Here is a 57,671-nt window from a genome sequence, read left to right on the forward strand (position 1 = left end):
AAGTACAAGGTGGGCATTCATTTTGCGTATAAATAATTATTTGATCCATTAAAACTCATCCTTCCTATTTTAAATTCGATATACTTTAATATAAGAAACTTTTTAAATTATTACAAATCTTTGACTTACATGCAAGTGGTCATTAATTTGTCACTATATTTTGAACGCAACTTATTTCAATACAACGTAAAGCAGTTTATAATGAATAAACGTTGTGATTTTTGTCACAAATAAATAAAAAAGGTGATATTATGGATTCAGTTGAATTAGCCCGTTTTTTAACTGCGATGACACTCGCGGTTCATATCATATTCGCAACGATTGGTGTGGGCGTGCCATTAATGTTTGCTGTTGCTGAATTTTTAGGTATAAAAAGAAATGATCCAAAATATATAACATTAGCCAAAAGATGGTCTAAAGGATATACCATTACGGTAGCTGTTGGTGTTGTGACAGGTACAATTATTGGACTGCAATTATCACTATTATGGCCAACATTTATGCAAATGGGTGGTCACGTTATTGCATTACCATTATTTATGGAAACATTTGCTTTCTTCTTTGAAGCAATTTTCTTAAGTATCTATTTATATACATGGGATAGATTTAAGAGTAAATGGACCCATTTCCTTATTAGTATTCCCGTCATTATAGGTGGTACATTCTCAGCATTTTTCATTACAGCGGTCAATTCATTTATGAATACACCAGCTGGCTTCGATATGAAAGATGGAAAAATGGTTAACGTCCAACCTTGGGCAGCAATGTTTAACGAATCGTTCTTAATTAGATCGTTCCACGTTGTTGCTACAGCACTTATGACGATGGCATTTGTACTTGCCGCAATTGCCGCATTTAAATTATTGAAAAACAAATTCAAGAAAGATACAGAATATCATAAAAAAGCATTGAAACTAACAATGATTCTTGGCGTAGTATTTACTTTAGGTTCTATGTTAGCCGGAGATTTATCAGCTAAGTTTCTACATCAAGAGCAACCAGAAAAACTTGTCGCTTATGAATGGCACTTTGAAACAGAGTCCAATGCAGATTTAATATTCTTTGGTAGCTTAGATGAAGAAACACAAGAAGTATCAGGTGCCATAAAAATACCTGGTATACTCAGTTTCTTGGCTGACAATAATACAAACACTGAAGTGAAAGGATTAAATGAGTTTCCAGAAGAACTGCATCCACCGATGATTGTACACTATTACTTTGATATTATGGTTTCAATGGGTGTATTCTGCTTGATTATATCAGGTGCGTTTATATTAACGCTTATATTTAAGAAGTTACGCAAATTCACTTATTCAAAACCAATATTGTATGGTGCATTATTAACTGGACCAAGCAGCAATGATTGCAATAGAAGCTGGTTGGTTCTTAACTGAACAAGGTCGTCAACCATGGTTGGTTCGTGGTTACCTTAAAGTAGCTGATGCTCGCAACTCAAGCAGGTGGTTTAACACTCGTGACAATATTATTCGGTATCTTATATATGATTTTAATCGTGACTACCGCATATGTATTAATTCGTATGTTCAGAAATAAACCAAGCATATAAAGATGTAGAAGAAAATACACCAGAAAGAGGTGATGAGTAATGATATTTGCTTATATAGGTATTACAGTACTTGGAATATTTTTATTCTCTTATATTATTATCGCCTCTATTGATTTTGGTGCTCGGGTTCTTTACACTTCACGCAAAAGTAACTAAACAAGATAAACAAATAAACCATTTAATAGGTCGTTATTTAAATCCTGTGTGGGAAGTAACAAACGTATTCTTTGTATTCTTTTTCGTTGGCATCGTAGGATTTTTCCCTGATGCGGCGAAATACTTTGGTACGGTACTACTCGTACCGGCTTCAATAGCATTAATATTACTAACAATTAGAGGTAGTTTTTACGCATTTGAAAATTATGGACCTGATTCAAAACTCATTTGGTTAGCAATGTACGGCTTGTCAGGATTATTTATACCTGCAGCGCTTGCTACAACGCTAACAATATCAGAAGGGGGCTTTATCACAGGTTCAGGTGATAATATAGATTTGGACTGGCTTGAATTAGCCTTGAGTCCTTATTCATGGTCTGTCGTATTCTTAGCTGTTATATCAGTGCTATACATTTCTTCAGGTTTCCTTACGTACTATGCTTCAAAAGCTAAAGACAAACCAACATATGATTTATTAAGATATTGGTTCTTGTTCTGGGGGCCACCGATGATTGCAATTTCATTATTCGTATTTGTATCGTTAAGACTACAAAACGAAGCGCATTTCTTAAGCGCAGTAACTGATTATTGGTGGATGTTCCTACTAAGCTTTATAAGCTTTATAGGTGTTATGGTACTTACGTTAATGAAAAAATGGCACGGATTTGCATTTATCCTTGTTATACTACAAATGGGATTTGCATTTTTCGGATATGGTGCCGACAAAATGCCATACATTCTATACCCATATGTTCGTATAGATGAAGGCGTTGTTAATAGTAGCATGGCCATTGCTTTAATTATTGCATTTGTTTTAGGTTTACTTTTACTCATTCCATCGTTAATATTATTATTAAGATTATTTGTTTTCGACAAAGATTATGTCGAAGGAAAAAAATAAATTATTTTTTAAAATGAGGTATTGATAGTTATTCACTAGTTCGTCTAGACTGATGAATAGCTATCTTATCCGTGATTTTTTAAATTGGAGGACGCATATGGACAAAGAGTATGTGGTTATCGGCTTAGGTCGATTCGGTGGCAGTATAGTAAGAGAACTTAACGCATTAGATATGGATGTTATGGCAATTGATATGAATGAAGCACGTGTAAACGAATATAGTGATATTGCGACACATGCTGTCATTGCCGACACAACAGATGAAGCTGTTATGAAAAGTTTAGGTATCAGAAATTTTGATCATGTCATCGTAGCTATAGGTGAGAATATACAATCAAGCACGTTAACAACCTTAATTTTAAAAGAGTTAGGTGTAAAAAAAGTAACAGCTAAAGCGCAAAATGATTATCACGCAAAAATTTTAAATAAAATTGGTGCGGATACGGTTGTTCACCCTGAAAGAGATATGGGAAGAAGAATTGCTCACAATGTCGCAAGTGCAAGTGTGTTAGATTATTTAGAACTTGCAGATGAACATTCAATTGTAGAGATTAAAGCGAGCGAAAAAATGGCTGGCCAAACCATTATAGAATTAGATATTCGAGCACAATTCGGGATAAGTATTATTGCTATAAAAAGAGGTAAAGAAATATTAGTTTCTCCTGACCCTAATATTAGTATTGAAATCGGTGATATATTAATTATGATAGGGCATGATAATGACTTAAATCGTTTTGAGAAAAAAGTGGTTCGATAAATAAGTAATATTGAAGAAGTCTCCAAAACAGGAGGCTTCTTTTTTATTGTTTCGATTATTATACTGCTTAGTTGATGCATAATAAGTAATTTATTTGAGTAAACTAAGAAATGGAAAAAATTCTTTTTTAATAAATTCTTTTTAATGAAAGGGTGTTATATGGTAATATATTATCGAAAATATAGGAGGTGTGCATATGATTATTGTCATGGATGTAGATGGAACAATTTGTTTTAATGGTAGTGATATAGATACAGACATACGTAGTGAATTAAAAAGGTTAGAAGAAAGGCATCAAATAATATTCGCATCTCGCTCGTCCAATTAGAGATTTACTACCTGTAGTTAGAGGTTTTGAAAATAAAACTTTAATAGGTGGTAATGGGTCAATTATTTCTCAGAATAAAATCATCTCAGTAATCAAACATATCCCCTCTAATGAGTACGAACATTTAAAAAATATGATTAATGAAAATAGTTTGAATTATATAATTGATGGATCGTTTGATTACGTCGCAAATGTAAATGAAAATAGCAAAATATTTAAACAGTTAGATCCCGATAGAATGGCAAAAAGATTAAAGATGAGTGAAATAGATAATCCAATTAAGATTATCTTAATTGGATTATCAGATAAACTATTTGAATGTTTAAAAATACAATTGAAAAAATATGAGGATAGTTTATCTATAAATTATCATAATGTTGAAAATAACATCGATATAACAGCTAAAGAAATAAACAAGTATACAACTTTAATAAAGATTATTAGTTCAAAACCATATATAGCATACGGAAATGATATAAATGATTTTGAATTACTCAAGCATGCTCAAAAATCCTATTGCGTAGGAGATAATATAGAAATGCTATCGTTTTCTAATGTAAAACAAATACAAAACAATACTTTTTCGGTTGCGTGAATCATTAAAATACTATTAATTAAACGAGGTATGTTAATCAATGGTACAAGACTTAAAAAGTACCATCTTAAGCAGTCGAAATTATAGAACTCTTTTACACAGCAAAATAATCAATTTGTATAAAATAGATTAGTCATAGCAAAACAGTCCACACAATGTCAAAACATTGTGTGGACTGTTTTATAATACCTATGATTCGGATGATTGATTTGTTTCATCTTTTTTAGGTTTAGGTTTTGGATTGTTATTGTTTTTTTTCTTGTCTTGATTGTTAGGCTTTGGATTTTTTGTTGGTGCTTTCGTGTTGTTGTTTTTAGGTTTGTCATTTTTAGGGCTAGGTTTCTTAGCAAATGATTGGTTGTTATCTTCATTTACTTTCATAATGACTGGTAAGATCATTGGTTTACGTGCAGTCTTTTCAAATAGATAAGGCTGTAACGTTTCAATGATTGATGATTTAATTTGATGCCATTGAATCTCTGGATTTTGATTTAATTTTGAAATAACATCCGTTTTGATTCTACGTTGTGCATCATAAATCAATTGTCCAGATTCGCGCATGTATACGAAACCACGTGAGATAATATCAGGTCCAGAAAGTAGTTTATTTGTTTTGAAGTCTATGCTTACAACGACAATCACTAAACCTTCTTCTGATAATAATTTACGATCACGAATGACTACATTACCGATATCGCCAATACCACTACCATCAACCAATACATTACCTGATGGAATTCTACCAGCTTTTCTAGCAGAGTCATGTGTCAATGCTAAGACATCACCTATATCAAAGATAAACACATTATCTGGTTCAACGCCACACTCAATACCTGATTGACCGTGTGCTTTTAGCATACGATATTCACCATGGATTGGTAAAAAGAACTTAGGGCGTAACAGACGTAACATTAATTGTTGATCGCCTTTAGAACCATGGCCAGAAGTGTGAATATTAGATACTTTATTATGAATAACTTCAGCACCTGCACGATAAAGTGAATTTATTGTGCGGTTAATACTTTTCGTATTACCTGGAATAGGTGAAGAACTAAATACAACTGTATCTTCAGGGATGATTTTAATTTGTTTATGTGTCCCGTTGGCAATTCTAGATAATGCTCGCCATTGGTTCACCTTGAGAACCTGTACATAGAATCAATAATTCATGCTTAGGTACGGTGTTGATTTTATTCGGCTCAACAAACGTTTCTGGTGGTGCTTTGATATAGCCTAATTCCATACCAATCTTAATGTTGTTTTCCATTGAACGACCAAATGTAACAATTTTACGATTGTGTTTAATTGCGGCTTCAACTGCTTGTTGCACACGGTAAATGTTTGATGCAAATGTAGCAAATATGATTCGACCTTTACAATCATGGAATATCTTTTCAACATTTTGACCCACTTCACGTTCACTTAGCGTAAAGTCTGGTACAAGTGAATTAGTAGAGTCAGAAAGCAAACAAAGTACGCCTTCTTCACCTAATTTTGCCATTTTAGCTATATTTGCGGGTTCACCAACTGGTGTGAAATCAAATTTGAAGTCACCCGTATGCACAATATTTCCTTCTGGCGTGTTAACGATAACACCATATGCTTCTGGAATACTATGTGTAGTTAGATAGAATGAAACTTCAAAATGCTTAGATTTTATGACACTGCTTTCATCAATTTCAATAAGTTCTGCAGTTCTTAATAAATGATGTTCTTCTAATTTATTTCTGATTAAACCTAAAGCTAATGGTCCACCATATATAGGCACATTAATTTGCTTTAATAGGTAGGGCACACCACCTATATGGTCCTCATGTCCGTGAGTGATAAACAGACCAACAATTTTATCTTGGTTCTGTTCTAAATAAGTAATATCAGGAATGACATAGTCGATACCTAATAAATTATCATCAGGGAATTTGATACCTGCATCGATAATAACGATTTCGTCCTGATACTCAACGGCATAAGTATTTTTACCAATTTCGCCTAAGCCACCAAGCGCATAAACCGCAACTTCATTTTTGTGAATTTGTTTCATTATTCAGCTTGCTCCACATTGAAGTGATCTGATTGTTTTTCGTATTCTAAATGTGCGCCCTCTAATTTAGTAATAAATTCAATGTTAAAGTTACGATCCTTTAAATATCTTCTTACTTGTTCTTCTGTTTGTCCTTCAACGTAAATTGTTTGTGTGTGTTCACGTACTATTACTTCTTCTTTTGTTTTTTGAAAAAAACTTTAAATACTGCCATTTTATATATTTCCTCCTAAAATCATGTGTGATTTTTAATTTTGTATAGTAAAACCCTAGTAATATAAAAGTGTTAAGTATCCATTGGTTATTTGAAATTAACTGCACTTCTAATTATGCATGGACGCCGATACTGTATATAAATAGAACATACTAGTTTTTTTGCCCAGTATGTTTCTAGGGAGATCTTCAGTTCGTTCGTTTAGAAAACTACAAACACTTATGTTTCATATGTTTTCAGTTATTTCTCATTTTACATGATGTAGTAGAATAAATAAAGCAGTTTTATCTTTAGTGCCTCTTTTAATAAGTACAAATAATTTCATTTTTATTATAATTAATATTTAATCAGCAAATTCAAATCTTTAGTTATGTAAAATACTGTAATAAATCATCATAAAACTTGAGTGTGCGTTGAAAGTTAATTATGATGAAAGAGAGTTATTATTTAATATTTCATAGAGTAATATATTAAATTATAGAAACGATAGATGGGTAAGGGTGGTAGAAATGGATCGAGTGAATAGAATTATAGAAGATGTTAAAAAAGAAAAAAATCGAAACGATAAAATATTTCAAGATATCACTTTTGAAATCCGTACAGAACAAGTAATCATGTTTTTTAATTATAATGAAATAATTGATACTGTAAATGGTGATCAAAATTACGTTAAACATAATCATGACCCAGAATTTATAGACATTAAAGAATTAAACGATTTAAAGACAGAACTCAAAAAATTAGATATACCATTTACTGAACGAAGAGATGACTTTATGTAAAAAATGCCGTTAGCTTTGAGAAATCCTCAATGTGCTAACGGCATATTATTTTTAATAGCTTAAACTTCTACTGCATCTTCATGTGGCGTAAGTGGGTTGTTTGGATCAATATGATCATAAAACATTACGCCATTAATATGGTCTATCTCATGTTGAACGACAACAGCTGGGTAACCTTTTAAACGTAATTTCACGTCATTACCATCTATATCTGTAGCTTTTACCGTGATTCGATATTTACGGTGGACGAGTCCTGGAATATTTTCATCTACGCTTAAACAACCTTCGCCAGTTGGTAAATAAGCTTCTTGAACGCTGTGGCTCATGATTTTAGGGTTAACTAATGCTAAATCATAACTTTTGCCATCACCATCATCTGGTAAATAAACTGCTATCATTTTTTTGGCAATATTAATTTGTGGAGCGACAAGTCCAACTCCTGAGCGAAGTCCATACTTATTAGCTGTTTCCTCATCCTGGCTATTAATTAAAAATTCGCGCATAGCTTTTAAAGTTTCACGATCTTCGTCAGAAAGCGGTATTGTTACATCTTTTGCTTTTTCACGAAGTGTGGGGTGACCATCTCGGATAATATCTTTCATTGTTATCATTTTGTTCATACACCTTCCTTAATATAAAATATACCAAAGTTTAACGCTTAAAATACAGTGATACATTTGATTTCTTATAAAATATTATATAATATAACACACAAATAAAGGAGGATTTCTCAAAAAATGAAATTAAAGTATAGCATCGGTGCAATACTCGCTTCTACAATGTTAGTAGCGGGGTGTACAACAGACAAAGGTGAAATAGAAGATTATAATGAAAAAGTACAAAAAGCATTTGATGAAGAGAAACCTGTATCTTCAGTAGGGAAGAAATTAAATAGTCTTGAACAAGACAAGCAAAAATTAGTTGAGCAAATTAATGGTAAAGACCAAGCAGAAGTGAAAGATACCTCGAAAAAAGTCGTGGACAATGTTGAAGAAAGAGAAAAAACATTTAAAAAAGAAGAAGAAGCTTTAGATAACTCAGAAAAAGCATTTAAAAAAGCTGAAAAGCATGTTGATAATATAAGCGATGAAGATAAGAAAAAAGAAGTGACACAATTGAATCAAGCGCTTAAAGATAAATACAAAGCACATGATGAATACGCCAAAGCATATAAAAACATTTTGAATAAGGAAAAAGATATGTTTGGATACACTTCGGGTGACGAAGTGAGTCAAGAGCAAATAGACAATAAAGCAGAAGCGGTTTCGAAATCATATAAAAATATGAATAAATCATTTGAAAAATACTCGGATGCAATGAATAAAGTGAACAAAGAAAAAGAAGATGTAGACAATCTTTCTTAAATTTAAAAGCGATAAATTTGAATTTTAAATAGCTACGTTATAGCATATGATATGAGGGCGCTTACAATTTTAAGGAAATTACTTTATAGTGACTCGGTTTTGGAGTAGTACAGCGCTATGAAAAACAGTGGTACAGATTAAAAACTGTACTTGTCTTAAGTATTACAGAACTTTTTCAAATTATTTAACAGTGTAACAGTTTTGTGGTACAATATTGAAGGATAAAATAAGTTTCTATTATACGGGAAAGGTATGGTGAATTGAATGGCTCCGAAATTAAAAGCCCAATTCGATGCAGAGAAAGTATTGAAAGATACTGAATCTCAATTTGAAATGATCCAAATCTTGGATGAAGATGGTAACATCGTTAATGAAGATCTAGTACCAGATTTATCAGACGAGCAATTAGTTGAATTAATGGAGAGAATGGTTTGGACACGTATTCTTGACCAACGTTCTATTTCATTAAATAGACAAGGGAGATTAGGTTTCTATGCTCCTACAGCAGGACAAGAAGCTTCGCAATTAGCTTCACAATACGCTTTAGAACAAGAAGATTTTATATTACCAGGTTATCGTGATGTTCCACAATTAATCTGGCAAGGCTTACCTTTAACTGAAGCCTTCTTATTCTCAAGAGGACACTTTAAAGGTAATCAAATGCCTGAAGGCGTTAACGCATTAAGCCCACAAATTATTATCGGTGCACAGTATGTTCAAACTGCTGGTGTAGCGCTTGGTATTAAAAAACGTGGTAAAAGTGCTGTAGCAATTACTTATACTGGTGATGGTGGTTCGTCACAAGGTGATTTCTACGAAGGTATTAACTTTGCTTCTGCATATAAAGCACCTGCAATTTTCGTTATACAAAATAACAATTATGCGATTTCAACGCCACGTAGCAAGCAAACTGTCGCTACTACATTAGCTCAAAAAGCTATTGCAGTTGGTATCCCAGGTATTCAAGTTGATGGTATGGATGCTTTAGCAGTATACCAAGCAACTAAAGAAGCGCGTGATCGTGCTGTTAATGGTGAAGGTCCAACTTTAATTGAAACAATCACTTATCGTTATGGTCCACATACTATGGCTGGAGATGACCCAACGAAATACAGAACATCTGATGAAGATTCTGAATGGGAGAAAAAGGATCCATTAGTTCGTTTCAGAAAATATCTTGAAAATAAAGGTTTATGGACTGGCGATAAAGAAAATGAAGTTATCGAACGTGCAAAATCTGAAATTAAAGTTGCTATTAAAGAGGCAGATAATACTGAAAAACAAAAAGTTACTGACTTGATGGAAAACATGTATGAAGAAATGCCTCAACATTTAGCAGAGCAATATGAAATCTATAAAGAGAAGGAGTCGAAGTAACCGATGGCACAAATGACAATGGTTCAAGCGATTAACAACGCGCTTAAAACCGAATTACAAAACGATGAAAATGTTTTACTTTTCGGTGAAGACGTCGGTGTTAACGGTGGTGTTTTCCGTGTAACTGAAGGTTTACAAAAAGAATTCGGTGAAGACCGTGTATTTGATACACCTTTAGCTGAATCTGGTATTGGTGGTCTAGCTTTAGGCTTATCTACTCAAGGATACCGTCCAGTAATGGAAGTACAATTCTTAGGATTTGTATTTGAAGTATTCGACTCTATAGCAGGACAAATTGCGCGTACGCGTTTCCGTTCTGGTAACTCTAAACAATCACCTGTTACTGTTCGTGCACCATTTGGTGGTGGCGTTCATACACCAGAATTGCATGCTGACAACTTAGAAGGTCTTTTAGCTCAATCACCAGGTTTACACGTTGTAATTCCGTCTAATCCGTATGATGCTAAAGGATTATTAATCTCAGCAATCAGAAGTAATGACCCAGTTGTATATTTAGAACATATGAAATTATACCGCTCTTTCCGTGATGAAGTACCTGAAGAAGAGTACACAATCGAAATTGGTAAAGCAAGTGTGAAACAAGAAGGTAATGACATTACACTTATTGCATATGGTGCAATGGTACAAGAGTCATTAAAAGCAGCAGAAGAGTTAGAAAAAGATGGTTATTCAGTAGAAGTTATTGACTTACGTACAGTTCAACCAATCGATATCGAAACGCTTGTTGCTTCAGTAGAAAAAACAGGACGTGCTGTAGTAATCCAAGAAGCGCAACGTCAAGTCGGTGTTGGAGCACAAGTTGTTTCTGAATTAGCAGAACGCTCTATTCTTTCATTAGAAGCGCCAATCGCTCGTGTTGCGGCGGCAGATACAGTCTATCCGTTTACACAAGCTGAAAATGTTTGGTTACCAAACAAAAACGACATCATTGAAAAAGCGAAAGAAACTTTAGAATTTTAATATATATATTTAATGAAGTAGGATGATATCAGTTTAGTTGATACACCTACTTCATCCAAATTTATATTTATAGCATGAGATAGTGACTTAATTGTTCATCGCTCAATTTCTAATTTTTGACTTAATATGAATTTTTAGGAGGATAATAACGTGGCATTTGAATTTAAATTACCCGACATTGGTGAAGGTATCCACGAAGGTGAAATTGTAAAATGGTTTATTAAATCTGGAGATACAATTGAAGAGGACGATATTTTAGCTGAGGTACAAAACGATAAATCAGTTGTTGAAATCCCATCACCTGTTTCAGGTACTATTGAAGAAGTACTAGTAGATGAAGGTACTGTAGCAGTTGTTGGTGACACAATCGTAAAAATCGATTCACCAGATGCAGAAGAAATGCAATTCAAAGGTAGTGAAAGTGACGATTCAGCAAGTGAAGAAACAGAAGTACCTGCAGAAGAAAGCACTAAAGAAGAAGCACCTGCACAAGCTTCTAAAGACGAAGAAATAGATGAAAGCAAACGTGTTAAAGCAATGCCTTCAGTTCGTAAATATGCTCGTGATAATGGCGTTAACATTAAAGCTGTTTCAGGTTCAGGTAAAAATGGCCGTACAACTAAAGAAGACGTGGACGCATACTTAAATGGTGGCGGAGAAGCAGCTTCAAATGAAAGTGCGGCTACAACAACTGAAGAAACTTCAAGTGCGAGCACAATCAACACCAGTTTCTACAGAAGGCGAATTCCCAGAAACAACTGAGAAAATACCTGCAATGCGTAAAGCAATTGGTAAAGCAATGGTTAACTCAAAACACACTGCGCCTCACGTAACATTAATGGATGAAATTGATGTTCAAGAATTATGGGATCACCGTAAAAAATTCAAAGAAGTTGCGACTGAACAAGGTACTAAATTAACTTTCTTACCTTATGTTGTTAAAGCACTTGTTTCTGCACTTAAAAAATATCCAGCGCTTAACACTTCATTTAACGAAGATGCTGGCGAGATTGTACACAAACATTACTGGAACATCGGTATTGCTTGCAGACACTGACAGAGGATTATTAGTTCCTGTTGTTAAACATGCAGACCGTAAATCAATGTTCAGCATCTCAGACGAAATTAACGAACTTGCTGTTAAAGCACGTGACGGAAAATTAGCTGCAGATGAAATGAAAAATGCTACATGTACGATTAGTAATATCGGTTCTGCTCGGTGGACAATGGTTCACTCCAGTAATCAATCACCCAGAAGTAGCTATATTAGGCATTGGCCGTATTGCACAAAAACCAATTGTTAAAGATGGAGAAATAATAGCCGCACCAGTATTATCATTATCATTAAGCTTTGACCACAGACAAATTGATGGTGCTACTGGCCAAAATGCTATGAATCATATCAAACGTTTATTGAATAATCCAGAATTATTATTAATGGAGGGGTAAAATATGGTAGTTGGAGATTTCCCAATTGAAACAGACACTATTGTAATCGGAGCAGGACCAGGAGGCTATGTTGCAGCAATTCGTGCGAGCACAGTTAGGTCAAAAAGTAACAATCGTTGAAAAAGGCACATTAGGTGGCGTATGTCTTAATGTTGGATGTATTCCTTCTAAAGCATTGTTACACGCTTCACACCGTTATGATGAAACTAAGAACTCAGAAAATTTAGGTGTTATTGCTGAAAGTGTTTCACTTAATTTTAATAAAGTTCAAGAATTCAAACAATCAGTAGTTGAAAAATTAACTGGCGGCGTTGAAGGATTGTTAAAAGGTAATAAAGTAGAAATCGTTAAAGGCGAAGCTTACTTTGTTGATAACAATAGCTTACGTGTTATGGATGAGAAAAGTGCTCAAACATATAACTTTAAAAACGCGATTATTGCAACTGGTTCAAGACCAATTGAAATCCCTAACTTCGAGTTTGGAAATCGTGTAATTGATTCATCTGGCGCTCTAAATTTACAAGAAGTTCCTGGTAAATTAGTAGTTGTTGGTGGCGGTTATATTGGTTCTGAACTTGGAACTGCTTTTGCAAACTTTGGTTCAGAAGTTACTATTTTAGAAGGCGCTAAAGATATCTTAGGCGGTTTTGAAAAACAAATGACGCAACCTGTTAAAAAAGGTATGAAAGAAAAAGGCGTTGACATTGTAACTGAAGCTATGGCTAAATCTGCTGAAGAAACTGAAAACGGCGTTAAAGTAACTTACGAAGTAAATGGCGAAGAACAAACAATCGATGCTGATTATGTATTAGTTACTGTAGGTCGTCGTCCTAACACTGATGAATTAGGCTTAGAAGAATTAGGTCTTAAATTTGCAGAACGTGGATTAATCGAAGTAGACAAACAAAGCCGTACTTCAATCGAAAACATTTTTGCAATTGGTGATATCGTTCCTGGTTTACCACTTGCGCATAAAGCAAGCTATGAAGCTAAAGTAGCAGCTGAAGTAATCTCTGGTGAAGCATCAGAAGTAGATTACATCGGTATGCCTGCTGTATGTTTCACTGAGCCAGAACTTGCTCAAGTAGGTTATACAGAAGCTCAAGCTAAAGAAGAAGGATTAAAAATTACTGCTTCTAAATTCCCTTATGCGGCTAACGGCCGTGCGTTATCATTAGATGACACTACTGGTTTTGTTAAACTTATTACGCTTAAAGAAGATAATACATTAGTAGGTGCCCAAGTAGTTGGTACTGGCGCTTCTGATATTATTTCTGAGTTAGGTTTAGCAATCGAAGTCGGAATGAATGCTGAAGATTTAGCATTAACTGTACACGCTCACCCAACGTTAGGTGAAATGTCTATGGAAGTCGCTGAAAAAGCTATAGGTTTACCAGTACACACAATGTAATTTCATTGTTGTAACAGATATAACGATAGCCTTGTGGGGGCGGGAATACGAAATCAAATTTTGATTTCTGTCCCGCTCCCTTTTTTTATTTTAAAATATAACATCTAAAAGAAACTAAAATATTTGATGAAAAGTAGGAGGGATACTTATATGGAGTATCAATATCCGATAGACCTTGATTGGTCAAATGATGAAATGATGCAAGTTGTATCATTTTTCAATGCTGTAGAATCTTTTTATGAATCAGAAGTAGAAGGTAAATTATTATTAGATCGTTACAGACAATTCAAAACAATCGTTCCTGGAAAAGCAGAAGAAAAACAGATTTTTAAAGAATTCGAAAAAAGTAGTGGATATAATAGTTACCAAGCAGTAAAAACAGTTCAAACTGACAACAGTCAAAAGTTTTTTAGTGCAACTAAAAAATAACTATTGTCATATAAGCTATATTCTGATATTTTTATTAAGCATTAAATAAAATGTTTGATAAAAGTAAACAGTATATAGCTTTTTTATTTTTGCGAAATTTTAGTGTAGTGCACATCATAAAATGCCGTATAATCCTAAAAAGTTAATTTATATAAAGGATGTCATGATGAATATAGGTAAGAAGATTAAAACACTAAGACAAATAAAAAATCTCACTCAAGGAGACTTAGCTGAACGCACAGATTTATCAAAAGGCTATATTTCTCAAATTGAGAATCAATATGCTTCACCAAGTATGGAAACATTTTTGAATATTTTAGATGTTTTAGGTACAAGCGCAAGTGATTTTTTCAAAGAGCCTGAAGAACCGAAAGTATTATATAAAAAGGCATCACAAGTTACTTATGATGAACATGACAAAGGCTATATACTTCATTGGCCAATTTCGCAATCTAATGAGTTTGAAATGGAACCACTTATAATTACTTTAAATGGAAATACTGCATATAAAAATTTTGAACCTTCAAATTCGGATACATTTATATATTGTTTAGCGGGTGAAGTTACATTAATGTTAGGTGGTAATGCGTTTCATGCTGAAATGGGAGATGCGCTTTATTTTAAAGCAAAGCAAGAACATAGATTAATTAATTCTACACCAAATGAAGCTCGAGTTATGATTGTTGCAACCGCATCATATTTATAGGAGGAAGCACAAATGAATCCGTTATTATCGTTTAATGCTGTAAGTAAAGCTTATGATGATACACCCATATTAGATAAAATTAATATAGATATTGAGTCAGGTCATTTTTATACATTACTTGGGCCTTCCGGTTGTGGTAAAACAACAATTTTAAAACTTATCGCAGGATTTGAACAAGCCGATGAAGGCGATATTATATATCAAAATCAGTCAATTAATCATATACCAACAAACAAACGCAAGGTGAATACAGTATTTCAAGACTATGCATTATTTCCGCATTTAAATGTATATGATAATGTTGCTTTTGGATTAAAATTAAAGAAAATGAACAAAAGTGCCATTAATAAAAAAGTGAAAGAAGCATTAAATCTTGTTAAACTCACTGGCTATGAAAATAGAACAATTGAAGGTATGAGTGGGGGGCAAAAACAGCGTATTGCAATTGCACGTGCAATCGTGAATGAGCCAGAAATATTATTATTAGATGAGTCTTTATCAGCACTTGATTTAAAATTAAGAACGCAAATGCAGTATGAATTAAGAGAAATACAATCTAGATTAGGTATAACATTTATTTTTGTTACACATGATCAGGAAGAAGCGTTAGCGCTTAGTGATTATATATTTGTAATGAAAAATGGTAAAATACAACAATTTGGCACGCCAACTGATATATATGACGAACCAGTAAATCGTTTCGTTGCCGATTTCATAGGAGAATCAAATATTATTGTAGGCACAATGATAAAGGACTATATTGTGAATATTTACGGTCAAGATTTAGAATGTGTAGACATGGGTATACCATCACAACAGCATGTAGAAGTAGTGATTAGGCCGGAAGATATATCCTTGATTCAACTGGAGCAAGGTTTATTCGAAGTGACAGTTGTTTCTATGCTTTTCAGAGGTGTACATTATGAAATCAATTGCATTGATAGTAAAGGTTACGAATGGCTGATTCACTCTACTAAAAAAGCAGAACTTAATAGTAAAGTTGGTTTATACTTTGAACCAGAAGCAATTCATATTATGGTACCAGGTGAAAGTGAAGCTGAATTTGATAAGCGTATTGAAAGTTACGAGGAAATCGATTATGCGCAAGATTAATATATTTTTATTTATACCCTATATAATGTGGATGGTTTTATTTATCGTTGTTCCTGTGATGCTTCTTGTTTATTTCTCGTTTATTGATATGCAAGGGCATTTTGGATTGGAAAATTATAAACAGATGATTTCATTGAAATATTTCACGATGATTTGGGACTCGGTATGTTTTGTCTGCAGCAATTACGTGTATAACGCTACTTATAAGCTATCCAGACTGCGTATTTTATAAGTTCATCTAAACATCAAAATATATGGTTACTTATACTCATCGTACCAACTTGGATTAATTTACTACTGAAGACCTATGCATTTATAGGCATTTTCAGTCATGATGGTATTATCAATCAAATAATGAATTTTTTACATTTGCCTAAAATGGAATTGTTATTTACTGTTCCTCGCTTTTTTAATAGTAGCAAGTTATATTTATATTCCATTTATGATTTTACCTATTTTTAATAGTATGAAGGATATTCCTGAAAATATTTTGCAAGCTTCAAGTGATTTAGGTGCGAATAAGCTAACAACATTTAGAAAAATCATCCTACCACTTACGAAGCAAGGTGTACTGACAGGAATTCAAGTCACGTTTATACCAGCATTGTCGCTTTTTATGATTACGAGACTTATTGCAGGTAATAAAGTGATTAATATTGGGACAGCCATAGAAGAACAATTTCTAGTGATACAAAACTATGGAATGGGTTCAACGATTGCGTTGTTTTTAATCGTATTTATGGCGTTCATCTTAATTATTACGAATACTAATGTTACGAATAGGAAAAGGTGAATCATATGAGATGGTATGGCAAATTATATATCGGTATATTAATTACTATTTTATATGCTCCAATATTATTTTTAATGGTTTATTCGTTTAATGTCGCTGGTAATATGGTTCATTTTGATGGCTTTACTTTGGAACATTATCAATCGTTATTCAATAATGACCGATTAATGTCTGTCATTTTTAATACGATTGGTGTAGCATTATTAGCCGTTGGATGTGCTACTGTAATAGGAACATTAGGTGCAATTGGCTTATATCATTTAAAAAACAAGAAATTAAAAGTTTCATTACTTACATTAAATAATGTTTTAATGGTATCTTCTGATGTTGTTATTGGCGCTTCATTTTTAATTATGTTTACTGCTATAGGACATTTTACTGGTATAGGTCTTGGGTTGATAACGGTACTTATTTCACACATTGCTTTTTGTGTTCCTATTGTGGTAATCATTGTGTTACCTAAATTGTATGAAATGAATAATCATACATTAAACGCGGCTCGTGATTTAGGTGCCACGGAGTTTCAAGTATTGAATAAGGTAATGTTGCCTCATTTAATGCCGACAATTACCGGGGGCTTTTTTATGGCGTTGACCTATTCATTAGATGATTTCACTGTCAGTTTCTTTGTTACTGGTAATGGATTTAGTGTGCTTTCCGTAGAAGTTTATGCAATGGCAAGAAAAGGTATTAGCATGGAAATTAATGCAATATCTACCATTTTATTTGTTGGTATTATGTTAAGTATACTAGGGTATTATTTTATTAAAAAAATACTTAAGCATAAAAAACAAGTGAAACGGGGTATATTATAATGAAACGTTTTTTACAGTTAATTATAATTTCTATTGTCGTTGGTTTGATATGTTTATTTATCAGCCAAAGATTCACTTCAAAGCAACGACTCTGAGACTGGTGAAAAAATTTATGTTTATAATTGGGGAGAATATATTGATCCTAGTTTATTAAAACAATTCCAAAAGGAAACAGGAATAGAAGTCGTTTATGAAACATTTGATTCAAATGAAGCGATGGAAGCCAAAATTAAAAATGGTGGCACTCATTATGATGTTGCTTTTCCGAGTGACTATACAGTTCAAAAATTGAAAAGACAACAATTGTTATTACCTCTAAATCATGAGAAACTACCTAATATGAAAAATCTTGATGCAGATTATCTTGATATGCCATTTGATGAAGATAATACGTATTCAATACCTTATTTTTTTGGTACTGTAGGTATTATTTACAATAAAAATGTATATCCAAATGATAATTTTGAGTCATGGAATCAGCTTTATAAAGCAAAATATAAAAATGATATATTATTAGTAGATGGTGCGAGAGAAATGATAGGTGTAGCTTTAAATAAATTAGGTTATAGTATAAATGAGACGCATTCGTCATATTTAGCAGAAGCTGAGAAAGATTTAACGCGTTTAGGACCTAATGTTAAAGGCGTGGTAGGTGATGAAATTTCAATGATGTTAGAACAGCATGAAGCAAATATTGCAGTGGTATGGAGCGGTGTTGCGACTCCAATTGTACAACAAAATGAAGAGTTTGATTATGTAGTTCCAAAAGAAGGTTCAAATCTGTGGTTTGATAATATGGTTATACCTAAGACCACACAAAATAAAGCAGGTGCCTATAAGTTTATGAACTTTTTATTAGATGCTGAACATAGTAAACAAAATACAGAATGGGTGGGCTATGCGACACCTAATAAGGCAGCAAGAACTCAATTGCCTGAAAGCATAAAAAATGATGAACGGTTTTATCCAACAAAGGAAGAACAAGCCAATTTAGAAGTTTATAAAGATTTAGGTGAAGAGGCGTTAAGTGAATATAATGAAAGATTTTTAAATTTTAAAATGTCATTAAAATAAGTCATAGTTAGTAGTTATTTGATCGTTAATTCGATATAATAGTTTGACAAGCAATATAAGGAGTTGTAAAGACATGTCAGGAGAGCAATATACTCAAGTTAGACGTCCGGTGAGTCGACTAGCAGAAAAAGTATTAGGTTGGTTGAGTTGGATATTCTTATTATTACTAACCATTATTACGATGTTTATTGCACTAGTATCTTTTAGTAGTGAAGCATCAATACAAAATTTGGAGACTTCATTGAATGGCAATGATTTTGTTCAACAAATATTAGCGAATAATGGATTAAACACAATCCAATTTGTAATTTGGCTACAAAATGGCGTGTGGGCGATTATAGTATATTTCATTGTCTGCTTGCTTTTATCATTTTTAGCCTTAATTTCAATGAATATAAGAATTTTATCAGGATTCTTATTCTTAATCGCAACGATAGTGACGTTGCCATTAGTGTTGCTATTTGTACCATTAATTATTCCTATCCTATTTTTAATCGTGGCAATCATGATGTTTGCACGAAAAGAAAAAGTAGAAACAGTGCCCGCATATTATGCAGAAGGGTACCAAGGGCGTTATTCAAACTATGAGCAACAATCAGAACCAAACTCACCTCAATATATTGAAAAGCAACAAACTTCTGACGTAGAACAACAAAGTAATGATAATCAATTAAGAAGAGGCGGTTATAGCTCTGAAGTTGCAGAAAAAGTAAACTCTGAAAACAATGCATCTGATGAAGAACCACAAGTACTTTCTAGACAAGCAAAGTATAATTATAAGCAAAGAAAACACAATAATGTTGATGATGACAGTCAAAGTACAGAAGATGATTTCGGTCAAGTTAGCAATGTATATAATGAAGATGGTGAAGCAGTTGCCAACGAAGATCAAAGTAGCAAAGATGCAGTAACGAAGGAGCAACAAGAACAACAAGCTAAAGAAACAGAATTAGAAAATCAACGTATAGTGGAAGAAGAACAACGCCGTAAACAAGAAGCGTATGAAGCGCAACAAAGAAAACAAGCTGAGCAAGAAGAACAACAACGCCGTAAACAAGAAGAGGCTGAAGAAGTCGCTAGATTGAAGCAAGAAAAAGCTGAAGAAAAAGCACGTATTAAACAAGAGAAAAAAGAACGCAGAAAACGTGAAAAAGAAAAACGTAAACAACAACCGAGTGCAAGCAAATCAGCGTAGAAAGAATTTTGAAGAACGTAAGAAAATGACTTCACAAGATGTTGAAGAAACACAAGATACAACATCTGAAGAACAAAATGATTCTGAAACAAAAGACAAATCATAATAAAAGTTGTGTTGTTTTATAATAATTCAATTTGGTATTCAACTACTAGACTCGATTGCTCACATAATGTGAGACAATCGGGTTTTTATTTATATCGCTCTAATACAATATAATTTAGCGATAGGTCGTGGTTATTTTTAATTATTCATAAATTTGCTATGATGTAATTAATGAATTTATAGGAGGAAGCATATGAGTAGGAAAGCAGAACGTACCCTAGCATGGATAGCAATTAGTCTTAGTTTAATATACTTATTATTTATGGTTATTGCATATAATTTCATCAACGTACCAGAATTTAAAGAAGTATTTAATGAAATGAACCAACAACAAGGGACAGAAATTACCCCAGGAGCTTTTAAAGCTTCTATCGTACTACAAGGTATCTTTACACTTATTTCAACGATTTTGGCTATTATTGCGGTCTTTACAATTAAAGGTAATCGCATACTAGCAGGATGTTTATTTATTGTTTCGGCTATTATTGGTATATCTGGTGGAAACTTTATCGCAATGATTTTATGGTTAATTGTAGGTATTATGTTATTTGCGAAAAAAGATAACACGAAACAAGGTAATCAAATTAATCAGATGCCAAATTATAATATTTATAATAACGAAAAAGAAAAACAAAAGCCCCAGCAGCAAGACATGGATCCTGAGGCAGAAATGAAACGAAAAAAAGATGATGACCCGTACATTTATTAAATGTTCCTGGCAATCATTTATAAAGATAAATAAGTAATAATAGAAAAAGCACGCGACTTAAATTCATTTTAATTCGCGTGCTTTTTAGATATTCAGATGAATTATTTATAGAATTTGAGTAATTGTTCGAATGTTTCTTCGAGGAAGTTTAAAAAGACTTTGTCGCTTTCTAATTGTTCGGCATTTGGTGACAATGTACGAGCTACAAAGAACTCACCTTTTTTAACTTCTTTAACGCGATTGAGCGCTTTTGTAATGTCTTCATCTGACATTTCATGAATGTAAATTTTTTCTTGGCTCATATGATCAGGACTAATGCTATAGTCATTTGGTAAATTTTTAAGTGTTTCAAATTGGTCCTCGAAAGCTTTTATTTGTTGTGCTTTGTCTTTTGTTTCATGCATGATACCATACATGACAAATAATTGATTTTCAAACAGACCTATTTGAAAATGTGGTTGCATTTTATAACCGCGTTTATTTGTAGCGAATGCGACCCATGTGTCTTTTGGTGGATTAACTTTTCGACGCGCATGTTTAGCTACGTGTGGATAAAATTTTTCACCGGTTACTGTTTCTAAATATTGTGCAAAATAATCACCTAATTCATTCAACTTGTGGTCGGATACGTTCATTTAACGCTTCCATTCTTGCATCAAGACCATCAACTGTGAATGCTTTGAAATCTCTAGGTTTAAATATGTACTTAGTCATTGGGGCCTCCTGTAAACATTATATACGTCTGTATTGTAGCATAATATAATTGGATTAACATTGTCTTTGCCCATTATGTGCACCTAAAACATAACTTTATAGTGCGCGTGTATAAAAGATAAAATAGGGTATACATGTAAGAAACCATAAAATATTCAAAATATATTTTTATACATATTATTATTAGAAAATAGAAAAGTTGCGCATTAACTTTTTGAGTATTAATTACTGTATAATGAGAAGTGAATAAGGAGCTGATACAATGACTGTTTACGAGTTTGCTAAAGGTCTCATATTAGAGGCAGGGAATAATGTAAAAAAAATAATGAAAGAAGATATAGAAATAGAAACGAAATCAAATCCTAATGATTTAGTGACAAATGTAGATAAAGCTACAGAAAACTATATTTTTGAAAATATTTTACAGACATATCCTCACCACCACGTTATTGGTGAGGAAGGTCATGGCCATGACCTGAATAATGTGTCAGGTGTTGTATGGGTAGTAGATCCAATTGATGGCACATTGAATTTTGTTCATCAAAAAGAAAATTTCGCAATTTCCATTGGTATTTATAATGATGGACAACCTTATGCAGGATTTGTATATGATGTAATGAACGATGCATTATATCATGCTAAGACTGGGGAAGGAGCATTCGAAAATGAAAATCGACTTCCTGAAATAAAATCGACGCCTTTAAGTACAAGTATCATCGGTATCAATCCTAACTGGCTAACCAAACCACGTTTAGGAGAATTATTTAAACCTATAGTAGAAGAATCCAGGAGTGCCAGAGCTTATGGATCAGTCTGCTTTAGAAATTATTCATGTCGCAACTGGAAAATTAGCTGGATATATTACACCTAGATTACAACCTTGGGATTTTGCAGGTGGACTCATTGTCTTAAATGAAGTAGGTGGAAAAGGTACAGATTTAATGGGAGACGCATTATCAATTTATGAACCTAGTTCGATTGTAATGGCGAATAAACAATTGCATGCTGAACTCATTGAACAACATTTTCAAAAAAATAATGAAATCATTGGATTATTGCAACAACGTTTAAAAAACAAATAATAAAAGAGCATTTTAGAAGAAAAAACAACCTATGAAAAGCGCCTCAATCCTATTTGTTAGAATTGAGACGCTTTTATAGATTGTATATAAAATTTGACTCGATTATAGCCAATCGTTTTCGCGATATTTCTTTTTTAAAGTGAAACCGTAACCAAATGTTGCAATGAATAATATAAGTGTTAAAATCATCAATGGAACATTTGTTGCGACTAAACTAAAGCTAAATAAAAGCAAGAATACTACAGCTACTACAGCAAGTACCCAGAATATTGCTTTCGATTTTTTTGTTGCATACTACCACACCTTTATAGTTTTCTTTAACCAATTATATGATATAATAAAAAAGTTGCAAAGAAAAGTGGGAATTTACTCGAGAAAGGAATTTGTATAAATGACTAATAGAAGAGAAGACGTTCGTAATATAGCTATCATCGCTCACGTTGACCATGGTAAAACAACACTAGTAGATGAGTTATTAAAACAATCAGGAATATTCCGTGAAAATGAACAAGTAGATGAAAGAGCAATGGATTCTAACGATATTGAGAGAGAACGCGGTATCACAATCCTTGCTAAAAATACAGCAGTGAATTATAAAGACAATCGAATTAATATTTTAGATACACCAGGACATGCTGACTTCGGTGGAGAAGTAGAGCGTATCATGAAAATGGTTGATGGTGTTGTACTTGTAGTAGATGCTTATGAAGGAACGATGCCACAAACACGTTTCGTATTGAAAAAAGCATTAGAGCAAAACTTAAAACCAGTTGTAGTTGTAAATAAAATTGATAAACCAGAAGCACGTCCAGAAGGCGTAGTAGATGAAGTATTAGACCTATTTATCGAGTTAGAAGCTTCTGACGAACAATTAGATTTCCCAGTCGTTTACGCGTCAGCTGTAAATGGTACTGCAAGTTTAGATGCAGAAAAACAAGATGAAAACATGCAATCTTTATACGAAACAATTATCGATTATGTACCAAGCACCAGTTGATAACAGAGACGAACCATTACAATTCCAAATCGCGCTATTAGACTATAGTGATTATCTAGGACGTATTGGTGTAGGTCGTGTGTTCCGAGGAACAATGCGTGTAGGTGACAGTGTATCTTTAATTAAATTAGACGGAACTGTTAAAAACTTCCGTGTAACAAAAATCTTTGGTTTCTTCGGATTAAAACGTGAAGAAGTTGAGGAAGCATATGCTCGGCGATTTAATTGCTGTTTCAGGAATGGAAGATATTAACGTTGGTGAAACAGTAACGCCAAGTGACCACCAAGATGCACTTCCTGTATTAAGAATTGATGAACCAACACTTGAAATGACATTTAGAGTTAACAATTCACCATTTGCAGGCCGTGAAGGTGATTATGTAACATCTCGTCAAATTCAAGAACGTCTTGATCAACAATTAGAAACAGACGTTTCATTAAAAGTTACGCCTACTGAAACTCCAGATAAATGGATTGTTGCAGGTCGTGGTGAATTACATTTATCAATCTTAATAGAAAACATGAGACGTGAAGGCTTTGAATTACAAGTATCTAAACCTCAAGTTATTTTAAAAGAGATTGATGGTGTGAAATGTGAACCGTTTGAACGTGTACAATGTGAAGTGCCGCAAGAGTATACAGGTCCTGTAATCGAGTCATTAGGCCAACGTAAAGGTGAAATGCTTGATATGGTTACAACAGATAATGGCTTAACACGCATTCTCTTTATGGTTCCGGCTCGTGGTTTAATTGGTTATACTACAGAATTTATGTCTCAAACTCGTGGTTATGGTATTATTAACCATACATTTGAAGAATTCAGACCACGTGTTAAAGGTCGTATCGGTGGCAGAAGAAACGGTGCACTTGTATCTCTTGATCAAGGTAAAGCTAGTGCTTATGCAATTATGGGCTTAGAAGACCGTGGTACAAACTTCATGGAACCTGGTACTGAAGTATATGAAGGTATGGTTGTTGGTGAACATAACCGTGATAATGACTTAACAGTTAACGTTACAAAAGAAAAAAACCAAACAAACGTACGTTCTGCTAATAAAGACCAAACTGTAAGTATGAAACGCCCAAGAATTTTAACTTTAGAAGAAGCATTACAATTTATCAATGACGATGAACTTGTAGAAGTTACACCAGAAAATATCCGTATTAGAAAAACAGTTCTAGAAAAATCAGCACGTGAAAAAGAATCTAAACGTGTCAAACAAATGATGCAAGATAATGAATAATTAAATAAGATTTAATAAAAGAACCAAACTAGATAATAATTTCTAGTTTGGTTCTTTTATTTTAGAATTGGCATCTAAGATACCACGATTAAGTAAATTAAATATATATTGTTACTAACAACATATGTACATGATGTTTTATAACATATAAAAATAGCTAATCATTTAACAATTTGAGTCGCATTTTGTTACGGCTCATAATTATTGAATAATTAGCTATTATAATTATAAAGTTAGTTTATTAAATTGATGTGATAGAAAACTATGTGTTAAAGATGATTATAAGTCGTTACTTGATTGCGCTGTTTAGGTGTATCAAGTCTACTTTTACACTCATCACACATAAATGTGTGCATCGGATCATTTCTAAGTCTTTTCGCTTCTAATGTATTTTGATCGATAAATACTTCCATATCACAAATAATACATTGAACTTTTTTCATATTTAGATCACCTCAATATGAGTAACATATGCAAATTGGTAAGAATAACCTTCATTTGGAATGTAAACAAAGCTATCTACGCTATAGTCATCATATAATCTTTTACCATCTTTAGCGAATTGGAAAAAGAGGTAAGGTAATAAGTCAATCGGAACCTCGATAGCATCATTTTCATTATATAAACGGATTGCTTTTGCCGAATCATGTGGTTCAAGCATTTTTGAAAAAAGGTGCCATATTGATAACAAATGATTGTTCCAATACTGCACGTCTTTTATATTTTATTTCAGAATTTAAAGTTGGTGGATTAGTTTGACCTTCCAAAATTGCACGATTCCATTCACGGTTATCGTCAAAATTGATTGGTTTTGTACCGTCAAATACACCTTTTTCTAAATCTTCAATTTGTACTTTTCTATCATCAAAAATCCAAGTTGTACTATCTAATGATATTGGAAATTTAACTGCGCCCTTAATTTGAATCATAGTCCCACTCCTATTTGTATATCTTATCTATCTTTATAACAAAAATATGTAAAAATGAATTTTTTGTGAATATTTTTCACTTGTAAGTGAACATTTCATATACGCATTGTACTATAAAATTCGTGTTGAAATAAAACGTTTACACAACAGATGCCGGCAGGCTGACGATTCCATAAATAAATATATTTGAGATAAAGATTTCTTTAATATCAATATTATCACAAATAACACGGTTTAGTATATTAAGGAATTCACTTGCTTTTTATGAATCAGTAAGATACACTTCTACATATAAAGTTACAATTGATAGGGGGAGTATGTCATGGTAAAGAACCAAAAAATGAACAGTGCGGCATATGACCAATTGAATAAAGATGCTGATAGGATTCTCCAACTTATAAAAGTACAAATGGATAATCTGACGTTACCTCAATGCCCGTTATATGAAGAAGTACTCGATACTCAAATGTTTGGATTGCAAAAAGAAGTAGATTTTGCTGTTCAACTCGGTTTAGTCGATATAGAAGTGGGCAAAGATTTAATGCTACGATTAGAAAAAGAACTTTCTAAATTGCATGACGCATTTACTAATGTTTAATATGGTTAAATAAATAGAATTTTTAGCTGGAAAGAGTTTAACCAGACTTTAAAATTACACACAACTTGTATAAGTAGTAACTTCAAAACTACATAACATATTTCAGAGTGGCTGGGACATCAATATATTGTTGATTGCATCGCAGCCATTTTCTTTTGTTTAAAATAGACAAATGACGAAATTAATGGTTAAAATAATGGTATTTAGTGTTATATTTGTTCGAAATATTAGAGTAATGTTTGATATAATGTTAAAAGTGTAATTTATTTTTTATGAAACAGACCCAATATCTTAAGACGATTTACAACAATAAATATCGTTTTAAAGTTACGAATTTGAGCTGGTAATGATAAATGATATTAATAATTAGAATTGGATGATATGTCAAATGAATAACATAAAACAATTTTTTCGATATATTGGTAGAAATGCCAAATTTATTGATTATCCGTTAGTAATTACATATATTTTATTATGTCTAATAGGCTTAGTAATGGTATATAGCGCAAGTATGGTTGCGACTACAAAAGGTTCATTGACAGGTGGCGTTCCAGTGACTGGGACTTACTTTTATACAAGACAATTAATGTATGTAATCATGAGTTTAATTCTTGTCTTTTTCATGGCATTCTTTATGAATGTCAAATTCCTTGAATCCATCAGATTTCAGAAATGGATGATGATGATAATGGTTGGTTTACTCTTAGCCACTTTACTTGTAGGAAGTAATATTAATGGTTCGAAAAGTTGGCTCAATTTAGGTTTTATGAACCTACAAGCTTCGGAACTATTGAAAATTGCAATCATTGTATATATACCTTATATGATAGAAAAGAAACGACCGAAAGTTTTTAAAGAACCAAAAATATTAGCATCACCGATTATTTTGGCATCAATTTGTATAGCACTTGTACTTTTACAAAGAGATGTAGGACAAACGCTATTAATTTTAATTATCTTCTTTTCAATCATATTTTATGCAGGTATTGGTGTTCAAAAATCACTCAAATATGGTTTGATGATTTTGTTCGGTGTAGTTATTATAGGCTCACTGTTCTTACTATTAGGATTAGTTCCAGATTACTTGACTGCCCGTTTTAGTACATTAACAAATCCATTTAGTAATGAAGAAGGTACTGGGTATCATATCTCTAACTCCTTGATTGCAATCGGAAATGGTGGACTGTTTGGACGAGGGTTAGGTAATAGTATTATGAAATTAGGATACTTACCAGAGCCACATACTGATTTTATCTTTTCGATTATTGCTGAAGAGTTAGGCTTGGTAGGTCGCGTCGTCGTGATATGCTTACTATTCTTTATAGTTTACAGAGCATTTGAACTAGCAAATAAAACTAACTCTTACTTTTACAAGTTGGTTTGTGTAGGTATTGCAAGTTATATCGGTAGTCAAACATTTGTTAACTTAGGTGGTATTTCAGGTACAATTCCGTTAACAGGTGTGCCATTACCATTCATAAGCTTTGGTGGCTCTTCAATGATTAGTTTAAGTATCGCTATGGGTCTACTGCTAATTACAGCGAAACAAATTAAAATCGAAGAATTAAGAAAGAAAAAAGCAAATAAAATTAACAATAATCCAGGGATCTCCAGAAAATCATAAGTTAGTTTGTTATGGTAGTTATGATATAAAAAATGTAATTTGTAAAAGCAAACGTTACAACAGTAAAATGTTGAAAACGTTTGCTTATTTTTATAATTAGACATCTTAATTTTGAAAAACTTAGTGTTTTTAAAGTTAATGATAATAAAAAGTTATCAATTTTAATAATTTTTTATTATAGTTAAGCTATGATATAATTCCATAGAAATGCGCGTATACTACAGTGTTTAGAGACTATCACAGACGGATAAAATTTTATCTATCAGTGATCACAATTCAACCGTTTAAGTAGTTATTCTAGAATATACGAACAAACTTTTATTTGTATACATTGTTCGCATTTTGCTATAATGGTTTCTATATCAAACTTTTTAGAAAATTCAAATTTTAAGGGGGACCATGTTGTGAAAAAAATAAATAAACTTATGGTAGCCAATCGTGGAGAAATAGCAATAAGGATTTTTAGAGCAACAACTGAGTTAAATGTACAAACAGTTGCGATTTATTCAAATGAAGATAAAGGGTCTTTACATAGATATAAAGCGGATGAATCATACTTAGTAGGCGAAGATTTAGGTCCTGCAGAATCATATTTAGATATTGAACGCATTTTAGAAGTGGCGAAACGTGCCGATGTAGATGCAATTCATCCTGGTTATGGTTTTTTAAGTGAAAATGAAACATTTGCACGCAGATGTCAGGAAGAAGGCATCAAATTTATTGGGCCTCGTGTGGAGCATTTAGATATGTTTGGGGACAAAGTTAAAGCAAGATCAACAGCAATTAAAGCAGATTTAAGAGTTATCCCAGGTACTGATGGACCGATTGATAATCAAAAAGATGCTATAGCTTTTGCAAATGAAGCAGGCTATCCACTTATGATTAAAGCAACAAGTGGTGGCGGTGGTAAAGGCATGCGTATCGTCCATGCAGAAGATGAATTAGAGGACGCATTCCACCGTGCTAAGTCTGAAGCTGAAAAATCATTCGGTAATAGTGAAGTATATATTGAAAAATACATTGATAATCCAAAACATATAGAAGTTCAAATTATCGGAGATGAACATGGCAATATCGTACACTTGTATGAACGTGATTGCTCTGTGCAACGACGTCATCAAAAAGTAGTGGAAGTAGCGCCTTCTGTTGCATTGTCTGATGATTTAAGAGAACAAATTTCTGATGCTCGCGATCCAACTTATGGAAAATATAAAATATGTTAACGCAGGTACTGTAGAATTCTTAGTATCAGGAGATGAGTTCTATTTCATAGAAGTGAACCCACGTGTGCAAGTTGAACATACAATTACTGAAATGGTTACAGGTGTGGATATTGTTAAAACTCAAATACTTGTAGCAGACGGCGAAGTATTATTTGATGATGAAATTAGTATGCCAAAACAAAAAGATATTCAAACGTTAGGATACGCTATACAATGTCGTATTACTACTGAAGATCCTACAAATGATTTCATGCCTGATACGGGTAGAATTATAGCTTATCGTTCAAGTGGCGGCTTTGGGGTTAGATTAGACGCTGGTGATGGTTTCCAAGGTGCAGAAATTTCACCATATTATGATTCATTACTTGTGAAACTATCTACGCATGCGATGTCATTTAAACAAGCAAATGAAAAAATGGATCGTTCGTTACAAGAAATGAGAATACGTGGCGTTAAAACCAATGTGCCATTCTTGATTAATGTGATGAGACATGAACAATTTAAAACAGGCGATTATACAACGAAATTTATCGAGAAAACGCCAGAACTTTTTGATATAGCACCAACACTTGACCGTGGTACAAAAACACTAGAATATATAGGTAATGTTTCAATAAATGGTTTCCCTAATGTCGAAAAACGACCAAAGCCAATTTACGAAGTATCTCCAATTCCGAAGATTGCTAAAAAAGAAGTTGATCAATTAGAAGGTACTAAGCAACTATTAGACGCACAAGGACCTAAAGCAGTTGCAGATTGGTTAAAACAACAAGAAGACGTATTAATTACAGACACAACATTTAGAGATGCACATCAATCATTACTTGCTACTCGTGTACGTACGAAAGATATGATGAACATTGCTTCTAAAACTGCAGATGTAATGAAAGATAGCTTTTCATTAGAGATGTGGGGTGGTGCAACATTCGATGTCGCATTTAACTTCTTAAAAGAAAACCCGTGGGAAAGATTGGAAAGATTGAGAAAAGCTGTTCCAAATGTACTATTCCAAATGTTACTACGTGCTTCTAATGCAGTTGGTTATAAAAACTACCCTGACAACGTAATTAAAAAGTTTGTCAAAGAGAGTGCGGACAGCTGGAATTGATGTATTCCGCATATTTGATTCATTAAACTGGGTAGATCAAATGAAAATAGCAAACGAAGCAGTACAAGAAGCAGGTAAAATTTCGGAAGGTGCAATTTGTTATACAGGCGATATTTTGAATCCGAATCGTTCTGACCTGTACACGTTAGAATATTATGTGAATATGGCGAAAGAACTTGAGAGAGAAGGATTCCATATTTTAGCGATTAAAGATATGGCCGGCTTATTGAAACCTAAAGCTGCGAACGAGTTAATTGGAGAATTAAAAGCCGCAGTAGATTTACCTATCCATCTGCATACACATGATACAAGTGGCAATGGCATACTTGTTTACAAACAAGCGATAGATGCTCGGCGTAGATGTCATTGATACTGCTGTAGCGTCAATGAGTGGCTTAACAAGTCAACCAAGTTCTAATTCGTTATATTATGCATTAAACGGTTTTGGTAGAAATGTGCGTGCAGATATTGATGGCATGGAAGAATTATCTCATTATTGGGGTACAGTGCGTCAGTATTATAGTGATTTTGAAAGTGATATTAAATCACCTAATACTGAAATTTACCAACACGAAATGCCAGGTGGACAATATTCAAACTTAAGTCAACAAGCTAAAAGTTTAGGGCTGGGCAATAGATTTAATGAAGTGAAAGAAATGTACAAACGTGTCAACTTCTTATTTGGCGATATTGTAAAAGTAACACCTTCTTCTAAAGTAGTAGGTGATATGGCTCTATACATGGTACAAAATGATTTAGATGAACAAACTATCATCGATGATGGTTATAAATTAGATTTCCCTGAATCTGTTGTATCGTTCTTTAAAGGGGAAATTGGCCAACCAGTAAGTGGCTTTAATAAACAATTGCAAAAAGTCATCTTAAAAGGTCAAACAGCTTTAACAGATAGACCAGGTGAATACCTAGAGCCTGTTGATTTTGAAGCGGTTAGAAAAGAATTAGAAGAGAAACAAGAAAGAGAAGTTACAGAACAAGATATAATCAGTTATGTGTTATATCCAAAAGTTTATGAACAGTTTATCTCAACGCGAGAACAATTTGGTAATGTATCATTATTAGATACGCCAACGTTCTTCTTTGGTATGAGATCTAACGAGACGGTAGAAATTGAAATTGATACAGGTAAGAGACTCATCATCACACTTAAGACGATTACAGAGCCAGATGAAAAAGGTATTCGTACAATTTTCTATGATATGAATGGTCAAGCACGTCGTATCTTCATTCAAGATGAAAACGTCAAGGCAAGTGAAAGTGTGAAACCAAAAGCAGATAAATTAAATCCAAATCATATCGGAGCTCAGATGCCAGGTTCAGTTACTGAAGTCAAAATTTCAGAAGGCGAATCTGTTACGAGCGGTCAAGCTTTATTAATTACAGAAGCAATGAAAATGGAAACAACAATCCAATCACCATTTGATGGTGTGGTTAAGAAGGTTACAGTTCAAAGTGGAGAAGCAATCCAAACAGGTGACTTATTGATTGAAATTGAAAAAGAACCAGTAGATTAAATTAATTATTGTACAATTAAACAGCCGTCAGGTTCCCCTAAATAGGAATCTGACGGCTGTTTTATGTTGGAATTTTTAAAATGTAAGCACAAATAAAAATAAATATATGTAACGCAATTAATGAAAAAACGCTATTTGTAAGAAGGAATAGATATTGATATCAATGCAGTAAGGTGTACTTAATGAATAATATCTATAAAAAAAACCAAATGCCATTTCAAGCATTTGGTTTGTCTAAGTACTTTTTTGTTTATTAACCAATAAAAATTATTTATCCGCCACTTCGAATTGTTCGAAGCATTAGTACTATAAAGTATGCGATTAAGCCAAACAATATAGTAATAAATAGCGCATGTAACAAAGCAATGAATAGATTAACATTTGTCATCATAGATAAAGCACCTGTAATAACTTGTAAAACGACTAAGACAAAGGCGACTGTATAACCAAAACGTATTGTACGATTATGGCTATAATTTTTTACTGCATGGATAAATGTAAGTAATATCCAAATGAAAGCAATTAAAGCCATACCTCTATGCGTAAAGTTTACCCAGTCTTGTACATTATGCGGTATGATATCGTCAAATGGCAGTGGCCATTTACCATATGCTAAGCTGGCTTCTTTGTGTCTTACTAGTGCTCCCGTGTATATAGTTAAATATACAACAATTGCCATAATCCATGTATAAATTCTTAATGGCTTTCTGATAAATAGCTCATCAGCTTCATATTTTCGATCAATTTCAAAAATAATTAAAGTTAAGACAAACACTGATGAGAATGAAATCAATGAAATACCAAAGTGTAAAGCTAACGTATAAGAATTTTGTTGCCACATTACTGTCGCTGCACCAACAAGCGCTTGGATGACTAAGAATCCAACACTTATAATACTTAACGGTTTTACTTCTTTAATATAACCAATATGTTTCCAAGCAACTATCGCTAACCATAAGACAACAAGCATGGATATGCCTGAAACTGCACGGTGACTTAATTCAATCAACGTTTGAATTGGTAAATTTTGAGGTAAAAATGCACCATGACATAATGGCCAGTCAGAGCCACATCCATCTGCTGAACCAGTCTTGGTAACTAAGGCACCACCCAATTGAACAAAAGCCATAATGAGTGTTGCTAAAACAGATAACCATTTTAGGTTTTTTTTGCTAAACAAGAATTAACCCCCCACTTATATGTAAAACTCTTGAGACACTAAATTACATTCAGTTGTAACATCATTTGTCGTAATTATTGTAATTATTAATCTCGAAAAGACATACTTATAAAATTTAAATAAATCTTAACTAACATTATAACAAGAAATATAGATTAAATTGTGTCACAAAAATGACTATTTGTGAAAGTCGTTAAAGTGTCACAAATAACTTTACATAAATGTAGTCAATAACACAAATTTAATATATCATTGTATTATATGAAAAAAATAGGAGGGAAATTATGAACAAAGAACAAACTTTGTCACATAATTCTAGTCGTGTAACTTTTAAAGAGTTACAGCAAATCATCAAAATGGGGCTTGTACAAGGAAACTTACTACCCGCATTTGTCTGGTTCATGGCTTGCAATTGTGTTGGCGAATCATTCCTTCCTCTCGTCAATACCACAAATCTTAATGATGTTGGTGGGCTCTACGTTAATTATGGGGGGCGCATGTGCTTTAAATAATTACTATGATCAAGATATTGACAGTATCATGCCAAGTAAACAACAGAGACCAACAGTTAATGAGAGAATCTCAGAAAGAAATTTATTGATTCTCAGTTTTGGAATGATGCTTATAGGGGAGGCATTACTATTTGCGTTAAACATACCTTCGGGAGTAATTGGCTTGATAGGCATCGTTGGGTATGTTTCATTTTATTCTATTTGGTCTAAACGTCATACAGTTTGGAATACAGTCATTGGTAGTTTTCCAGGTGCAGTGCCACCATTAATTGGTTGGACTGCAATCGAAGGAAACCTCAGTTTGGTAGCAGTAGCACTATTCTTAGTAGTATTCTGTTGGCAACCAGTTCATTTTTATGCGTTAGCAATTAAACGTAAAGATGAATATTCATTAGCAAATATCCCAATGCTACCATCTGTTAAAGGGTTTAGCCGTACGAGAGTGAGCATGTTTATATGGCTTGTATTCTTACTACCACTACCATTTTTACTTAGCACATTAGGCACAACGTTTATTGTGATAGCAACATTGTTAAATTTAGGTTGGGTATATATGTGGTTAACAAGCTTTAAGAAAGATTTAGATCAAACGAAATGGGCGACAAAAATGTTCGTTTATTCATTGAATTATTTAGTAGTATTCTTTGTGCTCGTTGTCGTCGTGTCATTAATTCAAATGTTCTAATAATTAATAATGAGGATGTAATATATGAATTTACCAATTTTACCTACTTTAAGTACAAGTTTTATAGTTATTAGTGCTATCTTAGTTGCAATAGGTTGGCGCAAAATTTGGAAAAGAGAAATCGAAAGTCATAAAAAAGTAATGCTAAGTGCGGCATTTTTTGCACTCGCGTTCTTTATCATTTATGCTTCGAGAACGATTTTCGTTGGTAACACTGCTTTCGGCGGTCCTGATTCAATGAAGATTTATTACACTATATTCTTAGTATTCCATATCAACTTAGCAACAATTGGCGCAATTTTAGGTGTATCACAAATTATCACGGCCTTTAAAGAGAAATTTAAAGTGCATAGATTTGTCGGTCCAATTGCATCAATTGTATGGTTCTTCACTGCAATCACTGGTTTAGCAGTATACGCATTACTTTATGTAATCTATCCTGGCGGAGAAACAACATCGCTAATCAAAGCAACGTTTGGATTATAACTAATGTTTAAATGACTGTTAGTCATTTTACGGAAAGATTTTCGGCATATAATAAAAATGGTAAGCAATCAAATTTTGATTGCTTACCATTTTTTTAGTTACAGTGATATAGTTAATAAACAATAATACTAGAGATTCAGTCTAATTATTCAAGTATCGTATTAAGTGTTTAGCAGTTACAGAATCTTTAGTATCTAATAATCCTTTTGGTTGTCCTTCATATAGTAATTGTCCGCCTTGGCCACCAAGCATAAGGACCGATATCAATAATCCAGTCTGCATGCGTCATCATGGTTAGGTTATGTTCTATAACTACTACTGTGTTGTTGTCATCAATGAGTTGATTAAAACAGTCTAATAATATAGGTATGTCATCTTCATGTAATCCTGTTGTAGGTTCATCGAAGACAAAAGTGTGGTGATTTACAGTACGTGTTAAATATTTACTTAGTTTCACACGTTGAACTTCGCCACCTGACAAGGTATTTAACGTTTGACCTAATGTCATATAATTAAGACCTGTGGATTTTAAAGCATTCAAAGGTGTTGAGATATTGTGTTTTGAATGGAAAAATTCAATTGCTTCATCTACAGTTAGCGCAAGAATATCTGCGATGGAATAACCTGCTACTTTAGCGTCAAGCACTTCTGGTTTATATCTTAGTCCGTTACAAACATCACACGTTTGAGTGAAATCTGGCATAAATGCAAGTTCGGTTTTTAAAATACCTTTACCATGGCACTCTGGACAAGCGCCTTCTGAATTATAACTAAACATAGATTTTTTTAATCCTGTTTCTTCACTGAAATAGCTTCGAACTTCATCAAATATATTTAAATAAGTGAGTAAGTTAGAACGACTTGAAGCATGCACAGGTTTTTGATCAATAAAAATAGTGTCTTGTAACTGCTCTAATCCTTCATGAATTAAAGAACTTTTGCCGGAACCCGCGACACCAGTCACTACAGTCATAGCCTCTTCTGGTATTTGAGTTGAAATATTTTTCAAATTATTACGAGATATATTAGATAGCTTAATAAAATGTTGGCGCTTTCTAGGTTGTGATTTAAGCTTATGCATTCTTCGTAAGGCAACGCCTGTACTGGTAGTTGATTTTAATAAAGCATTATAAGACCCAGTAAATGTAATCTCGCCACCATTTTTTCCAAGCAAGTGGGCCTAAATCTATGACATGGTCAGCAATACGTATAACATCAGGGTCATGTTCAACGACCAACACAGTATTACCTTTGTCTTTTAAAGATTGTATGATTTCATTTATACGTTGTATGTCATCAGGATGTAAACCAACACTAGGCTCATCTATAATGTACACTAAATCACTTAAAGGGCTATTAAGGTGTCTTATTAATTTAATGCGCTGTGATTCACCACCTGAAAGCGTGGTAGTTTCTCTAGATAAAGTTAAGTAATTAAGCCCAATATAACTTAAAGATTGTAACTGTTGTTGTAGTGGTTTAATGATGACACGCGCTTTATCTGAATGAATGTTTTTAATGAAATCTAATGCATCATCAATGGATAATTGAGTGAAATCTGCGATGTCAAAACCATTAATTTTACATTTTAAAATATCTGGATGTAATCTTTTTCCATGACATTTCGGACATTCTTTTGAAGTCACGACACGATCTATGGCTTCTCTAAATTTATTTTTTTCAAAATTATCATTGAGTAAAAAAGAACGTCTGAAGCGATGAATTAAACCTTCGAATTTGGCTGTCTTAGGCCAATTATCAGGCGGGTTTTTCAGTTTAGTAGGCTTTGTGTACAGCAACGTATCAAGTTCTGCTTGTGTATAATCTTTTAATTTTTTATCATTATCAAATAACCCTGTATATAAATAACGCTTTCCTCTCCAACTATCTGGTCTAAAAGAGGGGAATCGTATCGCATCTTCATTTAAAGATTTATTAAAATCTAACAACTCATTTAAATCTATGTCCTCCACATATCCTAGACCTGAGCATGTATCGCACATTCCTTTAGGATTGTTAAATGAGAATATGTCAGAGTAACCCACAAAAGGTTCTCCGATTCGAGACCATAATAATCTCACTGAAGCGTATATATCAGATATTGTTCCTACTGTTGAACGTGAATTACCACCTAGTCGTTTTTGGTTGATAATCATCGCAACTGGTAGGTGTTCAATCAAATCTACTTTTGGTTTTGAATATTGAGTTAATTGATGTTGTATATATGTAGAATATGTCTCGTTTAAAAGACGTTCTGACTCGGCGACAATTGTATTAAATACTAATGAAGATTTTCCTGAACCTGAGCGACCAGTAAAAACCGTTATTTGATGCTTTGGTATATCGACAGAAATATCTTTTAAATTGTTTTGCTTTGCGCCGTGAATACGAATTGTTGTCATGACTTTCACCTCTCAATTATAACTATACCCGAAAAAAGATGATGTATCACTTGTATCGCTGAATCGTAAAAATGTGTATTTTGAATGACCTGTGCTAATCTTAACAAAGAATTTACAACGACATACCTTGCTTGTGACATAATGAAACATGTACAATAAATGAAAGTAATATATAGGTGGGTGAGCGATGAAAAAACTAATAATTAAAATTATTGGTGTATTATTATTAATTTGTTTTTTAATTTATCTATTTTACTCACCGCGTTTAAAGTTTGACGTACTCGAAAATCCTAATAAAGATTCAACTAAAACGACACAAAATAAGGATGCTCAAAAAACTGAGACAAACGCTGAAAACCCGAAACCTAAAAAGGGTGTGAGTACGTGGGTTGGTCAAAGCTTAGATGAATTAACTGATAAATATGGTCAAGCTGATCGAGTTTATCCATATAAAAATAATTTTAAAAACTATGTGTTTAAGCAAAAAGATAAATATTATTTGATTACTACTAAAAAAGGGATCATTAAATCTGTTTATGCAACAGGTAAAGATGCTAATGTAAATCCAATAAAAATACAGGACGATGCGTCACACGTTTTTGAAAAATATAGTATTAATCCAGAACCAACGATTTCTGTTAATGGTAAGCAATATGAATTAGAGCTATCTGATTCAGATATGAAAACACAAGCATTAATTAAATTTGAAGATATGTATGCGCAAGTTTACATAGATCAACAATCTAATGAGGTTGTAGCAGTTAGATATTTAGATAGTGAAGCTCTGGCAGCATTTAAACCCTATCAAATGTTATCTACCAAAGAAGATAAAGAGGTTAAAAGTAAATATAGTAATATCACTTATGAGCAAAACTCAAATCAGCTGACAACACTTTATGAAATTACAAATGAAATGAGAAAGTTAAAAGATGCCAAGCCATTAAAAGTTAATAATCATTTAACGCATATTGCCTCATTTAACTTGTATGAAGCAATTGGTACTGATAGTGTTGAATTTACTGAAGATGCTTTAAAACAACAGCTCAATGAGCAAGAGGTGCCATTTGTATCTGCTAGTCAAAATGTTGGCTATGACTTCAACGAAGTGCCAACGTTAATACATAGTTGGCTCAACTCAGATATTCATAGATCAAGGATGTTAAACTCTAAATATAATGAAATGGGTGGCGAAGTAACAAATGGTTACTACACAATTATTTTTGTTGAAGATAAATAGAAAGGAGATTTGTAACGATGATTACTGAAGAAACATTAACAGTGCTTGATGAAATTGAAGCGCTTAGTGATAAAATACTTGAATCAAGATTATATAAAGAATATAAAGAGGCTGAACAACAGTTAGCGGATAATGATGAAGCACATTTACTATACCAAGCATTTTTGAAATCAAAAGATAAGTATGATGAAATTATGCGTTTTGGTAAATACCACCCTGATTACCAAACGGTGATGCTAGATACACGTAAACGTAAACGGGCTTATGAAATGTCGCCAGTTGTAATGGATTTTAAACAAAAAGAAGTCTTATTACAGGATTTAATAGATGAGGTGATTGTTAAAATTGCATACGCTGTTTCTGAAAATGTAAAAATTGAAACAGGCAATCCATTTTTCCAAAAAGATGCAAGTGGCTGTGCTACAGGTGGATCATGTAGCTGTTCACTTTAAGCTGAATTTTTAGAGTCATTAATAATAAATATTGAAAAAGCTGGGACGCCTCATTGAGGTTTCCCAGCTTTATTATGACGCATGCGTTGCTACTGATAAGTATGTTTAAATCGTTCTGCTAAATCGGGTCTGTCAGTAACAAGTGTATGCGCACCATTAAAAATCAAATCATTCATTAAGTCGAGATTATTCACCCCATAATAACCTGGGATGATATCACGCGTGTTAAGCCACTGAATGAATTTTGGTGAAGTTAGTTTAATACCTTTGAAAGAAACAGGCATTTGGAAAGTGTGCGCACGTGGCTGAAAGGTATCGCCTAGACCTAAATAGAACTTTAAGAAGCCTTCTGCCACTTCATTTTGGCCTGCGCCAATAGCTACAGTGCCATTACTTATTATATTAAACCGTTCAATTTGTTTACCGTGGAAACTTGTTACTAATACGCGATCTTGAGCATTATTAGCAACAATATCCTCAAATATAATTTCTGGTACAAGATGACCATGTTCACTTTCAGGATCGTCTTTTAAATCAACATTAATCAATTGATTTGGATATAATTTAAGTAATTCATCAAAAGATAAAATATAAGCATCTTTGTGACCTCGATAAGGTTTATGACCGTTTATATCTACAAAATGATATCCTGAATCTAACTGTTTTATCTCTGCTAAAGTATGTTCTGATACTTTACCTGAACCGTTAGTCGTACGATCCACATCTACATCATGGAAAACGATGAGTTTTCGATCTTTTGTAAGTCTCACATCTGTTTCAAATCCATCAATCCCGTGTGCTCATTGCATTATCAAAAGCAAGTTTAGTTTGCTCTGGTCTTACAGCCATACCACCACGATGGGCAAATATATATGGTGCAGGTTTAGAAAAGAAAGATGGTATACTTTGATTATTCGGTTTAGCTTTATATTTAGTAATTAATAACACGCTACCGACTAAACCTAGCGTACTTAAAAATCCGCCCTTAATTAATTTATTAATTTTTGTCACGAGCAATCCTCCTCAGTTTTGAGTATATAAAGTAATATAGCAAATGTTTGTGATACATCAAAATAATTGTTATTTATAAAAAGAAAAAGACATGATATTATATAATGGCTAATAATTGGAGTGAAAAAAATGAACACTATAGCTAGAACAAGTTTGATAATTTATTTAAAACATATGAAACACGAAAGACAAGTAAGGAAATTTGGTCATATCGTAAGTGTAAATAGACAACAACGCTATGTCGTAATGTATATAAATGAAGAAGAAGCGGATCAAATTGTTGAGAAATTAATGAAGCTTAAATATGTGAAAAATATTGAAGGTTCGCCCTATAAATATTTAAAAAAGGTTTATGAAAAAGAACAGCATGAAATATCTTGATTCAAAAGTTTTAAAAGCTTTATTTTTGTATCCAATCGATAGAAATCTAGCTAATGACTTAATATAGGGCAGTTAAACAAGCCACAATAGTACAATTATAGTCTACAGTGGCTTGTTTTATTCAATTATTGCAATGGTGGAATCCATCGTTGCAGTCTTAAAACGCTGATTAAGTAATTAAAATATAAATCGATGTCGTGGAAAGTGTCACTTGGTTGTACATCTACCTCTTTGATATCTATATTGTATAGTCTTGCTTGCTCATTGATTAATTCAAACTTTTTGTTTGAATTAGGATAGGGATAATTTAAAGCATTAACCATGATATACATAGCTTGGAAGTGATTTTCACTTGTAGGATGCATAATGATTGCTACTGAAGAAGGCTTTTTTTCGAAAGTAGCAGTGTGGAAATACACAATATGGTCGATACGTTTGAAATTATATGCTATTAAAGTGTTAAATTCGAATAAGTCTGTGAGGCCTTCGCCTAATTTTATAAATGATTGTTTCAATATTGTAACCTCCTATCGTGCAGTATGCATTATATAAAATTTGATTTAAGAATGGAAGTGTTAATAATATGAGAGTGATTTCAGGAATACATAAAAGTAAAGCACTAGAGAGTTTAGAAGGGCGCAATACAAGACCTACGATGGATAAAGTGAAAGAGGGTATTTTTAATAGTCTTCATGAAGTTTCAGGTATAGGTTTAGATTTATATGCGGGTAGTGGGTCTTTAGGTATCGAAGCTTTGTCTCGTGGTATTGATAAAATGATTTTTGTAGATCAAAATTTTAAAGCTGTTAAAGTGATTAAAGCAAATTTAAAAAATTTAAATATAGAATCGCAAACTGAAGTATATAAAAACAATGCAGACCGTGCGTTGAAAGCACTTTCGAAACGTGATATTCAATTTGATGTAATTTTTTTGGACCCACCATATGAAAAAGGACTTATAGATGAAGCGTTGGAAGAAATCGCAAAGTTTAATTTATTAAAAGAAAGTGGTATTATCGTTTGTGAGTTCAATCATCACGAAAAAATTAATACAGACCCTTTCCATGTGATAAAGCGTTATCATTATGGACTGACAGACACTTTGTTATTAGAAAAAGGAGATTAAAATGTCTACAACTAAAGCAGTTATTCCCGGAAGTTTTGATCCAATTACATATGGGCATATAGATATTATAGATAGAAGTGCTGATCGCTTTGATGAGCTTCACATTTGTGTCTTAAAAAACAGTAGTAAAGCAGGAACATTTTCAATTGAAGAACGCATAGAATTGATTAAAGAATCAGTGAAACATTTGGATAACGTTACAGTTCATCACTTTAATGGTTTACTTGTTGATTTTTGTGACGATATTGGCGCACAGACAATAATTAGAGGTTTGAGAGCTGTAAGTGACTTTGAATATGAATTGAGACTGACTTCAATGAATAAGAAGCTAAATAGTGATGTAGAAACAATGTATATGATGACAAGTACAAATTACTCGTTTATTAGTTCAAGTGTAGTTAAAGAAGTTGTCGCATATAAGGCAAATGTTTCAGACTTCGTCCCAGTACATGTGGAAAAAGCATTGAACAAAAAATTTAGAAAATAACTATAAAGAACCGATACTTAACAAATTGAATAGTGGTTCTAGACTGTATACAAAATCGTTGAACTGTATCTAGGCAAATAGGCAAATGGATAATTAAAAAGGGCTGACTTCATACTTTTAGGTATGCGGTCAGCCCTTTTTAATTTATGGTTAATATATACTGTCTTAAACACGTATCACAGGTGTATTGAAGTCGGTAGCGGTGCTATTAGAAAGAAAATTATAAATCTGAGTGGCGTGTATTTCATTCGTAAAATAATGTGCGTTTTGTTTATTGACTTGTGTTATATAATTACGTTCTGGAAAAGCGTTTTTTAAATATTTTAAATATTGCTGTCCTTTTTGTGTCATGCCTAATACTCTAACGGCTTTAATTGTTGAAGGTTTATCTTGTTGTTTGAAATTCAGTAAAATGTTCATAAGTAAACGTTGGATATGCGTATATGTATAACGCTTCGTTTTAATTAATTTCATTAAATGTTCAAAAGAAGTCGCTTCATTGATTAAATGTATTAAACGATGTTCTAAGCCTTCACTCATTAAGTGGATTTGTTCTAAAGCTTGCACATCTTGACTTAAAATTGCGTATTTTATATAAGTGAAGGTGTCTTCAATTGAGACGTGAGGCACTCCATAAAGTGCTTGAGTAGATTCAGGAACAACCTTTTTCCATTGTTCATCACCTGTTTGAATCGATTTACGAATCGAAGTACCACTCGCAAAAGCAAAGTTTGAAATCAAATCATCATGATGAGCGCTTTGTTCTCGAGGTATCGTCCAAGGTTGGATGCATGGTGCCCATTTTTGAATCGCACGCACATATGATATCCCTAAAGTGTTATTAGGTGATGAAAGTAACGAATGATCAGAGATAAGTTCACTAATTATTCGTGGGTAGCTTTTACCTTCTTTAGATTTCTCAGAAAATTGTGGGGAATCTTCTACTTTATTCATTTCTTGAGCAAGTGATAGAAATGCATTTATATCACCAGATTCACTACCAAATGATAAATGATTAATATTTAAATAATCTGCTACTTGAACTGCAGTTTCTGCAAAATACTGTCCTGCAGATATAGCAGAGTAGGCAGGTAATTCAATAACTAAGTCAACAGCGGTTAACGCCATTTGTGTTCGAGTGAATTTATTATAAATTGCTCGGTTGGCCTCTCATTACAAAGTTTCCACTCATAATTGCGACAGAAACTTCAGCTTCGGTAATTGACTTTGATTTCTGGGCATGGTATAAGTGACCATTGTGGAAAGGATTATATTCTGTGACTAGTGCAACGCTTTTCATTTGCAATTCTTCCTTTCAGAATTCATTATATATATTGTAACAGATGTAAATGTGTTAAGAAAAAATCTTGACAACTTATGTCTATAAAGTTAAAATAAATTTTGTGCTTGTTAGAGGTGAAGCCCTATGAAATGGTCAATAACACAATTAAGAAAATTCCAAGATAAACCATTTGAATTTCATCAAACGGTTAATTTTGATCATTTAGTAAAATCATTAGATTTAATAGATCTATCTGATATTGATGTTGAAGGTGAATTAACCGTCAGATCAAATGAAGTCATTGCAGATATGCATATAACCGGAACGTATACGATGCCATGTGCACGTACGTTAGTTCCTGTAGAAACTCCTATAGATATTAAATCTCAAGAGATTTTTGATTTAGAAGGATATGATGAGTATAGTAATGGCGAAGATAAAGATGAACATTACCATGATGCAACAAACGGTATGATAAATCTAAAAGATATTACTGAAGAACTAGTTATCATTGGAAAGCCAATGCGTGTTTTTTCAAGCGAAAGCGATCAGATGTTAAGTGAAGGCAATGGTTGGGAAGTTATTGACGAAGAAGAAGCGGTTGAGCTTGCAAAAGATAAGGAAGAATCTGAATCTAAGCAAATTGATCCTAGGCTTCAAAAACTACAACAATTATATGACGAAGAGTAATAGCGGATTTTAATAATCTATAGTATAATGGATTATTGAATCTGAAAATTTCTATTTAGTGTTTGAATATAAGGAGGATATATCATGGCAGTACCAAAAAGAAGAACGTCAAAAACAAGAAAAAATAAACGTCGTACGCATTTCAAAATTTCAGTACCTGGTATGACAGAGTGCCCAAGTTGTGGAGAATATAAATTATCTCACCGCGTTTGTAAGAACTGTGGTTCATACAATGGCGAAGACGTTGTATCAAAATAATTTCATTTAATTAAATGGCTTAATAATAGCCTATTCTAATCGTTCACTAATTATTCACTTGATAATTTTTGAGCGATTTTTTATGTTAGAGATAGATAGTATTTATATTCAACTGATAGGTTGTGTAAAATTATGGAAACAATGAATGCACAAATAATTATAGATAAAATAGAAAATAGTGATGCGATTTGGCTTTATGAGCATTTTAGTGATTATTTTCAAGACGTTTCTTCTTATAAAGAATTCAAAAAATTGTTGAGTGCATATAATGGTATCAGAGGAACAAACAGGTTGTATAAACATTTACATATAAATCGTCAAGATGAGTACATTTGGTTTGACAGTAATATGGAATCAGGTGCAAGTGTCATTTTAAATAAATATCAAGAAATTATTGGAATGGCGCTAATTCCGATTAAGCAATCACATTTGATTAAGTTCTCTAAATGTAGCTATACCATCCCTTTACAAGAAGATTGGCTTGTTCATACTGGTGGCTCGAATGAATTATTAAATCATCACTATCGATATAAAAACCAACGCAATGCTTTTGATTTTGTGAAAGTAATTGAAGGTTTTACATATAATGGTGATCCTACGCTGTGTGAGAATTATTTTAGTTATAATGCGCCTATTTTAGCTCCGAGCAAACGGAGTAGTAGAAGAAATTGTAGACGGGATTCCTGATTGCATACCTGGTGAATATAATACAATGCATCCTGAAGGTAATTATATAATTATTAAACACGGACGTAATGAATATAGTATGATAGCACATATCAAACCGGATTCATTTAAAATTAACAAAGGAGATACGTTGTTGCGTGGACAACATATCGCAAATGTAGGTAATTCTGGAAATGTCTGCTGAACCACATGTACATTTTCAAGTGATGAATCATAAAAACATACAAACAACTCAGACGTTGAAAATTAGATTTCTCAATAACGCTTCCCCAGTCAAAGGTGATATAGTAACATATACAGGAGATAATATTTTAGTGGAAAGTGAAAGTCATTTTTCTACATTTTTTAAAAATATTAGTACAAATATTAAACATAAATTTAAAAGTTAAAAATACTAAAATAAAGAGGCTATGCTATGGAAATGATTACTTCGGCTCAAAATAGTAAAGTTAAAAATGCAATTAAATTAAAAAAGAAACGTGAAAGAGATAAAACAGGACGTGCACTTATCGAGGGTTATCATTTGATTGAAGAGGCTTATAAGAGCAATTTAAAAATTGAACAATTGTATGTCGTTGATATTGAAAGACTCGATGATGATATGATTAATTATGCTGAAGAAGTATTTGAAATCAATTTAAAAGTTGCTGAAGCATTATCAGGTACAGTTACGCCACAAGGGTTCTTTGCAGTGATTGAAAAACCTGTTCATGAAACACGGAAAGCCCAACAAGTGCTATTAATAGACTGTATTCAAGACCCAGGTAATTTAGGAACACTAATCCGTACCGCTGATGCTCGCAGGATTAGATTTAATTGTTCTTGAAAAAGGCACAGCAGACCCTTATCAAGATAAAGTTATGCGTGCGAGTCAAGGCAGTGTCTTTCATATTCCAATTGTGTCACAAGATTTAAGTGAATTTATTGATGAATTTGAAGGTGAAGTGTATGGTACTGCGTTGGATAATGCAGTAGCCTATAATCAAATACAAAGCCAAGAAAAGTTCGCGTTACTTTTAGGTAATGAAGGTGAAGGTGTAAACCCTGAATTGTTGAGTAAAACGACTCAAAATTTAACAATACCTATATATGGCAAGGCTGAAAGCTTAAATGTAGCAATAGCTGGTAGTATCGTGATGTATCACTTGAAAGGTTGACCCTTTAATCAATTATCGTATATAATATAGTTAATGATATTACAAAATAAATATTAACCTTTAAAAAGACGTAGACTATTTTCATACAGTTGCTTAAGGGAGATTATCCTAAGACTGCAAGATAATCCACTGTATTTAGTTTTTTTCACCTTTTTGGTTACTTAAAGAAATTTAAGTCGGACTTCATTTCCGTTATCAATGACAACAAGTGTATGCTTAGGCATAAATTTGGGTGGTACCACGGAAGGCTTTCGTCCCAGTTTCAAGGGATGAAAGTCTTTTTTTGCATTTTTACAAACAATCATTATACATTTAGATTTTAATATAGGAGGACTATGTATGGCACAAACAGAAGCGATGACTGAGATTAAGCGACAAGCATTAGTTGATATTAATGAAGCTCAAAATGAAAAAGAATTACAAGACGTAAAAGTTAAATATTTAGGTAAAAAAGGTTCAGTTACTGGTTTAATGAAACATATGAAAGATTTATCAAACGAAGAAAAACCAGCCTATGGTCAACAAGTGAATGAAGTGAGACAAGCCATTGAAGGTGAAATTGAATCACGTCAAGAACTTTTAGCTCATGAACAATTAGAACAACAATTAAAAGAAGAACAAATTGATGTCACATTACCTGGCCGTAAAATTTCAATAGGCTCTAAACATCCTTTAACAAGAACGATTGAAGAGATTGAAGATTTATTCTTAGGTTTAGGTTACGAAATTGTTGATGGTTTTGAAGTAGAAAAAGATTACTATAACTTTGAAGCGTTAAACTTACCTAAATCACATCCAGCAAGAGATATGCAAGATAGCTTTTATATTACAGATGAAATATTAATGCGTACACACACTTCTCCTGTGCAAGCGAGAACGATGGAAGAACGCAATGGTCAAGGTCCTGTAAAAATCTTATGCCCCGGTAAAGTTTATCGACGCGATTCTGATGATGCAACGCATAGTCATCAATTTACTCAAATTGAAGGTTTAGTTGTAGATGAAAATATTAAAATGAGCGATTTAAAAGGTACGTTAGAATTATTAGCTAAACAATTGTTTGGCGAAGATAGAGAAATTAGATTACGTCCAAGTTACTTCCCATTTACTGAACCTTCAGTAGAAGTAGATGTTTCATGTTTCAAATGTGAAGGTGCAGGCTGTAATGTTTGTAAGCAAACAGGTTGGATAGAAATTCTAGGCGCTGGTATGGTACATCCTAATGTATTAGAAATGGCAGGTTTCGATTCAAATAAATATACTGGCTTTGCATTTGGTATGGGGCCTGATCGAATTGCAATGTTGAAATATGGTATTGAGGATATACGTCATTTCTATACAAATGATGTACGTTTCTTAGATCAATTTAAAGCTGTAGAAGATAGAGGTGAAAAGTAATGTTTATTTCAAAAGAATGGTTAGAAAGTTACGTAGATATTAATGAACCAGTAAATGCACTTGCAGAAAGAATTACACGTACTGGGATTGAAGTAGATGATGTTGTAGATTATACAAAAGAAACTAAAAATTTAGTTGTCGGTTACGTACAATCTAAAGCGCCTCATCCAGATGCTGACAAGTTAAATATATGTTTAGTAGACATTGGTGAAGCAGAACCGGTACAAATCGTGTGTGGTGCGCCTAATGTTGATGCTTGGTCAGACAGTCATTGTTGCAACAGTAGGTGGTAGATTACCTGGCGGCATAAAAATTAAGCGTGCTAAATTACGTGGAGAACGTTCAGAGGGTATGATTTGTTCGCTTCAAGAAATTGGTGTGCCAAGCAATCTTGTCCCTAAAAAATTTGAAGATGGTATTTATGTCTTTTCATCAGAAGTGACGCCAGGTACAGATGCTATGACTGCGTTATATTTAAATGACCAAGTGATGGAATTTGATTTAACACCAAACAGAGCTGATGCACTAAGTATGATTGGTACAGCTTATGAAACAGCAGCATTATACAATGTGTCGATGAAGAAACCAAAAACAAATAGTAAAGAGGTTTCTGGACAAGCATCAGATGAAATCAGCGTGAACATTCAAAATAAAGATAAAGTTGCATATTATAGTGCAAGAGTAGTGAATGGTCTAACAATCGCACCATCTCCAGAGTGGATGCAAATGCGTTTAATCAAAGCAGGTATTCGTCCAATCAATAACGTCGTAGATATATCAAACTATGTACTTTTAGAATACGGACAACCGCTACACATGTTTGATAAAGATCAAATAGGTTCAAGTCAAATAGAAGTACGTCAAGCTCATGCTGATGAAAAAATGACTACACTAGATGATCAAGAAAGAACATTGAAAGACAGTGATATCGTTATTACAAACGGCACAAATCCAATAGCAATTGCCGGTGTAATGGGTGGCGATTTCTCAGAAGTGACTGAATCAACAACGAATGTTGTGATTGAAGGCGCAATTTTTGACCCTGTTTCTATTAGACATACTTCAAGAAGATTAAACTTAAGAAGTGAAGCTTCTAGTCGTTTCGAAAAAGGCATTGCTACAGAATTTGTAGATGAAGCGGTGGATAGAGCGTGTTATTTACTTCAAACTTATGCGGGCGGTTCAGTAACACAAGGTCGTGTAGCAGAAGGTGATTTAGGTCAATTTGTTACTCCAATTGAAATTTCTATAGATAAAGTAAATAAAACAGTAGGTTTTGAACTATCAGCGGAAGAAATTGAAGCGATTTTTGTACAATTAGGCTTTGAAACAACTAGAAATAAAGATATCTTAACTGTTAGGGTACCTTCTCGTCGTAAAGATATTACAATAAAAGAAGACTTAATTGAAGAAATTGCACGTATTTATGGTTACGACGAAATCCCATCAACATTACCTGTGTTTGAGGAAGTCACACATGGTGCTTTAACTGATAGACAAGGTAAGTCTCGTGTCGTGAAAGCAACACTAGAAGGCGCTGGATTAAGCCAAGCAATTAACTATTCATTGGTAGACAAACAAAGAGCACAAGATTTCGCGCTACAAGAACGCGCTACAATTGATTTATTAATGCCGATGAGTGAAGCGCATGCTACTTTACGACAAAGTTTGGTACCTCATTTAATTGATGCAGTTTCTTATAACGTCGCACGTAAAAATAATAATGTGCGCTTGTATGAACTAGGTCGCGTATTCTTTGGTAATGGTGAAGGTGAATTACCAGATGAAGTTGAATATTTAAGCGGTATCTTAACAGGTGATTACACAGTTAATGCTTGGCAAGGTAAGAAAGAAGAAATTGATTTCTTTGTTGTCAAAGGAATCGTAGATCGCATTGCTGAAAAATTAGATATCCAATTTGACTATGAGTCTGGAGAAATTGATGGCTTACATCCTGGTAGAACAGCTATGGTTAAATTAAACGATGAAATCATTGGCTTTGTGGGTGAATTGCATCCTCAAGTTGAAAAAGAGCATGACTTAAAACGCACATACGTTTTTGAATTAAATTATGAAAAATTGATGGCTGTCACAGTAGGATATATTAATTATCAACCTATCCCTAGATTCCCAGGTGTATCAAGAGATATTGCTTTAGTTATCAACCGTACAATACCATCAGCAAAATTAGTGAAAGTCATTGAAAACCATGGTGGAGATATTTTACAAAATGCCGAAGTATTTGATGTTTATGAGGGTGAACATATTGCTGAAGATGAGAAATCAATTGCAATTCGTTTAGCTTATTTAGATACAGAGCAAACACTTACAGATGACAAAGTAAATGCAGTACATGAAGACATCTTAGCTGCTTTACAAGCAGAAGGTGCAACAATTAGATAAAATAGTGTGATTAAAAACCTTGGTAGACCATTATTATGGACTGCCAAGGTTTTTAGATTGTCGATAAAGTCCATGTGGTGGCAGTTTTTTGTGCACGCTTTCCGCGAGCATAGGCTCAGACTGTAGATTTAGGCTAGCGCTTTTACCGCAGGAGTCGGCACAAATCACTGACTTTATTTAAACAATAATAATTTCATTATTAAACAAAGATTGTCTCAATGATAAATACTTATAAAAAAATAAACCAAATGCTTTTATGGCAATTGGTTTGTCTCGTTATGAAATTTTGGTAGATCATCGCAAATGGACTATCAAGATTTTTATTTTCTAACGATGTTTCTTTTGTACTAATTTTTCTGCTTTGGCACGGTTGGCAAAATGCTTTTTAGTGATAGAGTCTAGGTAATCAATGCCTTTGCGTTCAATGATTTTAGCTGCCGCAAGATCGACCTTATTACTAGCGCCTTTAGGAATCTCTGTTTTAGCAAGCACGGGAGAGGCTATCCATATTTTTAACAAAGGCATAACGTGAAATAATACTGGCTGCCGCAATTGCTATAGATTTAGATTCACCTTTTGTTTCGAATTTTGTTTTAGTGCTGAAGGGTAAATCGGTTAGCGCATAGCGTTTATATACACCGAGCTTCAGCAAATTGATCAATGACAATATAGTCTATTTCATCAGTATCTATCTTTTGCGTTACATTTTTGATTGCTTCATTATGTAATACTGCTTTCATTTTAACTTGTGACCAGCCAGATTTTTGTTTTTCGTTATATTTTTCATTGTGCATAGTTAACAAAGAATGAGGGATAAAAGTCACAAGCTGTTCAGCCAATTCTACGATTTTTGCATCAGTCAATTTTTTAGAATCATCGACGCCAAGGGTTTTTAAAATTTGAACATTTTTCTTAGAAACATACGCAAGACACACAGTAAGTGGTCCGAAATAGTCACCACTGCCCGCTTCATCACTACCAATACATTGATAATTGTTATATCGAATAGTTTGCTTAGTGCTAGAAGTTTTTTTGGCTGAATTCGTTGTAGATGTTGCAGGTTTAGCTGTATTAGGTAAGAGTTGGGATGCTATATTATCTGCATCTTTACCTTGAAACATGACTTTATTTGAATTATAAATTGAAATTGAAGTGCTTTTATATTTAGTTTTGCCTTTCATTCCCTGAGAAACATTCGATGTATCAAATTGAATTTTAGACATTAATTGCTGGATTTCTTGATTTGTTAATTTAAGTACAACATTTGTCATGTTTTTTGGCCTCACTTTATATGGATTGCTAATATTTATATTTCGACACTGAACATCATATCACAAGTATAAATAACCGAGCTACCTGTGAAAGTACCATCTATTAAAAGTTTATGTAGAGGCATTTTCGTTTACATTGTCAAAAATGTTATAAATAACAAATATTTCAAATATTACAAATCACACCTCTTACAAAATAATATTTTGTCGTGTATAATGGTTCGTAATAAATAGTATGAATTACTAAATTAAACACTTAAAAGAATCAATTAGAGAAGGAATTCGGAAATATAAACAAAAGTCAGGAGTTATTATATGGGAGAGTTTAAAAATCGGATTAACGTCACTATTAATGATCAGCGCTATACAATTGTCGGAGAGGACAATCCTGAGCATATCCGTTATGTAGCACATCTCGTTGATGAAAGGATTAAGGAATTGGGCAGTAAAAGTGCAGGTCTAGACACGACAAGAAAAGCAATATTAACAGCGGTAAATATCATGCATGAAAAAGTACAATTAGAAGAGGAAAATCATCGTCTACAACAAGAAATAAAACAACTGAAAAACAGTGATGAATAATGATTTTTGATATACTAATAGTAATTGTTTTTATATACATAGGAATGATTGGATTTAGAAGAGGTGTATGGTTAAGTGCATTGCATCTAGGTGCTACGCTGTTTTCATTATGGGTAGCACAACGATTTTATTTGCAAATATCTCAACGATTGGAATTATTTATACCTTTTCCTAAAACACAGGCTTACGATTTGAATTATGCTTTTCAATTTGATAATCTACAACAGCGATTCGACCACATTATTGCATTTTTAATCGTAGCGACAATTACCAAAATGCTTTGCTATGGGGTTATTGTAGTCTTTGATAAAGTGATTCAATACCAAGGGCTCAATTTAATAAGTCGATTTATTGGTATGTTAATGGGAATAATATCTTCAATTATTATTTGCACAACATTATTGTATAGTGCGAGCACTTTATCCATTAGAATTTATCCAACAGCAACTCTCAAGCTCGATGATTGCCGAATATATGTTATTACATATTACTTATGTATCGACATTCGTATTAAACATATAGTTAGCATAATTTTCGTAAAATATATAGATTTTTAAAATACAGGAGGTCAGGGCATAACCAATTTACTGATGAACGCATAACAGTAATCTGTCTTGACCTTTTTTTATGGAGTGAAAGTAATGACAAAAAAAGATATTATTCAATTATTAGAAAAAATAGCTACTTATATGGAATTAAAAGGTGAAAACACATTTAAAGTTTCAGCGTATAGAAAAGCCGCACAAAGCCTTGAAATAGATGAACGTCCGCTTGATCAAATTGAGGATGTTACAGAATTAAAAGGCATTGGTAAAGGTGTAGGAGATGTAATTAAAGAATATCGTCAAGAGGGGAATTCTTCGACTTTAGCGTCATTACAAGAGGAAGTGCCGGAAGGGTTAATTCCTTTATTGAAAATACAAGGATTAGGCAGTAAGAAAATAGCTAAACTTTATAAAGAATTAAATATAGATGGCAAAGAAGCATTACAAAAAGCTTGTGAAGCAGGTGAAGTGAGTGAATTAAGCGGCTTTGCTAAAAAAACCGAGCAAAATATCTTAGAGGCAGTTAAAGCGCTTGGTGCGAAAAAAGATAAATACCCGATTGACCAAATGAGAGGCTTAAACATTGAAATTAACGAACATTTAGCCTCAATTGCAGATATTGAACAATACGAAGTAGCGGGTAGTTACAGAAGATTTAAAGAAATGAGTAAAGATTTAGACTATATTATAAGTACAAATGAACCGACAAAGGTACAACAAGCATTACTTGATATTCCTAATAAAGTTAAAGAAGTAGCTGTTGGTCAAACAAAAGTATCATTAGAAGTAACTTATGATGATGAAACAATAGGTGTAGATTTCAGGTTAATCGAACCTTCAGCTTTCTATCACACACTACAGCATTTCACTGGTTCTAAAGATCACAATATTCGTATTCGTCAGTTAGCTAAAGAAAATGATGAAAAAGTGAGTGAATATGGTATCGAACAAGCAAATGGCGAATTGCTTCAATATCAAAGTGAAAAAGAAATTTATGAACATTTCGGTGTGAATTGGATTGACCCAAGCAATGCGTGAAGATGGAAGTGAGTTCGATAAAGACCTGTCAGATATTATTAAATTAGATGACATTAATGGAGATATTCATATGCATACGACGTATAGCGATGGTGCATTCAGTATTGAAGAAATGATAGAAGCAAACATTGCTAAAGGTCATCAATTTATGGTGATTACAGATCACTCTCAAAGCTTAAAAGTTGCTAATGGTTTGTCAGTTGAGCGCCTATTACGCCAAAATGAAGAAATCAAAGCTTTGAATAATAAATATGAAGAAATTGATATTTACTCAGGTATTGAAATGGACATACTTCCTGATGGTCGTTTAGACTATGATGACGAAGTGTTGGCGCAATTAGATTATGTCATTGCAAGCAATACACCAAAGTTTTAATCAATCACAGGAAGACATTATGAAACGCTTAGAAAACGCATGTCGCAATCCATATGTCAGACATATTGCACATCCAACAGGTCGTATTATTGGTAAACGTCCAGGTTATGAACCAGATATTGATAGATTATGTAAAATTGCTGAAGAGACAAACACGATTTTAGAAATTAATGCAAACCCTAAACGGTTAGATTTAAATGCCGAAACAGTTAAAAAACATCCGAATGTTAAATTAACTATTAATACGGATGCCCATCATGTAGATCATCTTGAATTCATGAAGTACGGTGTGGCGACTGCACAAAAAGGGTTCGTAAAAAAAGACAGAGTAATCAATACGATGTCACGAGAGGCGTTTAAATCGCTTATAGAAAATAATATTAAATTGAAGAAATAGAGGGATTATATGAGGCAGAAATCATTAAATGTCCTGGAATTCGACAAAATAAAAGCACTTGTAGAGAATGAAACAATAAGTGATTTAGGTAAAGAAAAAGTTATAGCGATGACACCAAGCAACTGATTTTAATACCGTCGAATTTCAAATGAATGAAACAGATGAAATAGCTCAAATCTATAATAAGCATCGCATGCCAAGTTTAAGTGGTTTAGCAAAAATATCTTCATTTATTCATAGAGCGACAATTGGTGGCGTACTCAATGTTAGCGAATTAAATGTAATTAAACGCTTAATACAAATACAAAATCAATATAAAACATTTTATAATAGTTTGTTGAACGAAGAAGAAGAAATTAATTACCCAATTCTAAACGATAGAATGGAACAACTACCTGTTTTATCAGACTTGTATCAAAATATACATCAAAAATGTGATGCCTATGATTTATTTGATGATGCTAGTTACGAATTACAAGGTATTAGAAGTAAGATTTCTAAAACAACGCAACGCATAAAACAAAATTTAGATAAAATTGTAAAGCATCAAGGCAATCAAAAAAAACTATCTGATGCAATTGTGACAGTGCGTAACGATCGTAATGTTATACCAGTGAAAGCAGAGTATCGTCAAGATTTCAACGGGATTGTGCACGACCAATCTGCATCTGGTCAAACATTGTATATTGAACCTTCTTCAATAGTAGAAATGAGTAATCAAATTAGTAGTTTCCGTAATGATGAAGCTGTAGAGCGTGAACGTATATTGACTGAACTAACTATACAAGTTGCTGAAGAAGCAGACGCTTGTTTGATTTCAGAATCTATTATGGGTCAAATTGATTTTTTAACAGCTAAAGCACGTTATGCACGTTCAATTAAAGGCACGAAACCAGAATTTACTACGGATAGAACTGTTTATTTACCGAAAGCATTTCATCCGTTGCTAGATAGAACTTCTGTTGTTGCGAATACGATTGAATTTGCTCAAGATATAGAAACTGTGATTATAACAGGGCCAAATACGGGTGGTAAAACGGTGACCCTCAAGACACTGGGGTTAATTATAGCTATGGCTCAATCAGGTATGCTAATTCCTACACTTGATGGCAGTAAATTAAGTATTTTTGAAAATGTGTATTGTGACATCGGGGACGAACAATCCATTGAACAGTCATTATCAACGTTTTCTTCACATATGAAAACTATTGTTGAAATACTTCAAAATGCGACTAAAAATAGTTTAATCTTATTTGATGAATTGGGCGCCGGAACAGATCCAAGTGAAGGTGCCGCCTTAGCAATGAGTATATTAGATCATGTACATGAAATTGGTTCACTTGTAATGGCTACGACACACTATCCTGAATTAAAAGCATACAGCTTTAATAGGGAAGGCGTAATGAATGCCAGTGTGGAATTTGATGTAAATACATTAAGTCCGACTTATAAATTATTAATGGGCGTTCCTGGACGGTCAAACGCGTTTGATATTTCTAAAAAATTAGGACTTAATATGCAAGTGATTCAAAAAGCCAAATCTATGATTGGACAAGATGAACAAGAAATTAATGAAATGATTGCATCATTAGAAAATAATTCTAAACGAGTTGACGAACAGCGTATCGAATTAGATCAATTAGTAAGAGAAGCACAAGAATCGCGTGACGCACTTGCTAAACAGTACGCACAATATCAGAATTATGAAAAACAACTTTTAAGCGAAGCCAAAGAGAAAGCAAATCAACGTGTGAAATCAGCTACGAAAGAAGCAGATGACATTCTTAAAGAGCTACGTGAACTTAGAGATAAAAAAGGCGCCGATGTTAAAGAGCATGAATTAATCGATAAGAAGAAACAGCTTGAAGATCAGTACGAAGCTAAGTCACTGAAACAAAATGTCCAAAAGCAAAAATGGGACGAGATTAAGGCCGGAGACGAAGTAAAAGTCCTGACATATGGCCAAAAAGGTGAAGTGTTAGAACTTATTGGTGATAAAGAAGCTGTAGTACAGATGGGTATCATAAAAATGAAATTACCCTTAGAAGATTTAGAAAAAACGAAGAAAACCAAAGAAGCTCCTGCCAAGATGATTAAGCGAGAAAATCGACAAAGTATTAAAATGGAACTCGATTTACGTGGTTATCGATATGATGAAGCAATGGTGGCTGTGGATCAATATTTAGACCAAGCTGTGTTGAGTAATTATGAACAAGTTTATATTATTCATGGTAAAGGAACAGGCGCTTTGCAAAAAGGTGTGCAAAAACATTTAAAACGACATAAAAGTGTGTCATCATATAGAAACGGAATGCCAAGTGAAGGTGGATTTGGCGTTACCGTGGCAGAATTAAAATAAACGTGAGCAAGAGATATGCAGAATGTTATAAAGTCTGTTATAATTTCTTCATCATTTGAAATTTAAGGAGGATTGGCAGTTATGGCAATCGTAAAAGCAACAGATTCAAACTTTGATGAAAACATCAAATCAGGTGTAAATTTAGTAGATTTTTGGGCAACATGGTGTGGCCCTTGTAAGATGATTGCTCCAGTATTAGAAGAATTAGCCGGTGACTATGATGGCAAAGCTAATATTTTAAAACTTGATGTAGATGAAAATCCATCAACAGCTGCTAAATTTGAAGTTATGAGTATCCCAACTTTAATCGTATTTAAAGATGGCGAACCAGTAGATAAAGTAGTAGGTTTCCAACCTAAAGAAAACTTAGCAGAAGTAATCGAGAAACATTTATAGTAAATCATTAGCAAAGCTGGGACATTAATTTATTTAATGTCCCAGTTTTCAATTTATTAGCGTTTCAATAGATTGTTTAATGCGCTGGTACTATTTATAATAGTTTGTAGGTAATATTTAAAACTCAAATAATGAGATGTATATATGATTAAAAATTATTAACTGAAACATGATGTATATTTACTTTCATGTCGTTATATTATATAGATTTAAAGGGAATATGAAGTGAAAGGAGGAGACATTAACGTGGAGACGTATCAAGAACAAATCAAACAGAAGCTTACAGTTGTGCCAACTGAACCAGGTTGTTATTTGATGAAAGATCGTAATGACCAAATTATTTATGTCGGTAAGGCGAAGAAATTAAGAAATAGATTAAGGTCTTATTTTACTGGTGCTCACGATGCAAAGACAACACGTTTAGTTGGAGAGATCCGAAATTTCGAATTTATTGTCACGTCTAGTGAGACAGAATCACTGTTATTGGAACTTAACCTTATCAAACAATACCAACCAAGATATAATATTTTATTAAAAGATGATAAAAGTTATCCATTTATTAAAATTACTAAAGAAAAATATCCACGGTTAATTGTTACAAGAACAGTTAAAAAAGGCACTGGTAAGTATTTTGGACCATATCCTAATGCGTATTCTGCACAAGAGACTAAAAAATTACTTGATCGTATTTATCCTTTTAGAAAATGTGATAAAATGCCTGACAAATTGTGTTTATATTATCACATTGGTCAATGTTTAGGGCCATGTGTCTATCCAGTTGAATTAGAAAAGTATGCAGAAATGACTAAAGAGGTTTCAGATTTCTTAAATGGTGAAGATAAAACGATTTTGCGTAATTTAGAACAAAATATGAAAGATGCTAGTGAAACATTGGATTTTGAAAGAGCAAAAGAATATAGAGATTTAATACAACATATTCATAATTTAACTAAAAAACAA

At 33.2% G+C, this 57,671-nt stretch carries 35 protein-coding genes and 24 pseudogenes (2 of these 59 cut by a window edge); 45 read left to right on the forward strand and 14 right to left on the reverse strand.

Translation table 11 applies throughout. The features are described from left to right. Nucleotides 1-49, reverse strand: the 5' end (the start) of a protein-coding gene (locus tag ABLV90_RS09160; protein WP_285322949.1) for a glutaredoxin family protein. Its footprint begins 182 nt before the window's first position; the window shows 49 of its 231 coding nt (coding positions 1-49); the start codon lies at nt 47-49; the stop codon falls past the left edge of the window. A 202-nt stretch (nt 50-251) separates the two neighbouring features. Between ABLV90_RS09160 and ABLV90_RS09165 the strand changes: the two are divergent. The 5 genes and pseudogenes from ABLV90_RS09165 to ABLV90_RS09185 all read left to right on the forward strand — a co-directional run bounded on the left by ABLV90_RS09165 (nt 252) and on the right by ABLV90_RS09185 (nt 4,304). Next, nucleotides 252-1,607 (forward strand): annotated as a pseudogene (locus tag ABLV90_RS09165) (cytochrome ubiquinol oxidase subunit I). Beyond that, a pseudogene (locus ABLV90_RS09170) lies at nt 1,607-2,624 on the forward strand (cytochrome d ubiquinol oxidase subunit II). Before ABLV90_RS09165 ends, ABLV90_RS09170 begins: the two co-directional pseudogenes overlap by 1 nt. 97 nt (nt 2,625-2,721) lie before the next feature. Continuing rightward, a complete protein-coding gene (locus ABLV90_RS09175) occupies nt 2,722-3,381 on the forward strand; it encodes a potassium channel family protein (protein WP_002508010.1) in 660 nt (219 codons plus the stop codon). A gap of 196 nt (nt 3,382-3,577) precedes the next feature. Then, nucleotides 3,578-3,709, forward strand: a complete 132-nt coding sequence (locus ABLV90_RS09180) for a hypothetical protein (protein ID WP_460872524.1) — start codon at nt 3,578-3,580, stop codon at nt 3,707-3,709. Between the two features lie 43 nt (nt 3,710-3,752). Beyond that, nucleotides 3,753-4,304: an HAD hydrolase family protein gene (locus tag ABLV90_RS09185; protein WP_460872873.1), complete on the forward strand. Its 552-nt coding sequence runs from the start codon at nt 3,753-3,755 to the stop codon at nt 4,302-4,304. Between the two features lie 189 nt (nt 4,305-4,493). Here the strand turns inward: ABLV90_RS09185 and rnjA are convergent. Further along, a pseudogene (rnjA, locus tag ABLV90_RS09190) lies at nt 4,494-6,345 on the reverse strand (ribonuclease J1). Further along, nucleotides 6,345-6,559, reverse strand: a pseudogene (locus tag ABLV90_RS09195) (DNA-dependent RNA polymerase subunit epsilon). Before ABLV90_RS09195 ends, rnjA begins: the two co-directional pseudogenes overlap by 1 nt. A 509-nt stretch (nt 6,560-7,068) precedes the next feature. Here ABLV90_RS09195 and ABLV90_RS09200 point away from each other — a divergent pair. Then, a complete protein-coding gene (locus ABLV90_RS09200; RefSeq protein ID WP_285322953.1) occupies nt 7,069-7,341 on the forward strand; it encodes a hypothetical protein in 273 nt (90 codons plus the stop codon). Between the two features lie 59 nt (nt 7,342-7,400). Here ABLV90_RS09200 and def read toward each other — a convergent pair whose 3' ends face one another. Further along, nucleotides 7,401-7,952 (reverse strand): peptide deformylase, encoded by a 552-nt coding sequence (gene def / locus ABLV90_RS09205; RefSeq protein WP_460872525.1) that lies wholly within the window; start codon nt 7,950-7,952, stop codon nt 7,401-7,403. Between the two features lie 126 nt (nt 7,953-8,078). On the opposite strand from def, the gene ABLV90_RS09210 reads away from it, so the two are divergent. The 14 genes and pseudogenes from ABLV90_RS09210 to ABLV90_RS09275 all read left to right on the forward strand — a co-directional run bounded on the left by ABLV90_RS09210 (nt 8,079) and on the right by ABLV90_RS09275 (nt 20,862). Further along, on the forward strand, nt 8,079-8,705 hold the full coding sequence (locus tag ABLV90_RS09210; RefSeq protein ID WP_069816410.1) for a YkyA family protein: 627 nt from the start codon (nt 8,079-8,081) through the stop codon (nt 8,703-8,705). Nucleotides 8,706-8,969: 264 nt separating this feature from the next. Continuing rightward, entirely contained in the window at nt 8,970-10,082 is a 1,113-nt protein-coding gene (gene pdhA, locus ABLV90_RS09215) for a pyruvate dehydrogenase (acetyl-transferring) E1 component subunit alpha (protein ID WP_460872526.1), read from the forward strand. Between the two features lie 3 nt (nt 10,083-10,085). Continuing rightward, a complete protein-coding gene (locus ABLV90_RS09220) occupies nt 10,086-11,063 on the forward strand; it encodes an alpha-ketoacid dehydrogenase subunit beta (protein WP_460872527.1) in 978 nt (325 codons plus the stop codon). Between the two features lie 150 nt (nt 11,064-11,213). Then, nucleotides 11,214-12,512, forward strand: a pseudogene (locus tag ABLV90_RS09225) (dihydrolipoamide acetyltransferase family protein). A 3-nt stretch (nt 12,513-12,515) separates the two neighbouring features. Further along, nucleotides 12,516-13,923 (forward strand): annotated as a pseudogene (gene lpdA / locus ABLV90_RS09230) (dihydrolipoyl dehydrogenase). A 150-nt stretch (nt 13,924-14,073) separates the two neighbouring features. Continuing rightward, complete coding sequence (locus ABLV90_RS09235; protein ID WP_427707657.1) at nt 14,074-14,352, forward strand: UPF0223 family protein; 279 nt, start codon at nt 14,074-14,076, stop codon at nt 14,350-14,352. 166 nt (nt 14,353-14,518) lie between these two features. Next, nucleotides 14,519-15,058, forward strand: coding sequence for a helix-turn-helix domain-containing protein (locus ABLV90_RS09240; RefSeq protein ID WP_427704980.1), 540 nt, complete (start codon nt 14,519-14,521; stop codon nt 15,056-15,058). 12 nt (nt 15,059-15,070) lie between these two features. Further along, nucleotides 15,071-16,171: an ABC transporter ATP-binding protein gene (locus ABLV90_RS09245; RefSeq protein ID WP_460872528.1), complete on the forward strand. Its 1,101-nt coding sequence runs from the start codon at nt 15,071-15,073 to the stop codon at nt 16,169-16,171. Then, nucleotides 16,158-16,964, forward strand: a pseudogene (locus tag ABLV90_RS09250) (ABC transporter permease). Before ABLV90_RS09245 ends, ABLV90_RS09250 begins: the two are co-directional and overlap by 14 nt. Nucleotides 16,965-16,969: 5 nt before the next feature. Beyond that, complete coding sequence (locus tag ABLV90_RS09255; RefSeq protein ID WP_460872529.1) at nt 16,970-17,779, forward strand: ABC transporter permease; 810 nt, start codon at nt 16,970-16,972, stop codon at nt 17,777-17,779. After that, a pseudogene (locus ABLV90_RS09260) lies at nt 17,779-18,853 on the forward strand (ABC transporter substrate-binding protein). The gene ABLV90_RS09255 and the pseudogene ABLV90_RS09260 overlap by 1 nt, the downstream one beginning before the upstream one ends. 73 nt (nt 18,854-18,926) lie before the next feature. Beyond that, nucleotides 18,927-20,048, forward strand: coding sequence for a lipoteichoic acid stability factor AuxB (gene auxB / locus ABLV90_RS09265; RefSeq protein ID WP_460872530.1), 1,122 nt, complete (start codon nt 18,927-18,929; stop codon nt 20,046-20,048). Then, complete coding sequence (locus tag ABLV90_RS09270) at nt 20,029-20,154, forward strand: hypothetical protein (protein WP_460872531.1); 126 nt, start codon at nt 20,029-20,031, stop codon at nt 20,152-20,154. Before auxB ends, ABLV90_RS09270 begins: the two co-directional genes overlap by 20 nt. Nucleotides 20,155-20,346: 192 nt before the next feature. Then, the gene (locus ABLV90_RS09275; RefSeq protein WP_427704969.1) at nt 20,347-20,862 is read left to right on the forward strand and encodes a DUF4064 domain-containing protein; all 516 of its coding nucleotides are present in this window, start codon (nt 20,347-20,349) and stop codon (nt 20,860-20,862) included. Nucleotides 20,863-20,963: 101 nt separating this feature from the next. Here the strand turns inward: ABLV90_RS09275 and ABLV90_RS09280 are convergent. After that, a pseudogene (locus ABLV90_RS09280) lies at nt 20,964-21,576 on the reverse strand (YktB family protein). Between the two features lie 262 nt (nt 21,577-21,838). Between ABLV90_RS09280 and ABLV90_RS09285 the strand changes: the two are divergent. Further along, nucleotides 21,839-22,658: pseudogene (locus tag ABLV90_RS09285) on the forward strand (inositol monophosphatase family protein). 102 nt (nt 22,659-22,760) lie between these two features. Here the strand turns inward: ABLV90_RS09285 and ABLV90_RS09290 are convergent. Further along, nucleotides 22,761-22,943 (reverse strand): annotated as a pseudogene (locus ABLV90_RS09290) (DUF5325 family protein); the annotation flags it as partial. Between the two features lie 106 nt (nt 22,944-23,049). Between ABLV90_RS09290 and typA the strand changes: the two are divergent. Then, nucleotides 23,050-24,899: pseudogene (gene typA / locus ABLV90_RS09295) on the forward strand (translational GTPase TypA). A gap of 269 nt (nt 24,900-25,168) precedes the next feature. Here typA and ABLV90_RS09300 read toward each other — a convergent pair. Both ABLV90_RS09300 and ABLV90_RS09305 read right to left on the reverse strand, forming a co-directional pair. Next, nucleotides 25,169-25,342, reverse strand: a complete 174-nt coding sequence (locus tag ABLV90_RS09300) for a DUF2197 domain-containing protein (protein ID WP_081325282.1) — start codon at nt 25,340-25,342, stop codon at nt 25,169-25,171. A gap of 2 nt (nt 25,343-25,344) precedes the next feature. Beyond that, nucleotides 25,345-25,828, reverse strand: a pseudogene (locus ABLV90_RS09305) (hypothetical protein). A gap of 322 nt (nt 25,829-26,150) precedes the next feature. On the opposite strand from ABLV90_RS09305, the gene ABLV90_RS09310 reads away from it, so the two are divergent. The 3 genes and pseudogenes from ABLV90_RS09310 to ABLV90_RS09320 all read left to right on the forward strand — a co-directional run bounded on the left by ABLV90_RS09310 (nt 26,151) and on the right by ABLV90_RS09320 (nt 31,913). Further along, the gene (locus tag ABLV90_RS09310; RefSeq protein ID WP_069832442.1) at nt 26,151-26,426 is read left to right on the forward strand and encodes an Fpa/YlaN family protein; all 276 of its coding nucleotides are present in this window, start codon (nt 26,151-26,153) and stop codon (nt 26,424-26,426) included. Between the two features lie 388 nt (nt 26,427-26,814). Then, nucleotides 26,815-28,050, forward strand: coding sequence for a cell division peptidoglycan polymerase FtsW (gene ftsW, locus ABLV90_RS09315; RefSeq protein WP_460872532.1), 1,236 nt, complete (start codon nt 26,815-26,817; stop codon nt 28,048-28,050). A 404-nt stretch (nt 28,051-28,454) separates the two neighbouring features. After that, a pseudogene (locus ABLV90_RS09320) lies at nt 28,455-31,913 on the forward strand (pyruvate carboxylase). 271 nt (nt 31,914-32,184) lie between these two features. Here ABLV90_RS09320 and ABLV90_RS09325 read toward each other — a convergent pair. Beyond that, on the reverse strand, nt 32,185-33,093 hold the full coding sequence (locus ABLV90_RS09325; RefSeq protein ID WP_460872533.1) for a COX15/CtaA family protein: 909 nt from the start codon (nt 33,091-33,093) through the stop codon (nt 32,185-32,187). Between the two features lie 284 nt (nt 33,094-33,377). On the opposite strand from ABLV90_RS09325, the pseudogene cyoE reads away from it, so the two are divergent. Both cyoE and ABLV90_RS09335 read left to right on the forward strand, forming a co-directional pair. Continuing rightward, nucleotides 33,378-34,290, forward strand: a pseudogene (cyoE, locus tag ABLV90_RS09330) (heme o synthase). A 24-nt stretch (nt 34,291-34,314) separates the two neighbouring features. Continuing rightward, on the forward strand, nt 34,315-34,776 hold the full coding sequence (locus tag ABLV90_RS09335; protein ID WP_069816359.1) for a DUF420 domain-containing protein: 462 nt from the start codon (nt 34,315-34,317) through the stop codon (nt 34,774-34,776). 141 nt (nt 34,777-34,917) lie between these two features. On the opposite strand, the pseudogene ABLV90_RS09340 reads toward ABLV90_RS09335, so the two are convergent. Next, nucleotides 34,918-37,178, reverse strand: a pseudogene (locus ABLV90_RS09340) (ATP-binding cassette domain-containing protein). Between the two features lie 187 nt (nt 37,179-37,365). Here ABLV90_RS09340 and ABLV90_RS09345 point away from each other — a divergent pair. Both ABLV90_RS09345 and ABLV90_RS09350 read left to right on the forward strand, forming a co-directional pair. Next, entirely contained in the window at nt 37,366-38,415 is a 1,050-nt protein-coding gene (locus ABLV90_RS09345; RefSeq protein ID WP_427704953.1) for a CAP-associated domain-containing protein, read from the forward strand. 17 nt (nt 38,416-38,432) lie between these two features. Continuing rightward, complete coding sequence (locus ABLV90_RS09350; protein ID WP_460872534.1) at nt 38,433-38,867, forward strand: YlbF family regulator; 435 nt, start codon at nt 38,433-38,435, stop codon at nt 38,865-38,867. Nucleotides 38,868-38,956: 89 nt separating this feature from the next. Here the strand turns inward: ABLV90_RS09350 and ABLV90_RS09355 are convergent. Beyond that, nucleotides 38,957-39,878 (reverse strand): annotated as a pseudogene (locus ABLV90_RS09355) (glycerophosphodiester phosphodiesterase). Between the two features lie 129 nt (nt 39,879-40,007). On the opposite strand from ABLV90_RS09355, the gene ABLV90_RS09360 reads away from it, so the two are divergent. Continuing rightward, entirely contained in the window at nt 40,008-40,259 is a 252-nt protein-coding gene (locus tag ABLV90_RS09360; RefSeq protein ID WP_065337752.1) for a YlbG family protein, read from the forward strand. 125 nt (nt 40,260-40,384) lie between these two features. On the opposite strand, the gene ABLV90_RS09365 is transcribed toward ABLV90_RS09360, so the two are convergent. Continuing rightward, nucleotides 40,385-40,774, reverse strand: a complete 390-nt coding sequence (locus ABLV90_RS09365; RefSeq protein ID WP_285322980.1) for a DUF7147 family protein — start codon at nt 40,772-40,774, stop codon at nt 40,385-40,387. Between the two features lie 68 nt (nt 40,775-40,842). On the opposite strand from ABLV90_RS09365, the gene rsmD reads away from it, so the two are divergent. Both rsmD and coaD read left to right on the forward strand, forming a co-directional pair. Then, nucleotides 40,843-41,385, forward strand: a complete 543-nt coding sequence (rsmD, locus tag ABLV90_RS09370) for a 16S rRNA (guanine(966)-N(2))-methyltransferase RsmD (protein ID WP_427704948.1) — start codon at nt 40,843-40,845, stop codon at nt 41,383-41,385. Nucleotide 41,386: 1 nt separating this feature from the next. Further along, nucleotides 41,387-41,872, forward strand: a complete 486-nt coding sequence (coaD, locus tag ABLV90_RS09375; protein ID WP_460872535.1) for a pantetheine-phosphate adenylyltransferase — start codon at nt 41,387-41,389, stop codon at nt 41,870-41,872. A 165-nt stretch (nt 41,873-42,037) separates the two neighbouring features. On the opposite strand, the pseudogene ABLV90_RS09380 reads toward coaD, so the two are convergent. Further along, a pseudogene (locus tag ABLV90_RS09380) lies at nt 42,038-43,172 on the reverse strand (nucleotidyltransferase). Between the two features lie 126 nt (nt 43,173-43,298). Here ABLV90_RS09380 and ABLV90_RS09385 point away from each other — a divergent pair. From ABLV90_RS09385 to pheT, 7 genes and pseudogenes are all read left to right on the forward strand, one after another. After that, nucleotides 43,299-43,844 carry a YceD family protein gene (locus ABLV90_RS09385; RefSeq protein WP_057511870.1) on the forward strand — a complete coding sequence of 182 codons (546 nt, stop codon included), beginning with the start codon at nt 43,299-43,301 and terminating at the stop codon, nt 43,842-43,844. An 84-nt stretch (nt 43,845-43,928) separates the two neighbouring features. Beyond that, nucleotides 43,929-44,102 carry a 50S ribosomal protein L32 gene (gene rpmF / locus ABLV90_RS09390; RefSeq protein WP_002507971.1) on the forward strand — a complete coding sequence of 58 codons (174 nt, stop codon included), beginning with the start codon at nt 43,929-43,931 and terminating at the stop codon, nt 44,100-44,102. Nucleotides 44,103-44,234: 132 nt separating this feature from the next. Further along, nucleotides 44,235-44,789, forward strand: coding sequence for a hypothetical protein (locus ABLV90_RS09395; protein ID WP_460872536.1), 555 nt, complete (start codon nt 44,235-44,237; stop codon nt 44,787-44,789). Nucleotides 44,790-44,814: 25 nt separating this feature from the next. Further along, a complete protein-coding gene (locus ABLV90_RS09400; protein ID WP_460872537.1) occupies nt 44,815-44,973 on the forward strand; it encodes a M23 family metallopeptidase in 159 nt (52 codons plus the stop codon). A gap of 231 nt (nt 44,974-45,204) precedes the next feature. Beyond that, a pseudogene (locus ABLV90_RS09405) lies at nt 45,205-45,946 on the forward strand (TrmH family RNA methyltransferase). 339 nt (nt 45,947-46,285) lie between these two features. Continuing rightward, entirely contained in the window at nt 46,286-47,344 is a 1,059-nt protein-coding gene (gene pheS, locus ABLV90_RS09410; protein ID WP_460872538.1) for a phenylalanine--tRNA ligase subunit alpha, read from the forward strand. Continuing rightward, nucleotides 47,344-49,747, forward strand: a pseudogene (pheT, locus tag ABLV90_RS09415) (phenylalanine--tRNA ligase subunit beta). The gene pheS and the pseudogene pheT overlap by 1 nt, the downstream one beginning before the upstream one ends. A 327-nt stretch (nt 49,748-50,074) precedes the next feature. On the opposite strand, the pseudogene rnhC reads toward pheT, so the two are convergent. Next, nucleotides 50,075-51,018 (reverse strand): annotated as a pseudogene (gene rnhC / locus ABLV90_RS09420) (ribonuclease HIII). A gap of 315 nt (nt 51,019-51,333) precedes the next feature. Here rnhC and zapA point away from each other — a divergent pair. From zapA to uvrC, 6 genes and pseudogenes are all read left to right on the forward strand, one after another. Further along, nucleotides 51,334-51,600, forward strand: coding sequence for a cell division protein ZapA (zapA, locus tag ABLV90_RS09425; protein ID WP_002507965.1), 267 nt, complete (start codon nt 51,334-51,336; stop codon nt 51,598-51,600). A 44-nt stretch (nt 51,601-51,644) separates the two neighbouring features. Further along, complete coding sequence (locus ABLV90_RS09430; RefSeq protein WP_460872539.1) at nt 51,645-52,157, forward strand: CvpA family protein; 513 nt, start codon at nt 51,645-51,647, stop codon at nt 52,155-52,157. 84 nt (nt 52,158-52,241) lie between these two features. After that, nucleotides 52,242-53,956: pseudogene (gene polX, locus ABLV90_RS09435) on the forward strand (DNA polymerase/3'-5' exonuclease PolX). Between the two features lie 9 nt (nt 53,957-53,965). Then, nucleotides 53,966-56,315: pseudogene (locus tag ABLV90_RS09440) on the forward strand (endonuclease MutS2). Nucleotides 56,316-56,396: 81 nt separating this feature from the next. Then, nucleotides 56,397-56,711, forward strand: a complete 315-nt coding sequence (gene trxA, locus ABLV90_RS09445) for a thioredoxin (protein WP_002507961.1) — start codon at nt 56,397-56,399, stop codon at nt 56,709-56,711. A 246-nt stretch (nt 56,712-56,957) separates the two neighbouring features. Beyond that, nucleotides 56,958-57,671, forward strand: a pseudogene (uvrC, locus tag ABLV90_RS09450) (excinuclease ABC subunit UvrC); it runs 1,075 nt beyond the window's last position.

The organism is Staphylococcus sp. 2S1, assembly GCF_046721335.1.
Lineage (GTDB): Bacteria > Bacillota > Bacilli > Staphylococcales > Staphylococcaceae > Staphylococcus > Staphylococcus equorum_A.

What these genes read in the sequence shown, in the direction of transcription:
- ABLV90_RS09175 (WP_002508010.1), top strand. Translation starts at nt 2,722, where the DNA reads ATGGACAAAGAGTATGTGGTTATCGGCTTAGGTCGATTCGGTGGCAGT.
- ABLV90_RS09180 (WP_460872524.1), top strand. Translation starts at nt 3,578, where the DNA reads ATGATTATTGTCATGGATGTAGATGGAACAATTTGTTTTAATGGTAGT.
- ABLV90_RS09200 (WP_285322953.1), top strand. Translation starts at nt 7,069, where the DNA reads ATGGATCGAGTGAATAGAATTATAGAAGATGTTAAAAAAGAAAAAAAT.
- def (WP_460872525.1), bottom strand. Translation starts at nt 7,952, where the DNA reads ATGATAACAATGAAAGATATTATCCGAGATGGTCACCCCACACTTCGT.
- ABLV90_RS09210 (WP_069816410.1), top strand. Translation starts at nt 8,079, where the DNA reads ATGAAATTAAAGTATAGCATCGGTGCAATACTCGCTTCTACAATGTTA.
- pdhA (WP_460872526.1), top strand. Translation starts at nt 8,970, where the DNA reads ATGGCTCCGAAATTAAAAGCCCAATTCGATGCAGAGAAAGTATTGAAA.
- ABLV90_RS09220 (WP_460872527.1), top strand. Translation starts at nt 10,086, where the DNA reads ATGGCACAAATGACAATGGTTCAAGCGATTAACAACGCGCTTAAAACC.
- ABLV90_RS09235 (WP_427707657.1), top strand. Translation starts at nt 14,074, where the DNA reads ATGGAGTATCAATATCCGATAGACCTTGATTGGTCAAATGATGAAATG.
- ABLV90_RS09240 (WP_427704980.1), top strand. Translation starts at nt 14,519, where the DNA reads ATGAATATAGGTAAGAAGATTAAAACACTAAGACAAATAAAAAATCTC.
- ABLV90_RS09245 (WP_460872528.1), top strand. Translation starts at nt 15,071, where the DNA reads ATGAATCCGTTATTATCGTTTAATGCTGTAAGTAAAGCTTATGATGAT.
- ABLV90_RS09255 (WP_460872529.1), top strand. Translation starts at nt 16,970, where the DNA reads ATGAGATGGTATGGCAAATTATATATCGGTATATTAATTACTATTTTA.
- auxB (WP_460872530.1), top strand. Translation starts at nt 18,927, where the DNA reads ATGTCAGGAGAGCAATATACTCAAGTTAGACGTCCGGTGAGTCGACTA.
- ABLV90_RS09275 (WP_427704969.1), top strand. Translation starts at nt 20,347, where the DNA reads ATGAGTAGGAAAGCAGAACGTACCCTAGCATGGATAGCAATTAGTCTT.
- ABLV90_RS09300 (WP_081325282.1), bottom strand. Translation starts at nt 25,342, where the DNA reads ATGAAAAAAGTTCAATGTATTATTTGTGATATGGAAGTATTTATCGAT.
- ABLV90_RS09310 (WP_069832442.1), top strand. Translation starts at nt 26,151, where the DNA reads ATGGTAAAGAACCAAAAAATGAACAGTGCGGCATATGACCAATTGAAT.
- ftsW (WP_460872532.1), top strand. Translation starts at nt 26,815, where the DNA reads ATGAATAACATAAAACAATTTTTTCGATATATTGGTAGAAATGCCAAA.
- ABLV90_RS09335 (WP_069816359.1), top strand. Translation starts at nt 34,315, where the DNA reads ATGAATTTACCAATTTTACCTACTTTAAGTACAAGTTTTATAGTTATT.
- ABLV90_RS09345 (WP_427704953.1), top strand. Translation starts at nt 37,366, where the DNA reads ATGAAAAAACTAATAATTAAAATTATTGGTGTATTATTATTAATTTGT.
- ABLV90_RS09350 (WP_460872534.1), top strand. Translation starts at nt 38,433, where the DNA reads ATGATTACTGAAGAAACATTAACAGTGCTTGATGAAATTGAAGCGCTT.
- ABLV90_RS09360 (WP_065337752.1), top strand. Translation starts at nt 40,008, where the DNA reads ATGAACACTATAGCTAGAACAAGTTTGATAATTTATTTAAAACATATG.
- rsmD (WP_427704948.1), top strand. Translation starts at nt 40,843, where the DNA reads ATGAGAGTGATTTCAGGAATACATAAAAGTAAAGCACTAGAGAGTTTA.
- coaD (WP_460872535.1), top strand. Translation starts at nt 41,387, where the DNA reads ATGTCTACAACTAAAGCAGTTATTCCCGGAAGTTTTGATCCAATTACA.
- ABLV90_RS09385 (WP_057511870.1), top strand. Translation starts at nt 43,299, where the DNA reads ATGAAATGGTCAATAACACAATTAAGAAAATTCCAAGATAAACCATTT.
- rpmF (WP_002507971.1), top strand. Translation starts at nt 43,929, where the DNA reads ATGGCAGTACCAAAAAGAAGAACGTCAAAAACAAGAAAAAATAAACGT.
- ABLV90_RS09395 (WP_460872536.1), top strand. Translation starts at nt 44,235, where the DNA reads ATGGAAACAATGAATGCACAAATAATTATAGATAAAATAGAAAATAGT.
- ABLV90_RS09400 (WP_460872537.1), top strand. Translation starts at nt 44,815, where the DNA reads ATGCATCCTGAAGGTAATTATATAATTATTAAACACGGACGTAATGAA.
- pheS (WP_460872538.1), top strand. Translation starts at nt 46,286, where the DNA reads ATGGCACAAACAGAAGCGATGACTGAGATTAAGCGACAAGCATTAGTT.
- zapA (WP_002507965.1), top strand. Translation starts at nt 51,334, where the DNA reads ATGGGAGAGTTTAAAAATCGGATTAACGTCACTATTAATGATCAGCGC.
- ABLV90_RS09430 (WP_460872539.1), top strand. Translation starts at nt 51,645, where the DNA reads ATGATTGGATTTAGAAGAGGTGTATGGTTAAGTGCATTGCATCTAGGT.
- trxA (WP_002507961.1), top strand. Translation starts at nt 56,397, where the DNA reads ATGGCAATCGTAAAAGCAACAGATTCAAACTTTGATGAAAACATCAAA.